The following is a 56,759-nucleotide window of genomic DNA, read 5'->3' on the forward strand; positions in this document are numbered from 1 at the left end:
CTCGACCGGATCGGCGAGTGCCGCGTCGGCGACGCGCAGGTCGCGGTGATCGATCCCGTGGCCGAGTACGTCGCCCTGATCGAGACGCTGATCGACCTGCCCCGCATCGCCGCGATGGTCCGGTCGGGATTCCGGATGCGCTTCGACGCGATGAGTGCGGTGACCGGGCCCTACGCGCGGGAGATCCTGGAGCGCCGCCTCGGCATGCCGGCGGGCACGGTCGTCAACGCCGAGCCGCTCCCGGATTTCGGCGGGCACCATCCCGACCCGAACCCCGTCCATGCCCGCGACCTGATGGTGCTGATGCACGGGCCCGAGGCGCCGGATTTCGGCGCCGCCTCGGACGGCGACGGGGACCGCAACATGATCGTGGCGCCGGGCCTGTTCGTCACGCCGAGCGACAGCCTCGCCGTGCTTGCCGCCCACGCCCACCTGGCGCCGGGCTACGCGGCGGGGCTGGCCGGGGTCGCCCGCTCGATGCCGACGAGCCGCGCCGTCGACCGCGTCGCGGCCCGCCTCGGCATCCCGGCCTTCGAGACCCCGACCGGCTGGAAGTTCTTCGGCAACCTCCTCGACGCCGGCCGGATCACGCTCTGCGGCGAGGAGAGCGCCGGCACCGGCTCGAATCACGTGCGCGAGAAGGACGGGCTCTGGGCCGTGCTGCTCTGGCTCAACATCCTGGCGGCGACCGGCAAGCCGGCCGACCGGATCCTGCGCGAGCATTGGGCCAGCTACGGCCGCGACTACTACGCCCGCCACGACTACGAGGAGGTGGATGCGGCCGCCGCCGAGGGCCTGATGCAGGCCCTGCGCGACGCCCTGCCGGATCTCCCGGGCCGCCGCATCGGCCCGCTCACCGTCGAGGCGGCGGACGACTTCGCCTATGCGGACCCGGTCGACGGCTCCGTGACCCGCCGCCAGGGCGTGCGGATCCTGTTCCGCGAGGATGCCCGCGCGGTCTTCCGCCTCTCCGGCACCGGCACGGTCGGAGCCACGCTGCGCATCTACCTGGAGCGCTTCGAGCCGAACCCGGACCGGCACGACCTTCCGACCACCGAGGTGCTCGCCCCGGTCGCGGCCGCCGCCGAGGCGATCGCCGGGATCGCCGCCCGCACCGGCCGGCGCGCGCCCTCCGTCGTGACCTGACCGGCGCCCCTTCCGCCGCTTGACAGAAACTGGAACTGCGTTCAATTACCGAACCACGTTCCAATCACGAGGGCGGGATGGCGGCCGGATTGCTGCGACGGATCCTTGATCTGGTGGAGTTGCTCGCCGCCCACCCGCGCGGGCTTCACCTCCAGGCGATCGCCGACGCGCTCGCCATGCCGAAGAGCGGCACCCACCGGCTCCTCGCGGACCTCTCGTCCTACGATTACGCCACCCAGGATCCCGACAGCGGCCGCTACCTGCTCACCACCAAGCTGGCGACGCTCGGCCTCAAGCACCTCGCGGCGTCCGGCGTGGTGGACGTGGCCCAGCCCGTCCTGAACCGTCTCGCCGAGCGCAGCGGCGAACTCGTCCGCCTCGCGGTGGTGGATTATCCCCGCCTCGTCTGGGTGGCGAAGGCCCAGGGCGCCCGCACGGGTCTGCGCTACGACGGCGACATGGGGGCGGAGGCGAGCCTGTCGACCACCTCCACGGGGATCGTCTGGCTCGCGCACCTCCCGGAGGAGGAGGCGGTGGCGCTCGTGCTGCGCCAGGGTTTCCGCCCGCCGGGCACGGCCGGGCCGAACGCCCCGCGCACGCTCCCGGCCCTCCTCGCCCTGGTCGAGGCCGCCCGCCGCCGCGGCTATGCCTGGGTCCACGAGACCCACGCGGCCGGCACCGCCGCGATGGCGGCCAACATCGTCGATCCGGCGAGCGGGCGGGCGCTCGGCAATGTCAGCATCGCCGGACCGAGCGCGCGGCTGACCGAAGCCTGCCGGGACGCGCTGGCCCCGGACCTGCTGGAGGCCGCCGCCACGCTCTCCGCCCTCGGCCCGCTCTCGGATTATCTCGGGGCGCTCGCCGGAGGGCGGGCGCGCGACGCCGCGCGCTCCGGGTGATGGCCCGGAGAGCGACCCCGCGGGCGCGGCGCAGCGATGGGCCGCGGCGCGCGTTCTGTCGAGAAAGTCCCGCGCGCGATCGGGCGCGGGGAGGAGGAGACGCCATGACGGCCCTGGACCGGGAATTCCTGCAGCGCGACCGGCGCATCCACCCGCCGGCCTACACGCCGGATTACAAGACGAGCGTGCTGCGCTCGCCGCAGCGGGCCTTGATCTCGCTGCAATCGTCGCTGTCGGAGGTGACCGGCCCGGTCTTCGGCCAGGGCGAGCTCGGCCCGCTCGATAACGACCTGATCCTCAACTACGCGAAGGACGGCGAGCCGGTCGGCGAGCGCATCCTCGTGCACGGCCTCGTGCGCGACGAGAACGGCCGCGGCGTGCCCCACACCCTGGTCGAGTTCTGGCAGGCCAATGCGGGCGGGCGCTACCGCCACCGCAACGACCGCTACCTCGCGCCGATCGACCCGAATTTCGGCGGCTGCGGCCGGGCGCTCACCGACGAGAACGGCTACTACTACTTCCGCACCATCAAGCCCGGACCATATCCGTGGCGCAACTTCCTGAACTCGTGGCGCCCGGCCCACATCCACTTCTCGGTGTTCGGCTCCGGCTTCGCCCAGCGCCTGATCACCCAGATGTATTTCGAGGGCGACCCCCTGATCTGGCGCGACCCGATGGTGCTGGGCATCCCCGACCGCGCCGCGGCCGAGCGGCTGATCGCGCCCCTCGACCTCGAATCCGCGGTGCCGCTCGACATGCTGGCCTACCGCTTCGACATCGTCCTGCGCGGGCGCCAGCAGACGCTCTTCGAGAACAAGCTGCAGGGGAATTGAGATGCGACTGCCCTTCGAGCGCCTGAGCGAGACGGCCTCGCAGACCGCGGGACCCTACGTGCATATCGGCCTGATCCCGCACCAGGCCGGCTTCGACATCTTCGAGACCAATTTCTCGAACGTGCTGGTCGGCCCGGCCACCGAGGGCGAGCGCATCCGCATCGCGGGCCGCGTCCTCGACGGGGCCGAGGAGCCGGTGCGCGACGTTCTGGTGGAGATCTGGCAGGCCAACGCGGCCGGCCGCTACAATCACCCGGCCGATCAGCAGGAGGGCAAGCCCCTCGATCCGAGTTTCCGGGGCTGGGGCCGCACGGGCTCGGACTTCGAGACCGGGATCTGGACCTTCGAGACGATCAAGCCGGGCCCCGTCGCCGGGCGAATGGGCCACCGGCCCATGGCCCCGCACATCAATCTCTGGATCGCCGCCCGCGGCATCAACATCGGGCTGCAGACCCGGCTCTACTTCCCCGACGAGGCGGAGGCGAATGCGGACGATCCGGTGCTCGGACTGATCGAGCAGCGCTCCCGGCGCGAGACGCTGATCGCCCGGCGCGAGGCGCGCGACCTGCCGACCTACGTCTTCGACATCCGGCTCCAGGGCCCCCAGGAAACCGTCTTCTTCGACGTCTGATACGGGATCCGCTTGATCAAAGCGGGTCCCGTATCACAAGCCTGCGCGGCGCCTGAGCGAAGCCGACATCCGCATGGCGAAGCCATCCGTCGGATGTCCTATGACAGCAACCGGAGGAACCCCATGAACCCCGCGGAGCCATCCCGCCCCGTCGTGATCGCGGTCGCGATCACCGGCTCGGTGCCGCGCAAGGCGGACAACCCCGCCGTCCCGACCCGCGTCTCCGAGCAGATCGAGTCCACCCACGAGGCCTACGAGGCCGGCGCCAGCCTCGTGCACATCCACGTGCGCAACGACGACGAGAGCCCCTCCTCCGACCCGGACCGGTTCGCCGCCGTCCAGGAGGGCGTGCGCAAGCACTGCCCGGGCATGATCGTGCAGTTCTCCACCGGCGGGCGCGGCCGCGACCCGGCCGCGCGCGGCCTCTCGCTGGTCCACCGCCCCGACATGGCCTCGCTCTCCACCGGCTCGGTCAACTTCCCGAGCATCGTGTACGAGAACCCCGCCGCGCTCGTCACCGAGCTTGCCGGGCAGATGCGCCGCTACGGCATCCGGCCCGAGATCGAGATCTTCGACCTCTCGCACCTGCACGGGGCGAGGCGGCTGATCGAGGCGGGGCTGATGGACGAGGCGCCCCACGTGCAGTTCGTGCTGGGGGTGAAGAACGCCATGCCGGCCGACGAGCACCTGCTCGACATCCTGCTTTCCGAGACGCGGCGGATCCTGCCCCAGGCGACCTGGACGGCGGCGGGGATCGGGCGCGAGCAGGCGCGGGTGATGGACTGGGCGCTGGCGCGGGGGGCGGAGGCGGTGCGCACGGGGCTTGAGGACAACATCCGGGTGACCAAGGACCGGCTGGCGGCGAGCAACGCCGAGCTGGTCTGGCTGGCGGCCGAGGCCGTGCGCCGGCACGGGCGCCGGGTGGCGACCCCGGCCGAGGCCCGCGCCATCCTGCACCTGCGCCCGGCGGCGTAGGCGGGCCCGCCCGCCGACGGGGGCGCGGCCGACGCGGTCCCGCCGGTGGGGCGCCCCCCGAACCGGGCTGCGCCGGCGCGGCCCCTGGCCTAATTGGGGAGGCTCCCCGCCCGCTCGGAGGCATCGCATGACCTTCTCGGCCCTCGACTCCGCCCTGCTCGGTCCCCTCTTCGCCGCGGAGGCGATGCGGACCGTCTTCGCGGACGAGGCGCGGGTCGCCGCCATGCTGCGCGCCGAGGCCGCGCTCGCCCGGGCCGAGGCCGCCCTCGGCCTCGTCCCGGACGCCCTCGCGCCGGCCCTCGAGGCGATCCCGCCCGCCTCCCTCGATCCCGTGGCCCTCGGACGCGGAACGGCCCTCTCGGGCGTCCCGGTGATCCCCTTCGTGAAGGCGGTGCAGGCGGCTCTGCCCGCCCCCCTCGAGGCGGGGTTTCACAAGGGCACGACCACCCAGGACATCGCCGACACCGCGCTCGTGCTCCAGCTGCGCGACGCGCTCGACCTGGTCCGGGACGACCTGCTGGCGATCCTCGCCGGCCTGTCCGACCTGGCGCGGCGCCACCGCGAGACACCCTGCGTCGGGCGCACCTACGGCCAGCAGGCGGCGCCCGTCACCTTCGGCGCCAAGGCGGCGATCTGGGCGCTCGGCGTCGCCGAACTCGCGGGCGACCTGCCGCGCCTGCGCGGCAAGGTGCTCACCGCCTCCCTGGGCGGGCCCGTCGGGACCCTGGCGGGGCTGAAGGAGCAGGCCGACGCGGTCGGCGAGGGCTTCGCCGGCGAACTCGCGCTCCGCTACGATCCGGCGCCCTGGCACACCCGCCGCGCCCGAATCGCCCAGACCGGGACCTGGCTCACGCTGGTGATGGGGGCGCTCGCGAAATTCGCGACCGACGTCGCCTTCCTGGCCAGCACCGAGGTCGGCGAGGTGGCCGAGCCCCACGTCCCGGGCCGGGGCGGCTCCTCGGCCATGCCGCACAAGCGCAACCCGGTCTCCTCGACCGTCATCCTCGCGGCGTTCAGCGCCGCCAAGGGACAGGTGCTGCCGCTCCTCGACGGGATGGCGGCGGCGCAGGAGCGCCCGGCCGGCGCGTGGCACGCGGAGTGGCACGCCCTGCCCTGCCTGTTCGGCCTCGCCTCCGGGGCCCTGCGCGAGGCCCGCGCCCTCGCCGAGGGGCTGGTTCCGGATCCCGGGCGGATGCGGGCCAATCTCGACCTCACCCGCGGGCTGCTCTTCGCGGACGCCGCCGCGGCGCGGCTCGCCCCGGCGCTCGGGGCCGAGGCGGGCCACCGCCTGGTCGAGGAGGCGGCCGGCGCGGTGCGCGACGGGCGGGGGACGCTCGCGGAGGTCCTGGCCGCTCGGCCGGAGACCGCCGGCATCGATCTCGGCCCGGCCTTCGACCTCGCCCCGGCGATCCGCGCCGGCGCCCGCACGGCCGACCGCGCGCTCGCCGAGGCGGCGCGCTACGCCGCCCTCCTCTCCCCCTGACAGGACGAATCCCATGCCCCTGATCGAGGCGAACGGCACCCGGCTGCACTACGAGCTCTCGGGACCGAGCGGCGCCCCCGTCGTCGCCTTCTCGAACTCCCTCGGCACCGCGATGGCGATGTGGGACCCGCTCGTGCCCCACCTGCGCGGCCGCTACCGGGTGCTGCGCTACGACACGCGCGGCCACGGCGCCTCGCCGGCGCGCGACGCGCCCATCGCCGTCGAGGATCTGGCGGACGACCTCCTCGGGCTCCTCGACGCGCTGGGCATCGGTCGGGCCCACGTGGTCGGGCTGTCCCTCGGCGGCATGACCGGGCAGGCGCTGGCGATGCGGGCGCCCGAGCGGGTGCTGAGCCTCACCCTGATGGCCACCGCCGCCGAGATGCCGAGCGAGCAGAGCTGGAACGAGCGCGCCGCGACCGTGCGGGCGGAGGGCACCGCCGCCATCGTCGACGCCACGATGGAGCGCTGGTTCAGCCCGGATTTCCCGCGCACCAGCCCGGGCGCGGTCGAGCCGGTGCGGCGCCAGTTCGTCGAGACCGACCGGGCGGGCTACGCGGTCTGCTGCAACGCGATCGGCCGGATGGACCTGCGTCCCGGGCTCGGGCGCATCACCGCCCCGACCCTCGTCATTGCCGGGCGGGACGATCCCGCGACGCCGCCGGCCAAGTCGGAGGAGATCTGCGCCGGCATCCGCCACGCGGAGCTGGTGGTGCTGCCGGGCGCGCGCCACCTCCTCGCCGTCGAGCGGCCGGACGCGACGGCCTCGCACCTCCTCGCCTTCCTGGACCGGCATCGCGGCGCGGCCGGGGCGGCGACCGGGGCGGTGGCCTTCGCCGAGGGCTTGGCGAACCGGCGCGGCGTGCTCGGCGAGGTGCATGTGGACCGCTCGCTCGCGGCGGCCGGCAGCTTCGCGGGCCCCTGGCAGGACTTCATCACGCGCATTGCCTGGGGCGAGATCTGGGGAGACCCGCGCCTGCCCTGGAAGACCCGCTCCCTGGTCACGCTCGGCCTGATGGTGGCGCTCGGCCGCGAGGAGGAGTTCAAGCTCCACGTCCGCCCGGCCCTGCGCAACGGGGTCACGCCGGCGGAATTGCAGGCCCTGCTGCTCCAGGCCGCGGTCTACGCGGGCGTCCCGGCCGCGAACGGCGCCTTCCGCTGGGCCAAGGAGGTGCTGGGGGACGAGCTGGAGTAGCCTCCGCCGGCCCCGTGTGGTCCGGGGCCGTCCGGTGCAGAGGCGCTCGGCACGCAATCTGCGCCTGGTCCAAGCCCCGAAGGGCCAGCCTCGTCGACGTCGAACGGCGGAGTCGGCGAGCGCTGCGCGGGTTCGTGCGAACAGCGCGAGGTCGTTCGATCGCGCACGCGCTGCCGCGGGCGGCCTCGAACGGCCGCGCCGAACCCGATGCTGACCCTACATACGTTTCCCGGAAGCTCACTTCCGGGAAACGTATGACAAGCCCGCGCGGCGCCTGAGCGAAGCCGACATCCGCATTGCGAAGCAATCCGTCGGATGTCGTATGCCAAGCCCGCGCGGCGATTGAGCGAAGCCGACATCCGCATTGCGGAGCAATCCGTCGGATGTCGTATGCCAAGCCCGCGCGGCGATTGAGCGAAGCCGACATCCGCATGGCCGAAATGGGAGATGGCGAAGCAATCAATCGGATTTCGTATCAAACGTGAACCGCATGGGTCGCTCCGACCAGGCGCGAGCGCGCCGCGATGGCGACGCGCCCGGCCTCTCAGCGCGGCGAAGGGCGCAGGTTCGCCTGCGGCGGGATCGGGCGGCAGCGGCCCTTCTGCCACGCGCAGGGGCGGCTGGCGTCGAAGCGGAGGTCCCGGAGGGGTCCGGCCGCGGAAGCATCCGGCCCGTGGCGCGGGGCCGACAGGATCATCGGTCGGTTCTGGCGCGCGGCGCGCTCGACGGTGCTGGCGAGACCGGTGGCGTCGGGGGCGACGAACCCTGCCGGCCGGGGCCGCGGCAGGACGTCGAGGAACGCTTCGGCGGCGAGGACGTAGTTGGGCGAGGCATCAAGGGTGCCTTGCGTGATGGTGTAGTTCCTCGGCTCGCTCTGCGCGGTAGCGGCCGTGGCGAGATGACCGGAGAGGCCGTCGCCGTCGACGAGGCCGCGCACAGTGTAGGTCAGAGCCGGATTCGCGTCGCCTTAGGCGCGCGTGAGGGAAGCCGGAGTCACGACGAGGGCGCGCGGACGCACTGGCTGGTGAGCGTGCCGGCGACCGTGAGGGTCACCGGGCTGTCGGCGACCCCGGTCCGCGCCGTGATGCCGAAGCTGTTGGACAGCCCGGTCAACACCTCGACGCCCTGCCCTCCCTGGAGACCGCTGGCCGCCAAGCCCGGATCGGTCAGGCGCTCGCCATAGATCGAGGCGCCGGAGCGGGCCGACACGACGACGGGGGCAGGCGTCACCGTCAGCGTGCCGCTCGCGGGCAGGCGGTAGTTCGACGCGAGCCCGTTGCCGCCCGCGACCGCGAGAACCAGTCCGGCCAGAGGCGAGCCCGCGTAGAGGCCGGCATCCGATGCCGCCGTACGGCCATTGCCCGCGACGAGCGTCAGGCGCTCTCCATCGGCGGCGCCTGCCACCTGGAGCGTGCCCGTGCCGAAGCCGGTGGCGGCGTCATAGGTCCTGCGCCCCGTCAGCGTCACCGGCCGCGGCGTCACGGTGAGGTCGGCGCCCCGGTAGATGAGGATGTAGTTCGGGGACACGGCGAGAGTGCCCTGCCCGATGGCGTACGCGCCGATATTGCTGGCGCCGTCGGCCGCGGTGGTGAGCGCACCGGCGAGCGCGTCGCCGTTCACCAGGCCCATGCCGCCGACGCGGTAGCTCAGGGCCGGGTTAGCCTCGCCGTAGACCCGGCTGACCGGCCCGCCCACGACGGTGAGCGGCCGCGGCGTGATGGCGAAGCGGGGCGCGTCCGGCGCCAGGGCCAGCGTGTAATTCGCGCCTGCCGCGAGCGAGCCCAGCGTGTACGCGTAGGGGCCGTCCGCCACTGTCTCGCCCGGCGCGCGGCCGAGCGCGCCGGAGAGCCTCAGCCCGCTGTCGTCGAGGCCGAGCCCCGGATTCACAACGAGGCCCGTCACCCCGTAGCGCAGGCCCGGATCCGCGCCGCCATAGACCTTGGACTGGCCGGCCTCCGGCGTGACCGTCAGGGTCGCCGGCGCGACCGTCAGCCGCCCGCTCGCCGCGAAGGCGAAGCCGTAGCCGGCGGGCGAGCCCAGCGTGCCCGCCGCCACGATCCCGTAGGGGGCCGCCCGCCACCCCGGCCGGCGCGCCCGCCTCGGGGGAGGTGACCCTCGGCGCCCCGGTGACCGCGCTCGCCGCGTCGTCGCCGCGATTGGCCCCGGCCACGCCCGGGTCGAAGCCGGTGATCCGGTCGGCGCCGGCCACGATCGCGGTCGCGTCCTCCCCGTAAGTCTTGGCCGCATCCGCCGTCGTCACGGTGAGCATGCGCTGCGCCGCGAAGACGTAGCGGTTCCCGCCCGGCGTGACGCGCCCGCCCGCGGCCGAGTTCCAGAGCGCCGCATTGCCGCTGTCGAGCCCGCCGAAGCTGACGCCGGCCGGATCGGCCGAGTAGATCAGCCAGCGCCCGCCGCTCGTGCCACCGCCTCCGCGCCCGCCCGGTTGACGAAGGCGCCGGAGGTCGCGAGCGCGACATCGCCGGCCGCCCGCACTCCTGCCCCGGTCGCCAGGGTCAGGCTGCCGGCCGCCGCGATCAGCGTCACCGTTCCGCCGGGATTGCTCACCCCGTCGCCGGCCGCGCCGGTGCCGATCGTGAGGGCGCCCGCATTGGTGAAGGCGAGGTCGCCGCTGCCCGCGTTGGTGAGGCGAGCGAGCCTCCCGACCTGGTTTGCCGCGCCCAGGGCGAGGCCGCCGGCGGCGCTCGCCGTGAGCGTGCCGGCCGTGAGCGTTCCGGCGGTCTGGGCGACGGCTCCGGCCGCCGCGAGGGTGACGGCGTTGCGGCCGGCATCGAGGGCGGCCGCCAGGGTGATGGGTGCGCCGGCGGCCGTGGTGGTCACGGCGAAGTCCCCGCCGGAGGCGACGGCGCCGTCGAGGGTGAAGGAGGGCCCGTGGGCGCTGATGCGGGTCGAGGACGACGCCAGAGCGGTGTCGAGGGAGGTGAGGAGGCCCGCCCCGAACGTGGCGGCGAGGCCGGCGCGCAGGCCGCCATAGGTGGTGGCGGCGGTGATCTGCCGGCTCAGTCCGGCCGAGAGGGTGCCGAGGGAGAGGAGGGATCGGTCGAAGGAGCCGTCGTCGGTGGCGAGGAGCCCGGCGGCGGTGTCGGCGCCGGCGGGCGTCATGGTGGCGCCGATGCGGATGCCGGAGGATGGCAGGGTACCGGCCGGGAGGATCGCGTAGACGGCGCCGTTGGCACCGGCCGAGACCGTGCCGCCGAGCGGGGTGCCTGCCTGGTAGAGGCGGATCTGGGCTGCGGCGAGGGCTGCGCCGGCAGCGTCCCGCGCGGCGGCGGTGATGGCCTGGACGCCGGTGGGATAGAGGTTCCGCAGGAAAGGGTAGAGTATTGTAGGAGCCGCGCAGCAATGAATATGAACAGGATATTTATCTGAACAATATGATAAGGCATATCAACTGCAGCGTGAAGGAAGGTCTCCAAGAGATAGCGCGCCACGGCGTGAACCTATCAAAATACACTGGATGGCAAATACGATCTAGGTTGCGGTGTGATCAGCAGGGACCAACTCAGTAAAATCTGAGCGTACATGATCTCACGACGGGTGGCTTGCCGTCGTGCCGCGCGTCGGTCCGTCCCGGGCCGGTGGCGCCGAAGGCTCTCTCGGGGGCTGCCACGTGGCACTGCTCTGCCCTCAGGCGCAGCGCCGCCGCGGGTTCGCCGGCAAGGTCCGGTCCGGGGCCCCGTCGCGGGTGGGAGCGCTCGCCGAGGCGCATCCCGCCTGACCCTGCACGGCGGGCCGAGCGGCCCGCCGTCCGTGCGCCGCGGCCGCCTCGCGCAGCGCCCGATCAGGTTGCAATCGGACGCTGCCCTCGGTCATTGATTGTGCCGCCTTGTCCTCGACGAAGCAGATGCTGCTTCGTCGAACCATGCTCTAGCGCGCGCCCGGCAGGCGCTCGGCCATGGCGAGGTGCGATTCCATCGAGGGCAGCACCTGCTGGGCGTAGGTGCGCAGGGCCGGGTTCGGGCCGGACTGCAGATAGGCTTGGTGGGCCGCGATCGACATCCGGTGCGACTGGACCTGCATCCGCGCGTAGGTGCGGTCGAAGCGCGGACCGGGCGGAGTCTGGGCGAGTTCGGCCAGCATCGCCTGCTGCTCGGGGCTCAGCGGCACCACGTTGGTGGCGGCCGTCGTGGTCACGTCGCCGTCGACGAGGTCCGCCCCCGCCCGGGCGCCGCGGGCCGCCCCGGCGCCGAGCCCTTCGAGGCCCCCGACCGGGCCGCCCTGCAGCGTGCCGCTCACCGCCCCGGCCGCCGCGCCCGTGGCCGCCCCGACCGCGCCGCCGGCGATCTCGAACGGCGCCGCCACGAGGCCGCCGATGCCCGTCGCGCGGGCCACGTTCTCTCGCCCGCCGAGCAGCGCCACGTTCGCCGCGCGATGGTCGCGGATCATCTCCCGGGCGTATTCGCGCACCCGCGGGTTGCGGCTCCTGTCGAGGGCGATCTGGCTCGAGCGCACCTCGAAGGCGTTCGACATCAGCGCCATCTCGCGGAAATCGCCCATCTGGGCGAGAGCGGGCGTCGCCGCGAGGGCGGCGAGCGTCGCGAGCGCGAGCTTGGTCTTCATCGGGTCTCTCCGGTTTCTCTGCCTGGTCTCGGGACGAGGGGCGGCCGCCGCAGCGTCACGGCCCGCGCACCGCCGCGCTCGTCCGTTCGGCCCGACAACGACGCTCCTACCGCTTGGTTCCAACCCAGCGTCATGCAGCGGCGGACCAGGTTGCGCGGCGGGCCGAGCGGTCACTCCGGGAGATCGGTCCCGACCTCGACGACGCGGACTCCGTGCTCGTCGCAGAGCTCGCGCAGGGGACGCGAGGGCAGCGCGTCGGTCACGAAGACGTCGAGCTCGCCGACATGCCCGACCCGGATCGGCGCCGTGCGGTCGAGCTTCAGCTTGTCGGCAACCAGCATCACCCGCCGCGAATTGTCGATGATGGCGCGGGCGACGCGCACCTCGCGGTAGTCGAAATCGAGCAGCGCGCCGTCCTCGTCGATCGCGGAGGCGCCGATCACGGCGTAGTCGACCTTGAACTGGTTGATGAAGTCGACCGCCGCCGAGCCGATCACCGCCCCGTCCGCCCGCCGCACCGGGCCGCCCGCGACGATCAGGCTGATCCGCGGGTGCCGGTAGAGAAGCGTCGCCACGTTGAGGTTGTTCGTGATGACGAGCAGGTCCTCATGCTCGACGAGGGCGCGGGCGACCTCCTCGGTCGTCGTGCCGATGTTGATGAAGAGCGAGGCGCCGTGGGGAATGAGCCTGGCCGCGGCGAGGCCGATCGCCCGCTTCTCGGCGTGGGCGACGAGGCGGCGGGCCTCGTAGGCGACGTTCTCGACCCCGCTCGAGAGCACGGCGCCGCCGTGCACCCGCGACAGCAGGCGGCTGTCGCAGAGCTCGTTCAGGTCCTTGCGGATGGTCTGGGGGGTGACGTCGAACCGGACCGCCAGATCCTCGACGCTGACCCGGCCCTGCTGCCGGGCGATCGCCAGGATGTCGTGCTGGCGCGGAGAGAGGGTGTCGCTCAAGGGGGGTCCGGTTCACGGGGCGGGCCGCCCGCATTGTTCCGGGAAACGGAAGGGGGCGCAACGTGCGCCCGGGCGGCCGGCGGGGGCCCCGCCGTCCGGGCCGGAGCCTCAGTGCCCGTCGGCGCCGCCGCGGCGGCTCGCCTCGTAGAGGAACCAGGTGCGCTCCTCGGCCTGGTCGATCCACTCCTCGATCAGGCTCGCCGTCGCCACGTCGTTGTGCTCGTCGCAGAGGTCGTGCAGCTCGCGCATCCGCGACGTCGTCGCCTTGTTGTCGTCGCGCAGCTCGGCCAGCATGTCGAGCGGGTCGACGTAATCGGCGTTGTTGTCGACGATCCGCGCCTTCTGGGCCGCTTGGCCGAGGGAGCGCAGCGTCGTGCCGCCGATCTTGCGGGCCCGCTCGGCCACGTCGTCGGTCGCGGCGAGGATCTGGGACGCCTGCTCGTCGAGCAGCAGGTGGTAGTCGCGGAAATGCGGCCCGCTGACGTGCCAGTGGAAGTTCTTGGTCTTGAGGTAGAGGGCGAGGAAGTCCGAGAGCAGGACCGTCAGCCCCTCCGCGATCTCCCGGGAGGCCTCGGGCGAGAGGTCGGAGGGCGTGTTGAGCCGCTCGGCGGTGACGCGCACGCGCGCGTCGGAGGCAGCGGTCTTCGGCTGCGCGGCGCGGCCGATGGGCGCCGCGGCGGCCTTGGTGGAACGGGCCATTGGGAAAGTCTCCGGATCTGCGCGCCGCGAGCAGCGCGCCGTTCGCTCGCCAATTCGAGCGCGGCCGGTTGGTTCCGCAGGGGAGCCGCCGGACTTGGCCGTGCGGCATCAGGTCCGGGGCGTCGCGGCCGACCCCTGCGCGCGCGGGGCCGGACCCTGCGCGCGCGGCGCCGAACCGGGCTTCGGCGCGGCCAGGGGCGCCGGAGCTCCGGCGGGCGCGGGAGCGGCCGCGGCCCTGGCGGCGGGCCTCGGCGCGATCGCGGCCGTGGTGGCCACGTCGGGCGCCGGCTTCTCCGGGCCGGCGCCGTCGAGGTTGTAGACGTCGTCGCGGAAATGGGCCCGGCCGTCCGGGGTGGCGTAGCCCGTCAGGTACACGAAGGTCACGGGTACCGGCTTGGCGAGCTTGATGTCGCGCCGCTCGCCGGTCGCGATCCCGGTCTCGATCTCGATCGGGCCCCAGACCGTTCCGGGCCCGCCGGGACCGGGCGTCCCCTCGAGCAGCCACGCGACCAGCCCCTTCACTTCCGCCACCCGCACGCAGCCCGAGGAGTGGAACCGGATCGTGCGGGTGAACAGGCTCTTCGAGGGCGTGTCGTGCATGTAGACGGCGTGGCGGTTCGGCATGTCGATCCGCACCTGGCCGAGCGAGTTGTCGAAGCCCGGATCCTGCCGCACGGTGTAGTTCACCGCCTTCTCGGTCGACCAGTCGATCGCGGTCGGCTGCACCTCGTTGCCCTGCCCGTCCAACATCCGGATGTGCATCTTGGCGAGGTAGCCCGGGTCCTTCCGCATGTGCGGGATGATGTCCTTCTTGATCAGCGAGACCGGCACGGTCCAGGTCGGATTGAAATTGACGTTGGTGATCCGCGTCTCGACCATCGGCGAGGCGCGGTCGGGCTTGCCGACCACGGCCACGTAGCGGCGCACGACGGCGCCGCGCTCCACCGCCTCGACGGCGGCGGCCGGGATGTTGGCGACCACGTAGCGCTCGCCGAAGGGGAAGCGCGAGCCCATCAGGCGCGCCGCGGAGGCAGCGAGCTGGCGCTGGCGCACGCTGGCCGGCACGTTGAGCGCCTTGACCGTCATGGCGCCGACGAGCCCGGTCTCGGGCAGGCCGTGCCGGTGCTGGAAGCGCGTCACCGCCGCCACGAGCGCCTCGTCCATGCGGTCGGAGACCGGCGCGTCGGCCGGGAGATCCTCGGTCGCCGCGAGGCGGCGGCGCAGGGCCAGCACCCCCGGATGCCGGTCGCCGGGCTTGAGGGACAGGCTGGCGGGGACGGAGGGCCAGCCGCCGGCCTGGACGATGGCCTGGTAGCGGTCCGCCATCCGCAGCGTGTCGAGGAAGGTGGCGGGCGTGAGGGTCGGGGTCGGGTCCTGGGAGACCGGCGCGAGGACGAGCGGCGGCAATTCGCGCGAGGCGCGCCGCGGCGCCTCCCTGGCGGGCGCGGGGCTCTCCTCGGCGGCGGGCGCGGCCGGGGCGGATGCCGCGGGGGCGCCGGCGGGGCCGGGCGCCGCGACCGGGCCGGCGGGCGCGGCCGCCCTGCCCGCCTCGGGGAGCGGGGCCTTGGCGGGGTCCGGCGCGGGCGCCCCGGAGGCGGCGGACGCCTCGGCGGGCACCGGGACGGCGGCGGGGGGCACGGGCGGCGCCTGCGCGACCACCGCCCCCGCCCCGAGCAGCCAGGCCGCCGCGGCGAGCGGCAGCACGGGCCGGGCCGACCCGGACGGGGGGACAAGCTGACGACGCATGATGGCCGGCCTCGTGTGCGGACGCGGGCGGAGCATCGCCCGGCCATGGTTACGGAAACCCTGCCGCGCAGGAGCCGCCCGCGCCGCGCGCCGGTTGCGGCTGCCGGGCTCCGCCGCTCCCGGCAACGATGGGCCCAAGCTTGGTCCCGGTCCGCGGCACGGTAGCGCGGCCGCGGCAAGGTCCCTCCCCCGTCATCCGCGTCGAGGAGACCGATCTTCCGGCTGATCCGGCATCCGCGTGATCAAGGTGGATCCCGGATCGCGAGCCTGCGCGGCGCCTGTGCGCGGCGCCTGAGCGACGCCGACATCCGCATGGCCGACATCGGAGATGGCGAAGCCATCAACCGGAGGTCGGATGATGCGCCGCGACCGCACATGCGGTTCTCCTGCGCTGCTGTTCCCGCCTCGGTCAGGCCTTGGTCGGAAACTTGCCTTCTTCTCGTTCGACAGCGGGCGGCGAGAATGAGCGCCTGACGAGGACGACGGCGAGGCCGGGCCATGGGGCAGAGCGAAGTGCGGCGGCGCGTCGGAACGGCCGCGTCGGCCTGCGTGACCTTCGGGGCGGTGGCGCACCTCGCCAATTGTCTCGACGGCACCTCCGGTCTGCTCGCGGAGGGCGCGGCCGGGCTCCTGCTCCTGGCGGGCGGCGCGGCCGCCCTCGCGGCGGGGTTCGCCGGGCTGCTCGGCCGGGCGGCCCGGCGCCCGGCCCTCGGGCTCGCCGGGCTCGGGCTGGGCGCGGCCCTCGCGCTCGCCACCCAGGTCTATCCCGCCCTGTCGCGGGGCCTCGCCGAGCGCTTCGGCCCGCCCGAGGACATCCCCGACACGCTGCTCGCGCTGGGGCCGGGCGGGCGCGACGTGCGCCTCTCCGGCACGCTGACGGCCGGGGCCGGGGCGCGGCTCGCGGCCCTGCTCGCCGCCAATCCCCGGGTCGAGCGGATCCACCTCACCAGCGACGGCGGCCTCGTCGAGGAGGGGCTGGCGCTCGGGGAGGCGATCGCCGCGCGCGGCCTCGCCACCTACGTGCCGGATTACTGCGTCTCGGCCTGCACCCTCGCCTTCCTGCGCGGGCGGGAGCGCCTTCTGATGGCGGAGGCCCGCCTCGGCTTCCACTCCCCCTACGAGACCGGGATCTTCGGCGAGATCCTGGCGATCGACAGCGCGCCCGAGCGCCGGGCGTACCTGCGCACCGGCCTGTCGCCGGACTTCGTGGAGGCGGCGCTGCGCGTGGCGCCGAAGGAGGTCTGGACGCCGACGCCCGAGCGCCTGCGCGCGGCCGGAGCCGTCACGGGGATCGTCGGCGCGGACCGCCTGCCCGATTCGACCCTCGACGACGACCCGACCCTCGCGGGGGCGCGCGCCGCCGTACTGAGCGCGGTCGGGCTGATGCGCCCCCTCGCGGAGGGAGCACCCGCGCGCCTCGACGCGGTGGCGGCGCGCTACCTCGACGCCTACCGGCAGGGCCGCAGCGAGGCGCACGGGCAGGACGTGATCCGGCTCCACGCCGCCCGGCAGATCGCCGAGGTGCTGGCCGGCGCGCCCGACGCCGTGCTCCTCGATCTCGGCCGCTTCCTGCTCCGGGCCGCGCGGGCGAGCGACCCCGACGAGGCGGAGGAATGCGCGGCCCTGGTGCGGGAGGCCGACCTGGTGAGCGCCGCCGAGATCCTCGGGCGGCGCGAGCCGCGGGCGGCGGAGAGCGCCCGCGCCCTCCTGGGGCGGGCGCTGGAGGGGCGCGACGGCGCGGGCGCGATCCGCCCCCGGCGCCGCCCCTTGCGTCCCCCGCCCGCCTCCTCGGCTGCGGCGACCTGCAGGACGCGCTCGCCCGCGACCTCGCCCAGCCCGAGGCGGCGGCGCACCTGCGGGCCCTGCTGTTCCCCGGCGCCCGCCCGCCCGGCGCGCAAGACGCGCGAGGCGCTCGCGAGGCGACGGCGCGGCCGCGGGAATAGGCCCCTGGACAAGCCGGCATCGCCCGCCAAGGATGCCCGGCCCCGGATCAGGGAGGTTCACTGCCGCATGTCCCCGCTCGACCGCATCACCGCCCACCTCGACGAACTCGTGGCGATCCGCCGCGACCTGCACGCTCACCCGGAGATCGGCTTCGAGGAGACGCGCACCAGCGCGATCGTGGCGGAGCGGCTCGAAGCCTGGGGCATCGAGGTGCATCGCGGCGTCGGCCGCACCGGGATCGTCGGGGTGCTGACCGGGCGGGGCACCTCGTCGCGCCGGATCGGATTGCGCGCCGACATGGACGCGCTCCCGATCGAGGAGGCCACGAATCTGCCCTACCGCTCGACGCGGCCCGGCACCATGCATGCCTGCGGCCACGACGGGCACACCGCGATGCTCCTCGGCGCCGCCAAGTACCTGAGCGAGACCCGCGACTTCGACGGCACGGCGGTGTTCATCTTCCAGCCCGCCGAGGAGGGCCTCGGCGGCGCCCGGGCCATGCTCGCCGACGGCCTGTTCGCGCACTTTCCCTGCGACGAGGTCTACGGCCTGCACAACCAGCCGAACGGGCGGCACGGGCAGCTGTCGATCCGGCGCGGGCCGGCCATGGCGGCGGCCGACTTCTTCGACATCCGCATCGGCGGCCGGGGCGCCCACGCGGCCCAGCCGCATCGCGGCGTCGACCCGGTGGTGATCCAGGCCGCGCTCGTCCAGGCGTTGCAGGCGGTGGTGAGCCGCAACACCGACCCGGTGCAGTCGGCCGTCCTGTCGATCACCCGCGTCCAGGCGGGAGCGGCCTACAACGTGATCCCCGAGGAGGCGCACCTCGCCGGCACGATCCGCACCTTCGACGACCGCGTCCGGGCGATGGTGGCGTCCCGCCTGCGGGAGACCTGCGCGGGCCTCGCCGCCGCGTTCGGCGCCGAGATCGCGGTCGAGATCCGGGACGTCTTCTCGGTCCTGCGCAACAGCGAGGCGCAGACCGAGGCCGCCCTCGCGGTCGCCCGCGAGCTGTTCGGGCCCGAGCGCGTGGAGGACGACCCTGACCCCAAGATGGGAAGCGAGGATTTCGCCGACATGCTGCTGGCCGTTCCGGGCGCCTATGCGTGGCTCGGGGCGAAGGCGGGTGCGGCGCTCCACAACGCCGCCTACGACTTCGACGACAGCATCATCCCGCTCGGCGCCGCCTACCTGGCCCGCCTCGTCGAGCGCCGCGCCGCCGCCGGCCTGTGACGCCGGCTCCCTGAGAGCTCGAGCGGAGCGGCCGCACGCCGTCCCGCTCCGGCTCCCGCCGCCGCATCACCGCTGCGGCCCGACCGGTGATCCCTTCGGCGACCCAACGCTCAGCGGAGCCCTCATGACCACGCCCGCCTACGACCCGAACAACGTCTTCGCCAGGATCCTGCGCGGCGAGATCCCCGCCCACCGCGTCTACGAGGACGCGCATTGCCTCGCCTTCATGGACGTGATGCCGCAAGTGGACGGGCACACCCTGGTGGTGCCCAAGGCCCCGAGCCGGGGACTCCTCGACGCGGATCCGGCCTCGCTCGGCCCGCTCTTCGCCGCCGTGCAGACGGTCGCGGCGGCGGTGAAGACCGCCTTCGCGGCGGACGGCCTGGTGGTGAGCCAGTTCAACGAGCCGGCGGGCGGTCAGACCGTGTTCCACCTCCACGTCCACATCCTGCCCCGCCACGAGGGCGTGCCGATGCGCCAGCACGCCCGCGGCATGGCGGACGGGGCCGTGCTCGCCGCCCACGCGGAGAGGATCCGGGCGGCGCTGGCGGCGCGCCCCGCCTGATCCGGGATCCGCTTGATCGAAGCCGATCCCGGATCCCAAGCCTGCGCGGTGCCTGAGCGCGGCGCCTGAGCGACGCCGACACCCGCATGGCCGAAATCGGGTATGGCGAAGCCATCAACCGGATGTCGCATGAGGCGGCGCGGCGTCCCGGCCGCGGGGCCGCGCCCTCAGCGCTTCTGGAACAGCGGCTGGGCCAGGGCCTCGGCGCGGGCCATCCACAGGTCGCGCTCGGCCCGCAGCTCGTCCGTGCGCTTGATCTCGCTCTCGACGTGGTGGCGCAGGGCGCGCAGCTCCTCGGCGATGATCGCCTGGAGCTCCTCGTAGCGGTCCGCCTCGCTCTTCAGGCGCGCCTTGAGGACCATGTTCTCGGCCATCAGGGCGGCGATGTCCTCGTCCTCCGTCGGAGCCTCGGGCGCGGGCGCGGGCGCGGGGGCCGGCGGCGTGGACACGATGCGCGGCTCCCAGGCCGCGGGGGCCTCGGTGGAGCGGCGCAGCTCGGGCTCGGCGCGCTCGGGCGCGCGGGCGGGCGCGGCCGCCCCGTCGATGCGCGAGAGGGTCGCGAGCCAATCCCGCAGCGGTCCCGCGGGCTGGCGCGCCGGGCTGGACGAGGTCTTGTAGGCGGGTTCGGACACGCCGCGTCTCCTGGAACTGATTGACGCAGAAGAGATCTCATTAAGGTTAACGGGCCGTAAATGATCCGGCCGGGGCTGGACCCGGGGCGCCGGACGCGCTACGTGCCGGCCATCCTCCTCATGACCCGTGGGACTGCGCGCGATGGTCGGGGCCGCTCGGGCGGCGTGACCGGATTCGGGCGTGACTCCGCTTCCTCGAGCGGTCCTGCCCGCGCGTCGTCACCTGGGACGTCCCTGCTTTGGCTTTTCCTCCCCTCCCCGCCCCCCTCGCCCGGGCGCTCGACGCCCGCGGCTACGACGAGCCCACTCCCGTCCAGGCCGCCGTGCTCGAGGCCGACCATGCGGGCCGCGACCTCCTGGTCTCGGCCCAGACCGGCTCGGGCAAGACCGTCGCGTACGGCCTCGCCCTGGCCGAGACCCTGCTCGGCGAGGCCGAGGCGTTCGGCGCCCCCGGCGCCCCGCTCGCCCTGGTGATCGCGCCGACCCGCGAACTCGCGCTCCAGGTGCACCGCGAACTCGCGTGGCTCTACGGGGCCGCGGGGGCGCGGGTCGTCTCCTGCGTGGGCGGGATGGACCCGCGGCGGGAGAGCCGCGCCCTGGCGGAGGGCGTGCACATCGTCGTGGGCACGCCCGGGCGCCTGCGCGACCACCTGGAGCGGCGCAATCTCGATCCGTCGCGGCTGCGCGCCGTGGTGCTCGACGAGGCCGACGAGATGCTGGACCTCGGCTTCCGCGAGGATCTCGAATTCATCCTGGGCGCGACGCCGGTCGAGCGGCGCACCCTCCTGTTCTCCGCGACCCTGCCGAAGGGCATCGTGGCGCTCGCCGAGCATTACCAGCGCGAGGCGCGCCGCATCGCGGTGGCGGGCGAGCGGCGGGGCCACGCGGACATCGAGTACCGGGCCGTGCGCATCCTGCCGCGCGAGACCGAGCTCGTCGTCGTCAACACCCTGCGCCTCGTCGAGGCGCGCACCGCCATCGTGTTCTGCAACACCCGCAACGCGGTGCGCCACCTCCAGGCGGTGCTGACCGAGCGCGGCTTCGCGGCGGTGGCGCTGTCGGGGGAACTCGGCCAGGGCGAGCGCAACGCGGCGCTCCAGGCCCTGCGGGATGGGCGCGCCCGGGTCTGCGTCGCCACCGACGTCGCGGCGCGCGGGATCGACCTGCCCGGGCTCGGCCTCGTCATCCACGCCGAGCTGCCGCACGACGCCGAGGTGCTGCAGCACCGCTCCGGCCGCACCGGCCGGGCCGGCCGCAAGGGGATCAGCGTGCTGCTGGTCCCGGGCTCGCGCCGGCGCAAGGCCGAGGAGCTGATGGCCCAGGCGGGCGTGGTGCCGGTCTGGTCGGGGCCGCCGCCGGCCGACGAGATCCGCGCCCTCGACCAGGAGCGGCTCCTGGTCGACCCGCTCCTCACCGAGGAGACGAGCGAGGAGGACCGGGCGATGGCGCAGGCGCTGCTCGCGCAGCGCTCCGCCGAGGATCTCGCGGCGGCCCTGGTGCGGGCCTACCGGGCCCGCCTGCCCGCGCCCGAGGAGGTGACGGATCCGGGCTTCGCGAGCGGGCGCCCGACCGCGGCCCGGCGCGAGGGCCCGCGGCCGGCGCTCGGCCCGAGCGTGTGGTTCCGGCTGAACGTGGGCCGGCGCGACAATGCCGACCCGCGCCGGCTGCTGCCGATGCTCTGCCGCCGCGGCGGGATCACCCGCGAGGAGGTCGGAGCGATCCGCATCTTCGATCGCGAGACCAAGTTCGAGATCCGCGGCGGCGCCGCGGCGAACTTCGCCGACAGTTTCGGGCGCAGCGGCTCGGCCGACCTGCGCGTCGAGCCCCTCGACGGCACGCCCGAACTGCCCCGCCGCCCCGCCCGGCGCCGCGGCTGAGACCCCGTTCTTCGGCGGCTTCGAAATCGCCGAAGAACCCGCACGAGACGGCTGGACAGGCGGCCTTCGCCTGACTATACCCCCGCCATCGCCGCTGCCCCGCAGCCCGGCGCGCCCAGGTAGCTCAGTTGGTAGAGCATGCGACTGAAAATCGCAGTGTCGGTGGTTCGATTCCGCCCCTGGGCACCATCTTCTCCTCAGCAATTCGGTTAAAGAGGCGATCCTAGTCCGGCTCGTACTGGGCGGAGTCGGGTCGGACCGACTCGCTGACCTTTGCGCAGAGCATCCGACTCGGGCGACCGCGCCTCATCTATACGCGGGGCGGACGCCCCGGTAGGGTGGCGCGGCCCTGTCCCGCCACGCTTCGGGCCGGCCTGCGCGCCCGCGCGTCACCCCATCGGATCAGACCCGACCATGCGGTACGGCAACATCAAGAAGATCCTGGTCACCGGCGGTGCGGGCTTCCTCGGCTCGCATCTCTGCGAGCGCCTGCTCGCCCAGGGGCACGAGGTGCTCTGCCTCGACAATTTCTTCACCGGAACCCGCGCGAATGTCCGGCACCTGCTCGACGAGCCCAATTTCGAGCTGATGCGCCACGACGTGACCTTCCCGCTCTACGTCGAGGTGGACGAGATCTACAATCTCGCCTGTCCGGCCTCGCCGGTGCACTACCAGTTCGACCCGGTCCAGACCACCAAGACGAGCGTGCACGGCGCCATCAACATGCTCGGCCTGGCCAAGCGCGTGAAGGCGAAGGTGCTGCAGGCCTCGACCTCGGAGGTCTACGGCGACCCCGAGGTGCACCCGCAGCCGGAAGAGTACTGGGGGCGTGTCAACCCGATCGGCTTCCGCTCCTGCTACGACGAGGGCAAGCGCTGCGCCGAGACGCTGTTCTTCGACTATCACCGCCAGCACAACCTCCCGATCAAGGTGGTGCGAATCTTCAATACCTACGGCCCGCGCATGCATCCGAACGACGGCCGGGTGGTGTCGAACCTGATCGTGCAGGCGCTCCGGGGCGAGGACATCACGCTCTACGGCGACGGGCTGCAGACGCGCTCCTTCTGCTACGTCGACGACCTGATCGAGGCGATGCTGCGGATGATGGCGACCGGGCCGGAGGTGACCGGGCCGATCAACATCGGCAATCCGGGGGAGTTCACCATCCGGGAACTGGCCGAGATCGTGCTCGAGGTGACCGGGTCGCGCTCGCGGCTGGTGCACCGGCCGCTGCCGCCGGACGATCCCAAGCAGCGCCGACCCGACATCGCCAAGGCCAGGCGCATCCTGAACTGGGAGCCGCAGGTGGACCTGCGCGCCGGCATCGCGCGCACCGTGGCGTATTTCGACGCGTTCCTGAGCGAGCAGGCGCGGATCTCCGCGGAGTGACGCCGCCGGGCGCCGCGCCGGCGGCGTCCCACCGTGATCCCCGGCCCACCGGGACGGGATCGCGGCGCCCGGACTGCCCCTCGTTCGGGATGGTCCCGCTCGCGGCGACCGTGACCGGGATGCCCGGACAGCTCACCAGGGTGACGAGCGGTCGCCCGGTGTGGGTCGCCGAGATCGTCACCCGCCAGAGCTCGGACCCACCGACGATCCGACGTCATGGCGCGTGGGGCTCTGACGTGGACGATTCCTGGAATACCGATCGATAGGCCTTAGCCGCGGCATGCGGCTAGACTTGGCCCAGCTCGCGACCGCTCGGGCAGGACGGCGGCACCGCATCGCCCCGCGGCGGCCTCGCGGCAGGCGCGGCCGCGCCGCCTCGACCCGCGCATCGCCGATCCCCGGGCCGACCTCGTCGCGCGGTGCGCCCCCGTGGGACCGCTTTGCCCCGCCTCACCCGGCCGAGCCGGCGAGCGCGATGCCGGTGAGCAGGATGACCAGCATGGTCGAGTAGGCCAGGACGCGCATCATGGTCGACCTCCCTATCGGGAACCGCGCGATTATCGCACGGGGCGCGCCGGCCCGGAAGAAAATGGTAGCGCCGCCAGGAGCTTGGCTACGTGTCCGACGGCCGCCGCCCGTCGCGGGAATCCGGGTCCGGGACGCCCGCTCGCGCTCACCGGACCGGGTGCGCTCGGAAGGCCGCCGACAGTCCCAGCAGGGCGGCCGTCCGCTCCACCCAGCCCTTGCGCAGCGCGATGGCGTGGATCTCGGGGGCCCGCAGCACCTTGTAGCCGCACTCGATCTCGAACGAGGCGAGGAGGTCGCCCATCGGGCCGTTGACGAGCGCGAGGGTCTGCCAGACGCAGGTCTCCAGGGTCCCGCCGCGCGCGTCCCGCAGCCTGCCGCCCATGTACCACGCCCTCAGGATGGCGGGGCGCTCGAGATACAGGTCGAACTCCATCGCTCCATCCCCCTCCGCGCGGGCCCGCCCGCGCTTCCGCCGCGGATCATTGCACACGAGGAGGTCGGACGCGACTGCCTGTCGGGCGATCGGAACGGGGCCGTCCCCTGCCGAGTGCGGCCGGCTCCGCCCGCACCGGGAATTCGCCGTCATCCTCCGGCAAGCCTCGCGCCCGACCTTCCCGCGCCGACAGAATTCATGACCGCTGCCCCTTCCTCCGACACCCTGACGGCGCTCCGGCGCGGCGACCTCGATGGCGCGACGGTGCTGCGCCTCGGCGGCGGCCTCTCCGCCGTCCCGGACGAGATCTTCGGCCTCGCCGACACCCTGGAGGTGCTCGACCTCGGCGGGAACGCCCTGACCAGCCTGCCCGACGGCATGGGGCGCCTGCGCAAGCTGCGGGTGCTGTTCTGCTCGGGCAACCGGTTCGAGCGGCTGCCGCCCAGCCTCGGCGACTGCCCTTCCCTGAGCCAGGTCGGCTTCCGCGCCTGCGGGCTGCGCGAGGTGCCGGGCGAGGCGCTGCCGCCCCGGCTGCGCTGGCTCATTCTCACGGACAACCGCCTCGGCGCGCTGCCCGCGGCGCTCGGCGAGCGTCCCGCGCTGCAGAAGCTGATGCTGGCGGGCAACCGGCTGCGCAGCCTGCCGGAGACGCTCGCCGGGGCCGAGTCTCTCGAACTCCTCCGGCTCGCGGCGAACCGCTTCGAGGCGCTGCCGCCCTGGCTCACCGCCCTGCCCCGCCTCGCCTGGCTGGCGTGGTCGGGCAATCCCTGCGAGCCCGTGGCCGGGGCGGCGCGCGTGCCCCGGGTGCCGTGGTCGGCCCTCGCCTGCGAGGCGCGGCTGGGCGAGGGCGCCTCCGGCGTGGTCCACCGCGCCCTCTGGCGCAGGGCCGCGGGCGCGCCGGGGGAGCCGGTCGCGCTCAAGCTGTTCAAGGGCGCGATGACGAGCGACGGCCTGCCCGAGCGCGAGATGGCGGCCTGCCTCGCGGCGGGCGCGCATCCCCACCTGACCGGGGCCCTCGGCCGGCTCGACGGCCACCCGGAGGGCGCGCAGGGGCTCCTGCTGCGGCTGCTGCCGCCGGAATGGCGCGTCCTCGCCGGCCCGCCGAGCCCGGAGAGCTGCAGCCGCGACGTCTACGCCCCGGACCTGCGCCTGACCGGGCCGGCGGCGCGGCGCCTCGCGCGCGGGATCGCGGCCGCCGCGTCCCACCTGCACGCGGGCGGGCTCATGCACGGCGACCTCTACGCCCACAACGTGATCTGGGACGGGGCGCGGGGCGAGGCGGTGCTGAGCGATTTCGGCGCCGCCTCGGTGCTGCCGGCCGGCGCGGCGGGGGCCGCGCTCGCGCGGGTGGAGGTGCGGGCCTGGGGCATCCTCCTCGACGAACTCCTCGCCCGGATGCCGGCCGCCGAGGTCCCGCCCGCGCTCGCCGCCCTGGCGGGGGCCTGCACGGGCCCGGATGCGGCGGGGCGGCCGTCCATGGCCGAGGCGCTCGCGGCGCTCGACGCGGAGGCCCGGTGACCGGCGCGGTGCAACCCGGCGCCCCGTCCCGCGATGAGGAGGAGACGGAACCGGGAGACATCGCATGATCCGCCACGTCGCGAGGCTCGCGGCCGCCCTGACCATCGCCGCCAGCGCGGCGAGCGCCGCGGTGGCCGCCCCGCGGAAGGCCGCCGTATTCGATTTCCAGTTCGGCAATCTTGGCGCCTCGCCGCCGACCGAGGCGGATCTCGGGCGGCTCGGCCGCCTCACCGAGCAGTTGCGCGCCGCGCTCCAGGACAGCGGACGCTACGCGCCCGTGCCCCTCGCGGCCGTGGCGCAGGAGGCCGCCAAGAGCGACCTGCGCCACTGCAACGGCTGCGCCGAGGACCTCGCCCGCAAGGCCGGGGCCGAGGTGGCGATCACCGGCGAGGTCCAGAAGGTCTCCAACCTGATCCTGAACATCAACGTCTACGTGAAGGACGTGGATTCGGCCGCGCCCGAGCGGGGCTACAGCGTGGACATCCGGGGCGACACCGACGAATCCTTCGAGCGCGGTCTGCGCTACCTGATCAGGAACAAGCTGCTGGCGCAGTAGCCCCGGCGCCGGGGCCTGCGCGGCGCGCTCCCGCCCTCCACGACAAGAGGCCGCCCCGAGGGGCGGCCCGAAGTCTGGGAGGATGAAGAACGTCCAACGCTGGACGGGACGACCCTGCCACCGGCGCCCCCCGGCGTCCGTGCGCGCGCGCACGGATTGATCAACCACCGATCGAGATCACCCCGGACGAGCGCGTTGCCGCCGGCAATCTTCTGGCTACGCTATCCCCTCCGATCCAGAGGAGCCGGTATGACATCCTTTGATTTCGTGTCATGGCTCGAGGTTGTGCGTAAGCTCCATGGCTGGGACAAGGATACCGCCCTGGCCGAACTGGGCGTGGACCCGAGGGCCGCCGAGAACTGGACGCGCCCCTACAGCCGCGGCCCGGGATTGACCGTCGCGCTCGCCTGCGCGGCGCTCGCCCGGCGCAACCCGCTGAAGCCCTGGAGCGCGGCGGACGAATAGCCTTGCGCGGGACATCGCCGCGGCCAGATTCCGACCCGGGTCTCGCCGCCGAAGGACGCAATGCCGCCCGGGGGATGGGGCCGGCAAGACTGCGCAGACGCTGCGTCAGACCGCGAATGCACACTTGGGATATCAAGCTTGACAGTCTAAACCGATCCACGTTGAAGAGCGGAGGCCAATATCATGGACGCGCAGCAGCAGGAAGCGATTGCGACGCGGTTCAACACTGATGAAAGATTTCGTCACGCGATGTTGGCCGACCCGAACCAAGTCATCAAGACCGAGTTCGGGATCGACCTCCCGTTCTCGCTGACAGTCGAAGCGAGCCAGAACGGATACCGGTTCCTGCCCGTGGAGGCCGCCGGCGAGGCGATCGACGAGGCGCAGCTCGACGCGGTGGTCGGCGGCGCGGGACTGAATCTCAGCTGGGGATCGATCTCAAGCTGGTTCTCGAACACGTTCTTCCGCGGCGGCGCGAGGCTAATCTCCGAGCACGGGGCCGGCATCGTGGCCGGGAACACCAGCCGCATCGTCGCCCCGAACACGAGCCGCTGAGGATTCCCCGCCCTCAGCGCCCGACCGCGTAGGCCTGCATCAGCCGGGGCGTCGCGGCGGCCACGATGAAGCCGTCGCGCAGCCCGGCCGCGCAGACGCGGCCCAGCGACCAGGGCGGCTCGACGCGCAGATCGTGCCCGCGCCGGCCCAGTTCGGCGATGACCTCCGGCCCGAGCCGCTCCTCGACGAGGAGCCGGCCCGGCTCGAACAGGCGCGGATAGAAGCTCTGCGGGACGTGCCTGCTCGTGAAGAGCGGGAGGTCGATCGCCGCCTGCAGGTCGAGGCCGTGGTGCAGGTGGCGCAGCAGCACGGCCAGGGTCCACTGGTCCTGCTGGTCGCCCCCGGGCGTGCCCATCGCCAGGTACCCGGCCCCGTCGCGGGTGACGAGGGTCGGGGTCAGCGTGGTGCGCGGGCGCGCGCCGGGGCGCAGGGTCGAGGGATGGCCCGGCTCGAGCCAGCACATCTGGCCGCGCGTGGTGATCGAGAAGCCCAGGCCCGGCACGGTGGGCGAGCTCTGCAGCCAGCCCCCGGACGGCGTCGCCGAGACCATGTTGCCGTGCCGGTCGACCACGTCGACGTGGACCGTGTCGCCCCACTCCACCGGCAGGGGCGCGAAGGTCGGCTCGCCGTGGCCGATCCCGACCGGGATCTCGCGCCCGGCCATGGCGAGCACGCGGGCGATCCGCTCCCGCGCGCCGGGCAGGTCCCCCGGCAGGAGCTCCGCCGAGGCCCGGTCGGTCACCAGCCGGCGGCGCGCATCCGCGTAGGAATCCGACAGCAGCGTCGCGAGCGGCACCTCGACGAAGTCCGGGTCGCCGTAGAACGCCTCGCGGTCCGCGTAGGCGAGCTTCATGCACTCGACGAGCGTGTGGACGAAGTCGGGTCCGGCCGGGTCCATCGCGCCGAGGTCGAATCCCTCCAGCAGCGCCAGGCTCTCGAGCAGGGCCGGTCCCTGGCCCCAGGGCCCGGTCTTGTGCACCGTGACGCCGTGATAGGCGCGCGAGACGGTCGGCTCCCGCCGGGCCGCGAAGCCGGCGAGATCCTCGGCCGCGAGGAGGCCGCGATGGCGCCGACCGCTCGAATCGACGAGCTCGGCCGTGCGGTAGAAGCGGTCCACGGCCTCGGCCACGAAGCCGCGGTAGAAGGCGTCGCGGGCCGCCTCGATCTGCCGCTCGCGGCCGCCGCCCGCCGCCTCCGCCTCGGCGACGATCCGCCGGTAGGTCGCCGCGATGTCGGGCGAGCGGAGCCGGGTGCGGGGGCGCGGCACCGCCCCGCCCGGCAGCCAGGCCGCCGCCGAGCTCGGCCACTCGGTGGCGAACAGGGTCTCGGCCGCCAGGATCGAGGAGGCGACCCGCGGCAGGACCGGGAAGCCGCTCTCCGCGTAGCCGATCGCCGCCTCCAGCACCGCGCCCACGCCCCAGGTGCCGTAGTCGCGCAGCAGCAGCATCCAGGCGTCGAAGGCGCCCGGCACCACGGCCGGCAGGAGTCCGGTTCCCGGCACCTGCGACAGGCCGAGCGCGGCGAAGCGCGCGGGCGTCGCGGCCTGCGGGAACCCGCCCTGGCCGCAGATCACGACCGGCTCGGAGCCCGCCGGCTTCAGGATGATCGGCACCTCGCCGCCCGGCCCGTTCAGGTGGGGCTCGACGATCTGGAGCACGAAGCCGCAGGCCGCGACGGCGTCGAAGGCGTTGCCGCCCCGCTCCAGCACCGACATGCCGACGGCGCTCGCGATCCAGTGCGTGCTCGCGACGGCCCCGAAGGTGCCGCGCAGTTCCGGGCGGGTGGTGAACATGGGGCTCCGGGGCGTGGGCGGGTTCGATCGGGTCGAGCGGCGAGAATAGACCGGGGCGGGCGCCGGAGCCTCGGCGCGGGCGCAGGGCTGCCGCACCGCCGGCGCGCTCCTCGGGCCGCGGCCGGGGCTCTAAGGTTGCGCGCAGCAGGAGGCAGCATGTCCGCATCGACCGAGGCCGACGAGGCCGGCTCGTCCGCGTGGCGCGTCGCGCCGGGCGCCTACCTGGAGGCGCGCCCGCCCTGCTTCGCGCAGCCGGCGGCGCCGGAATCCTGCTACGTGACCATGCGCGACGGCTGCCGCCTCGCCCTCGACCTGCACCTGCCGCGGCCGCTCGACGGCGGGAGCGCGCCCGGATCCTTCCCGACCATCCTGCTCTTCACCCCCTATTACCGCCGCTTCAAGCTCCGGCCCGGGGCGCGCGGCGAGGCGAACCCGAATTCGGGCAAGTTCCGCGACCTGTTCGTGCCGCGCGGCTACGCGGTCGTGATCGTGGACGTGCGCGGGACGGGCGCGAGCTTCGGCACCCGCGACAGCTTCCGCTCGCCGAAGGAGCGGGAGGACAGCCGCGAGATCACCGACTGGGTGGTGGCGCAGCCCTGGTCGAACGGCCGCGTCGGCGCCACCGGCGTGTCCTATCTGGGCGCGGCGGCGGATTTCCTCGCCAGCACCGGCCACCCGGCGGTCAAGGCGATCGCGCCGCTCTTCTCGGTCTGGGACACCTACAGCGACAATTACTTCCCGGGCGGGATCGCCCTCAAGGAGCTGACGCGGGTCTACGACGAGCTGATGGTCGGGCTCGACCACGACCGGCGCGACCTGCTGAAGAATTTCGTCTACTACGCGAACCCGGACTTCGCCGGGCCGCAGCCGGTCGACGAGGATCCGGACGGGATCCTGCTCGCCCAGGCGATCCGTGAGCATCTCGGCAATTTCCGCCAGACCGAGTTCATGCCGGAATTCCGGTTCCGCGAGGAGCCCCTGCCCTACGATCCGGGCTTCAGCTCGGCCTCGTTCAGCCCCTACGCGGTCTCGGACCGCATCCGGCCGGACGTGGCCGTCCTGTCGGTCTCCGGCTGGATGGACGGGGCCGGCTACATGAACGGGGCGGTCTCCCGCTTCCTCACCCTCGACCGCAACCCGCGCCACCTGCTGCTCGGGCCCTGGGACCACGGCGCGCGCATCGACGTCTCGCCCTGGCGCAGGAGCCAGGAGGCGCGCTTCCCGTATCTCGGCGAGGTGCTGCGCTTCTTCGACCACTACCTCGCGGAGCGCGACACCGGCCTCGCGGCCGAGGCGCCGGTGCACGTCTACGCGATGCACGCGGAGGCGTGGCGGGAGGCCGCGTCCTGGCCGCCGGTCGCGGAGACGACCGACCTCCATCTCGGGGCGGAGGCGCGCCTGCTCGCCGAACCCGGCGCGTCGGGCGCGGCCGAGCACCGGGTCGATTTCGCGGCGGGCACCGGCCGGGGCACCCGCTACGAGCGCATCGCCGGCATCAACAGCACGGAGTACTACGCGGACTGGGCCGGCCGCACGGACCGGATGCTGAGCTTCACCTCCGCCCCGCTCGCGGCCGACCGCGAGCTGATCGGCCACGCGCTCGCGGATCTCTGGCTGTCGAGTTCGGAGCCCGATGCCGGGCTGTTCGTCTACCTGACGGAGATCGAGGCGGACGGGGCCGAGCGCTACGTCACCGAGGGGCTGCTGCGGGCCCTCCACCGGGCGGAGGCCCCGGCGCCGGAGCGCTACCGGACCACGTGGCCGTTCCGGACCTTCCGCCGCGCGCAGGCGGCGCCGCTGGTCCCGGGCCGGGTCGAGCGCATCCGCATCCCGCTCCTGCCGACGGCCTGGCGCTTCGCGGCCGGCAGCCGCATCCGCGTCTCGCTGGCGGGGGCCGATGCGGACCATTGCGGGCAGATCCCGCACGGCCGCCCGCCGCTCCTGCGCGTCCATTTCGGCGCGGACGCGCCCTCGCGGATCGCGCTGCCCCTCGCCCGGGCCTGAGCCTCCGGGCGCCCGCGCCCTCAGCGCGCGAGCGCGTCCTTCACGAAGCGGCCGCCGATCATGATCGCCGGCATGTGCCGGCCCTGGCCGGTGAGGAGCGAGAGGTCGGCGAGGGGATCGCCGTCCACCACGATCAGGTCCGCGTGCGCCCCCGGCGCCACGACGCCGAGCTTGCCCTCCTGGCGCACCACCTTGGCGGCGTTGACCGTCGCCGAGCGGATCACCTCGATCGCCGGCAGGCAGCGGCCGCGGATCACGAATTCCTCCGACTGGTGCCGGTGCATCTCGCCGAGGAGATCGGTGCCGTAGGCCATCATCACCCCGGCCTCGCGCAGGGTCTCCAGGGCGGCGAGGCCGGCCTCGCGCACGTCCTCGATCTTGGCCACCGAGGCCGGCGGCAGGCCGAGCGCCGCGCCCTCCTTGGCGAGCGCGTCGAAGGTCACGTTGGTCGGGACCACGAAGGCGCCCGCCTCGCGGATCAGCCGCGCGGTCGCGGGCGTCACGAGGTTGCCGTGCTCCACCGAGAGCACGCCGCATTCGACGGCCCGCCGGATCGCCTCGTCCGTGTAGAGGTGCCCCGCCACGTAGGTCTGGGCGTTGCGCGCCTCCTCGACGATGGCGCGGATCTCCTCGACCGAGTAGCCCAGGAAGGCGATGGGGTCGGTCGGCGAGGAGACGCCGCCATTCGCCATGATCTTGATGAAGTCGGCGCCGGCCTTGATCTCCTCGCGGGCGACCCGGCGCACGGCGTCGACCCCGTCGCAGACCCGCCCCATCGCGCCGAGCTTGGTGGCGTAGTGGGAGACGTCGCGGGCGTGGAAGCGGCCGCGGTAATCGGTGTGGCCGCCCGTCTGCGACAGGGCCTTGCCGCAGATCACCAGCCGCGGCCCCGCGATCAGCCCCTCGCGCACCGCCAGCGCCAGCCCGTGATCGGCGCCGCCGAGGTCGCGCACCGTCGTGAAGCCGCGCATCAGCATGCCGTGCATGATCCGCGCCGCCCGCAGGGCGACGAGCGAATCCGGCAGGTCGGCATTGGCCCCGAGATCCGGGATCGTCGCGATCACGTGGACGTGGCAGTCGATCAGGCCGGGCATCAGCGTGCGCCCGGCGAGATCGACCACCCGGGCCGCTTCGGCCGTCAGGGGACGGTCGGACACCTCGCGGATCGTGCCGCCCTCGACCAGCACGTCGTGGCCGTCGAGGGCCGTATCGTGGCGGCCGTCGAGGACGCGCGCGTTGCGGAAGAGGACGAGGTCGGGGCTCATGAGCTGGTCCCTCTCGGGCTGGACCCTGTGCGGGTGGGGGCGGGGCGGCGAGGCCCTCAGGCGGCGTTCCGGCTCCGCCAGGCGTCGAGCCAGCCGAGCACGGTGGCGAGGTCGCTGACGTCGACGTAGCGCCGGCCGAGGTCGCGCAGGTTGTCGCGGTGCGGCCCCTCCTCGATGTCGCCGACGCAATCCTCCGGCACGATCGTCCGGTAGCGGTAGCTGAAGCTGTCGATCGCGCTCGCCCGGATGCAGCCGCTCGTGTTGCAGCCCGTCACGATCACGGTGTCGACCCGCTCCTTGGTGAAGTAGTCGGAGACGCCGGTGTTGAAGAAGATCGACGGGCCCTTCTTGGTGACCATCAGGTCGTAATCGGGCCGGTAGATGCGCGGGTCGAGGGCGACGCTCGGGTGGTCGTGCAGGAACGTGTCGCGCACGGCGGTGATCTTCCAGTACGGCATCTCGCGCTGATTGAGATAGGCGGTGTTGCAGACCGCGACCGGCACGTTCGCGCGCCGGGCGGCGTCGAGGAGCCGCGCGGTGTTCTCGACCGCGCGGGCCACCAGGGGGGCGCCGCCGAGCGGGTATCGCGGATCCGTGAAGCCGACCTGGAAGTCCACCACCACGATCCCGGGCTTCGCGCCGAATCCGACCGGGATCTCGCCGTAGCTGCGGTTCGCGTAATCGTCCATCGCGCCCTCCGGGGTCGTCGTTCCGCCGCGGGCAGACTGGACAGAGCGAAAAAAACAGGCAAGCTTGTTTTTTTAGCGGGCGCCTCCGGCGCGCAACCGGGCGGGGAGAGTCGGTGTCGCGGACGGAACGCCAGCAGCAGGCGCGGAGCGTCGCCACCCGCGAGCGGCTGGTGCGCGCGGCCCTCGATGAGATCTTCGAGGTCGGCTACCACGCGGCCACGACCCAGCAGATCGCCGAGCGCGCCCGGGTCTCGCGCGGGGCCCTGCTCCACCATTTCCCGACCCGGGCCGACATCATCCTGGCCGCCATGGAGGTGCTGCTCGCGGACGGCACGGCGGAGATCAAGGCGGTCTCGGCGGATGTGCGCAGCGGGGCGCTGCCGCTCGCCGACTTCGTCGAGTTCCTCTGGCAGCTGTTCTCGGGCCGCTTCTTCTACCTGTCGATGGAGATGATCACCGAGGCGCGCCACGATCCGGCCCTGCGCCGGGGCCTGATCCCGGTCGTGCAGCGCTTCCACGCCGCCCTCGACGCGATCTGGGTCGAGTTCTGCGACGGGGAGCGGCGGCCGCCCCGGGAGGCGCGGATCATCCTCAACCTCACCGTCAACCTCGTGCGCGGCATGGGCGTGCAGACGGTGCTCCGTCCCGAGCCGGACTATTACCGCGACATGATCGAGGCCTGGAAATCCCTGCTGCCGCAGCTGATCGCCGGCCCGGCGGGCGACGCCGCCTTCGCGGGCCCGCGCTTTCGCGCCGCGGGCCGGGAGGCTGTATCATGAGCCGGCGCGTCGGTCCGAGGCTCACCGGCCCGCGTGGCACCCGTCTTGCGGAACCGGTGGCGTCCCCATGAGCGTCGCATCCCTTTCCCCCGCCTCCGCCCCGGCCCTCGCCGCGAGGCCCGGCCTCTCGGTCCGGCTCGGCCGGGCGGCCTTCCTGGCCGCCGTCATCCTGGCCTACGCGGTCATCTTCGCGCCGATCGCCATGGTGATCGCGATCTCGTTCTTCGACCAGGAGATCGTCACCTTCCCGCCCGACGCCCTGACCCTGCGCTGGTACGTCAACGCCTGGGCCCAGCGCGACTTCGCGCGCGGCTTCGCGACCTCGCTGGAGATCGCGCTCGCCGCGACGGCGATCGGCGTGCCGCTGGGCACCGCCGCCGCGCTGGCGCTGGTGCGGGGCAGGATCCCGGGGCGCGGCCTGATCAACACCTTCCTGCTCGCGCCGCTCGCGGTGCCGGCGATCGTGGCGGGCTCGGCCCTCTACATGTTCTACCTGCGGGCCGAGGACTGGCTCGACATGGACATCAAGGCCACGTTCGGCGGCCTGGTGGCGGCCAACGTGCTGATCACCATCCCGTGGACGGTGCGCCTCGTCGGCGCGAGCCTCGCCGGCCTCGACCGGGCGGCCGAGGAGGCGGCGGCGAATCTCGGCGCCCGGCCGCTCACGGTGTTCCGCCGCATCACCCTGCCGATGCTGCGGCCCGGCATCGTGGCCGCCTCCCTGTTCTCCTTCGTGGCGAGTTTCGAGAATCTCGAACTCAACCTGCTCCTCGTCGGGCCGGGCCGCACCACCCTGCCGGTCGCGATGCTGAGCTACCTGGAATTCCGCATGGACCCGACGCTGGCCGCGGTCGCGACCGCGCAGATCGCCATGGTGACGATCCTGATGCTGGTCACCGACCGCTTCGTGAAGCTCTCCCGGGTGGTGTGATGGGCACGCTCCTCCTCGACGGCGTCTCGAAGCGCTACGGCGACGCGACGGCGGTCGCGCGCGTCGACCTCGACGTCCGCCAGGGCGAACTCGTCGCCCTGCTGGGGCCGTCGGGCTGCGGCAAGACCACCACCCTGCGCATGGTCGCGGGCTTCGTCGAGCCGAGCGGGGGCCGGGTGCTGATCGGCGGGCGCGACGTGACCCGGCTGCCGCCCTACGCCCGGGACACCGGGATGGTGTTCCAGTCCTACGCGCTCTTCCCGCACATGAGCGTCGCCGACAATGTCGGCTTCGGGCTGGAGATGCGGAAGGTCGGGCGGGCCGAGCGCGACCGGCGCGTCGCCGAGGCCCTGCGCCTCGTGCGGCTCGACGCGCTGGCCGACCGGCTGCCGCGCCAGCTCTCGGGCGGGCAGCAGCAGCGGGTCGCCCTCGCCCGCGCCCTGGTGGTCAGCCCGGCGGTGTTCCTGCTCGACGAGCCGCTCTCGAACCTCGACGCCAAGCTGCGCGCCGAGGTCGGGCTCGAGATCCGCGACCTGCAGCGGCGGCTCGGCCTCACCACCCTGATGGTGACCCACGACCAGGACGAGGCGCTCGCCATGGCCGACCGGCTCGTCGTCATGGAGCACGGCCGCGTCCTGCAGGTCGGCAGCGCCGAGGATCTCTACGAGCGCCCGGCCAACACCTTCGTGGCCGGGTTCGTCGGGCGCTGCAACCTGCTCGCGGGCGAGCGCGAGGGCGCGGACCTGTTCCGGCTGCGCAGCGGCGCCGCCGTGCCCTGCGCGCCGGACGGCGGCGCCCGCGCCGGCATGCTGGCGATCCGGCCCGAGCGGGTGACCGTCTCGCCGGGCTCGGGCGAGGCCGGCTCCGCCGCCACGCTGAAGGCCCTGACCTACCTGGGCGCGCGCACGGAGTACCACCTCGACCTCGCCGGCGAGGCGATCGTCGCCGTCACGCCCACGCCCCTCCCGGCGGATCCGCGCCGCCGCCTCGCGGCGGGCGACCCCGTCCGCATCACCTGGTCCGCCGACGCCGCCCGCGTCATCCCGCTCGACAGCGCAGGAGCCCCCGCCCGATGATCACCCGTCGCACCATCCTCGCCGGAGGCGCCGCCCTCGCGCTCGCCGGCACCCGCGCCCGGCCCGCCCTCGCCGAGACCTCCTCGATCGTGGTCGGCACCTGGGGCGGCGATTACGGCGCGCTGCTGCAGCAGAACATCGACATCCCGCTCGTCAAGCCGCTCGGGATCGAGGTCTCGCAGGACATCGCCAACAACGATCCGCGCCGCACCAAGCTGATCTCGGAGAAGACCAGCCGGCGCGGCAGCATGGACGTCGCCTGCATCAACGATATCGACAGCTACGTGCTCAGCCAGCTCGGGGTGCTGGAGATGGTGCCGGCCAGCGCGGTGCCGCGCCTGTCGGCGGTGCTGGACGTCTTCCGCAAGCCGCATTCGATCCCGCATATCTACTCGGCGCTCGTGGTGCTCTACAACCCGAGCAAGGTCAGCGCGCCGCCGAAGAGCTATGCCGACCTGTTCGACCCGAAGTACAAGGGGCGGGTCGGCTTCTCGGACATCCTCTACAGCTACAACATGGCCGGCGCCAATATCGGGGCGGGCGGCACCATGGGCGACTTCGCCAAGGGCAAGGCGGCGCTGTTGGACCTCAGGAAGCTCGACCCCAAGGTCTACCCGTCGAACGAGGCCCTGGCGGCGGCGCTGAAATCCGAGGAGGTCTGGCTCGCGCCGATGTGGCTGGCGCGCGGCTTCATGTGGAAGCAGGCCGGCATCCCGGTCGAGATGGCGGTGCCCGAGGAGGGCGCGGTGCCGATCCTGTTCGAGGCCGGCGTGCCCAAGAACTCGCGCGCCAAGGACGGGGCCTTCAAGTACCTGAACGCCATGCTCGACCCGCAGGCGCAGGTCGCCTTCGCGGCCAAGATGGGCTACGTGCCGACCGTGAAGGACGCCAAGCTGCCGGAGGATCTCGCCCGGCAGATCAGCCTGACCGAGGCCCAGCAGGCCAAGCTCCACCCCCTCGACTACGCCTACATGCAGCAGCAGCAGGCCGCCTTCACCGACTTCTGGAACAAGGAGTTCAAGGCCTGATCGGCCGGCTCCGCCATGATCGCCCTCATCCTGCCGGCCGTGCTGGTCGTCGGCGCCCTGCTGATCGGGCCGATGGTGCTGCTCGCCCGCATCTCGCTCAACCAGTACAGCCCGACCCAGCTGATGATCGAGGCGACGACGGCGCAGAACTACCTCAACGCCGTCGCCGACCCGTATTACCGCGGCGTGATGGCGACGACCCTGGTCATGGCCTTCACCTGCACGGCGGTGACGCTGGCGCTCGGCTTCCCGGCCGCCTACCGGCTCGCCCGGATGGAGAGCCGCTGGAAGAGCCTCGTCACGGTGCTGACGCTGATCCCGCTCCTCGTCGGCAACGTGGTGCGGGCGGCGGGCTGGATGGGGCTGCTGGGCCAGGACGGGCTGATCAATGCGGGGCTCCAGGGCCTGCGGCTGACCGCGGAGCCGCTCCGGCTGATCTACACGCCCGGGGCGGTGGCGGTCGGGACGATCGCGGTCGTGCTGCCCTACATGATCCTGACCCTGGCCTCGGTGATCGAGAGCATCCCGCGCGCGGTCGAGGAGGCGGCGGCGAATCTGGGCGCGGGCGCGCTCACGGTGTTCCGCCGCGTCGTGTGGCCGCTCGCGCTGCCCGGCACGGTGGCGGGCTGCGTCCTGGTCTTCATCCTGTGCATGAACACCTACGCGACCGCCGTGCTGCTCGGCGGCTCGCAGTTCAAGATGATGGCGCCCGCCGTCTACGACCAGTTCTCGAAGGGCATGAACTGGCCGTTCGGCGCCGCCCTCGCCTTCATCCTCCTCGCCGCGACCCTGATCCTGACGGTGCTCGGCACCGCCCTCCTCGGCCGCCGCTACGCCCGCTGACTCGACTGGAGTAGACCCGATGACCGACGCGGCGATCCCGGCCGGCACCCTGCCCGGCAACGAACTGGCGGCCGAGCGGGCGAGGGCGGGCCAGCCGCCGCTGGTCCCGGCGACCGCGCGCGACCGCGGGATCGGGCCGCATCGGCGGCTCGTCCTGCGCGGCGCGACCGTGATCGACGGCACCGGCGCCCCGCCGATCGGCCCGACCGACATCGTGGTCGAGAACGGCCGCATCACGCTCCTCAAGAAGGTGACGGGCAACCTCGCCACCAGCGCGAACCGGCCCGCCCCGGGCGACCACGAGATCGATTGCCGCGGCAAGTGGGTGACGCCCGGCTTCGTGGATTGCCACGCCCATGCGGGCGTCGCCTACCACGCGGCCAACGGCTGGGTGCCGCCGGTCGAGTACGTCTACAAGCTCTGGCTCGCCCACGGCGTCACCACGGTGCGCGAGATGGGCTCGTTCAACGGCCTCGACTGGATGCTCGACCAGAAGCGGCGCTCGGCCGAGAACACGATCGCGGCGCCGCGGCTCCTCGCCTACAGCTACTTCCCGGCCGTCAACGACATGCTGAAGCTGGTCCACACGCCCGAGGAGGGGCGGGCCTGGCTGCGCAGGCTGAAGGAGCGGGGGGCCGACGGGGTCAAGTTCTTCGGGGCGCCGCCCGCCATCATGGAGGCGGCCCTCGACGAGTGCCGCCAGCTCGGCCTGCGCGCGGGCTGTCACCACGCCCAGATGGCGGTGACGCGCATGAACGCGCTCACCACCGCCAAGTGGGGCCTCACCAGCGCCGAGCATTACTACGGCCTGCCCGAGGCCCTGTTCGAGGACAGGGTGGTCCAGAACTTCCCGCTCGACTACGATTACAATGACGAGTATTTCCGTTTCTCGGTCTCCGGCCAGATGTTCAGGCAGGGTGCGGAGCCCGGATCCAGGAAGTGGAACGAGGTGCTGGAGCAGTTCCTCGAACTCGGTTTCACCTTCGTGCCGACCTTCACCATCTACGACGCCAACCGCGACCTGATGCGGGCGCGCCAAGCCGATTGGCACAAGGAGTACACCTGGAAGTCCATGTGGGACTACTTCACGCCGCAGCGCGGCGGTCACGGCTCCTACTGGTATCGCTGGTCCACCCAGAACGAGATCGAGTGGAAGGAGAACTATCGGCTCTGGATGGCCTTCATCAACGAGTACAAGAACCGCGGCGGCCGGGTCTGCGCCGGTTCGGATTCGGGCTTCATCTATCAGATCTTCGGGTTCGGCTATATCCGCGAGCTGGAGCTGCTGCAGGAGGCGGGGTTCCACCCGCTGGAGGTGATCCGCGCGGCGACCTCGCAGGGGGCGGCCCTGTGCGGGCTGGAGGACGAGATCGGCACCGTGGAGGTGGGCAAGCGGGCCGACCTGCTCGTGCACGACCACAACCCGCTCACCGACTTCAAGCTCCTGTACGGGACCGGCGCGCTGCGCCTCGACGAGGCGACCAACGGCGCCACCTGGCACCGCGGGCTCGCCAAGACGATCAAGGACGGGGTGATCTACGACACGGCCGAACTCCTCGCCGACGTGCGCGCCCTCGTCAGCGCGACCTGGGAGGAGGCGGTCCCGGCCCGGTACGCCGCCGCGCAGGCGCCGGGCGCGTGACGGACAGCCTCGACTTCGTCGTGCTGACGGGCTTCCTCGGCTCGGGCAAGACCACGCTCCTGCGCGACTTCCTCGGCCGCACCGAGGCGGCCGATACCGCGATCATCGTCAACGAGGCCGGGGAAATCGGCCTCGACGGGCTCATCCTGCGCGAGACGGGCGGCGACGTCCCGATGAGCATGCTGTCGAACGGCTGCGTGTGCTGCCAGGTGACGAGCGACCTCGCGCGGACCGTCGAGGCCCTGCTGTCCGCGGAGAGGCCGGACGCGTCGGGGCCGCTGCGCCGCATCGTCCTGGAAACGAGCGGCCTCTCAAAGCCGGGTCCCGTGCTGCGCCAGCTCGCGAGTCTCGCCGCCCTCCGGATGCGGGTGGCGGTGGTGGCGACCTACGACGCCGCGAGGGGATGGGCGACGACCGGGTTCGAGGAGGCGGCGGCGCAATGGGCCGCCGCCCACCGCATCGTCCTCACCAAGCTCGACGCGGTGCCGGAGGCGCGCCGCGACGCGGCGCGGGCGGAGAGCGCCGCCCTGAACCCGCTCGCCGAACTGGTGACCGACCCCGACCGCGGCGCCGCCGTGGCGGCCGCCTTCGCGCCCCTGGCCCATCCCGGCCGCGAGCCGGCGACGCCGCTTCCGGTGTCGGGCGGGGCGCATCCGCGCGTGGCGGTGCGGCTCGGGCGGCCGGCCGGTCCCCTCGCCTACGACGACCTGGCCGCCTGGCTCGACAACCTCGCGGGCCGGCTCGGCGACCGCCTGCTGCGCCTCAAGGGCCTCGTGCGCGTCGCGGAATCCGAGCGCCCGCTCCTGGTCGAGAGCGTCGGGACGCTGTTCTCGCCGCCCCGCCCGTTCGGCCGCCCCGGCGAGGGCGCAGCGCCCTTCGTCGTGGTCATCGCCCGCGACCTCGCCCCGTCCGACCTGGAGGGCGTCGACCCCGTCGGCCTGTTCCGGTTCGCGCCGTGGAGGGACGGCAACCCCTTCCTCCGCGCCGCGCCGGCCGGCAGGCCGCGGGCCGAGCCCTGACGCGCGGCCCGGCGCGGGCGAGGCGCACGGGCGGGCGTCGCCCTCTCGCGGCCGTCAGTGCAGCCGCGGGTAGCACTGGCCGCCGGACGCGTACCAGCCGGACCCGCAATTCAGGCGGCCCGTCCGCTTGATCGGCCTCACCGGCCGAGGCGGCCACGGCCGGGTGTCGGTTTTCGGATAGCAGCTCGGTCCGCAGATGGTGCCGCCCCCCGTGTTGGGGGACGCCGCGGAGGCGCCGCCCAGGCTCGCGGCCCAGAGCGAGGCCGCGAGGGCACTCAGGATGATGGTCCTCATGGCGTTCCTGCCTCGGATCGGTTCGAAGGTCGTGGTCGGCCTCGCGGCGGAACGGCGCGGCGTGCCTGACACCCTTCCTACGGCGCCCCGCAGGGACCGACCGTGTGCCGCCACACCCGGTCGCCGTCCGGGCCCGGCGCGCCGGCGGGTGCCTTCGGCGCGCCGGCGGGCGCCTTCGGCGCGGCTGCGGGAGGCCCGGCGCGGATCACCCGGACGGGGTCCGCGGGGCGGGCGCCGCGTCGTCGGCCCTGCCCTGTGCTCTGGCGCACCGACGCCTGTTTCTGCGAGGCAGAAACAGGCGAGCGTGACCTTCGGCTATGGACCGGACATTCGGAGCACCAATCGTCAGGGAGAAAGACCATGAGAGCATGCTGCCTCCTCACAGTCGCATTTCTCTTCACGGTTCCGTCCGACGATGCCTCCGCGGCGAGTGATCTCGACCGGCTCGACGATCATGTGTCGAGCAGGATCAGCACCAAGACCATCGAGGCGCATCTCAGCCGGATTCAGGATGCGTTCCGGCGCGCCCGCACGAGCTGGTATCATCCCGTCCGCTACCGGACGGCTTTTCCGACCCTCGGCCGCTGATCCCGGCAGCCGCCGCGGCGGGCTCGCCGCGGGCGGCCCGTCAGCCCGTGGCCGCGCCCATCTCCGCGGCCGGACGGACCGCCCGGCTCGCGTCGAGAGCGTCCCGGACGACGCGTCGGGCCGTGGCGGGCGCGAGCCGGTCCGCGCGCGGCGGGATCGGCCCGTGCTGGGAACGCAGCCACGCGGCGGCCGCCAGGAGCGCGGCGCGGTCGAGCCGACGCGCCAGCTCGTCCTCGCGCAGCTGCTGGGCCCGGACGCTCAGTCCGGCGAAGTGCAGGAGGAGCCGCTGGGGCACGTCGTCGAGGAGCAGCCCCGGCGGGACCGCCTGGGCCATCGGCGTCTCCTGCGGGTCGGTCCGGATCGCGGAGGTCGCTGGGGCCATCGGCGGCTTGGGCTTGCGGTGATCTGATTTATCGGTCGGCACGGCCTTGCGGCAGGCGGCCGCGGCAGCAGACCTGTGCCACCACCGTCGCTCCTTCCGAGCCGGTTAAGCTTCTATTAAATCAAGAGAGAAGGCCAGGGCGCTCAATGCACGAACAGCAATATCATAGCAAAACTTGCGCCCGCCGTTCCAATGAGACCTGCAGTTGCAATCATCTCAACGATCATTTCAGCCTCGCGATGAATTGTGACAAGTCGTACCGGGCTCGAACGGGTTTGGCAACTGGGCCGCCAACACCACGGACGGCTGGACGGAGGCGCCACGCGGACCGGAAAGGCAGTCCGTCCCGTCGTCGGCCGACGGCCTAAGTGCCTCGGCCGGCTGACGGCCGAGCTTGGCCCGGTCGGGCGCAGGATTGCAGTGCGCTGAAGATCGGGGTCGAAAGGTGAGGTGAAATCAGCACAGAAGATTGCCACGAGTGTGTCAACGTGAGCACACTGGTGGGATGTCCTGGAGCACGCCCACGTCGCACTTCCAGCTCTGGCTCCTGTGGCCGCGACCGGACGGCGTCGGCGTCGTGACCGATCACCAGGATCTGGGCGTCGCCACCAGGGAGGTGGCGGTCGCCGCCGCGGCGGATCGGGCCTGCGAGCTGTTCTCTCGGTCCGAGGGCGTCGTGATGCTGCTGGACGCGGCGGGCCAGCTCGTCTGGTCGCGGCGGAGCGGGATGAAGCGGCCGGGCCAGCCCTCCGGGCCGTGACGGCGGCGCCTCGCGGGCGCCGCTCCGCCGCGGCGATCAGGACCGCGAGGAATCCGGCGCCGCATGCGGCCCCTACGTAGTCCTCCGAGCTGCGCCGGCCGCGCGAACGAACAGTCCATCGGAACCTGAGCGGCAGGGACATACTTGTTTATGTAGTAGAGACTATTGTCGGAAGGGAAAGCGCGTGCCGTTTGACCTTGTCGGCGAGGTGCAGGCTGCTTCGCCTGTTCCTCCCGTGCTGCCGCCGTTCCTGCGCGACGATCTCGGCGGGCGGTTGCGCGCCGGCTACGCGGCCTTCGTGGCCGAGCCGCAGCCCCGCGCCCTGCTCGATCTCGTCGCGCGGCTCGAGGACGCCCTGGCCCGGGCCGAGGCGCCCCGTGACTCGTTCCGGGACGAGCTTCTGGCCGCGATGCCGGCCCTGCGGCTCTTCGCGATGACCCTGGCGGCCGACGCGCATCAGGCCGAGGACCTCGTGCAGGAGACGCTGCTGCGCGGCTGGCAGCACCAGCAGCGCTTCCAGGCGGGCACCTGCCTGCGGGCGTGGCTGTTCACCATCCTGCGCAACCAGTTCTACACGACGTGCCGCAAGCGGCGCCGCGAGGTCGAGGATGCCGACGGCAGCGCGGCGCAGCGCCTCGCGGTTCCGGCGGATCAGGACGACGGCGTCGCGTTGCGGGAGACCTGGGAGCAGGTCGGCAGGCTGCCGGCGCACCAGCGCGAGGCGCTGCTGCTCACCGCCCTGCAGGGGCTCTCCTACGAGGCCGCCGCCCGCGTCATGGGCTGCCGGGTGGGCACGGCCAAGAGCCGCGTCAACCGCGCCCGGATCGCCCTGACCGAGGCACTGGGCGGCGAACCCGCCCCGCCGTGAGGCGGTCGGCTCGGAGAACGCCGCTCTCGCCGGGGATAGAAGTATAGCGGCGCGCCAGGACGGTATCGTTCTGCATAGAGGTGTTGCGCTCGCGTCCCTATCACGCTCCGAACGTCCCCGCGCGCCCGGGCAGCGTAGCTTTTGCGGTTCGGCTTCGTATTCTCCGGTCGGCCGTCACGCGTGCGGCAACCCGGGGGAGACATGACCATCAAGATGATTGCTGCCAGCGTCGGGATCTCCGTCGCCGCACTCGCCTTTCCGGCCCTCGCGCAGGGCACCGCGGAGCAGCAGCAAGCCTGTACGCCGGACGCGATGAGCCTGTGCGGCGAGCACATCCCGGATGCCGGCCGAGTGAAGGCCTGCCTGATCAGCAAGCGGACGAGCCTGAGCCCGGCCTGCCGCGCGGCGATCGCCGCCAACGATCCCAAGCCCGCCGCCCCCCGCAAGCGGCGCCGCAAGCACGCGTGAGCGGCGCGCCGGCGGGGGGTGGCGCGCAGGCGCTCCGCCACCGCCCCGTCGCCTCGCGGCGCTCCGGCGTCGGCATCGGCCGCGCTCAGGCGGCCAAGCCTCGCGAGAACTCGCGCACCTGCAGGGTCGCCTCGTTGACGCGCTGGGTCGAGGACGCGATCACGCCGATGCTCCGGGAGATGTCGGCCACGGCCGAGGTCATCGCCTGCATGTTGGAGGACATCTCCTGGGCCACGGCGGCCTGCTGCTCGACGGACGAGGAGATCGCCGCCGAGATCTGGTTCACCTCGCCGATGGTCGCGCCGATGCCCGCGATGGCGGCGGCGGCCTCGCGCGCGGCGCCCTGGGTCTGGGCGATCTGCGCCCCGATGCTCTCGGTCGCCTTGGTGGTCTGCGCGGCGAGGGTCTTCACCTCCGCGGCGACGACCGCGAAGCCCCTGCCGGCCTCCCCGGCCCGCGCGGCCTCGATCGTGGCGTTGAGCGCCAGCAGGTTGGTCTGACCGGCGATCCTGTCGATCAGATCGACGACCTCGCCGATGCGCTGGGCCGCGGCGGCGAGGCCGCCGACCACGGCCGAGGTCGCGTCGGCCTGCGCGACGGCGCGGCCCGCGACCTGAAGGGCGCGCTGGACCTGCCCGCTGATCTCGCCCACCGAGGCGGCGAGTTCCTCGACGCCGGCGGCCACGCTCTGGGCGTTGCCGGACACCTGCTCGGCGGCGCTCGCCGCGCCGACCGCCTGCTGCGAGGCCTGGGAGACGGAGGTCGCGATGCTGTCGAGGTCGCTGTCGACGGCCCTGTGCAGGCGGGCGCGCTCGAGGCGTTCGGTCACCGCGGCGGTGACGTCGGTGGCGACCTTGACCACCTTCACGAGGCGGCCGGACGCGTCCGCGACGGGGTTGTAGGTGGCCTGGATCCAGACCTCGCGGCCGCCCTTGCCGACGCGCTTGTACTCCGCCTGCTGGAATTCGCCCCGGCGCAGCGCCTCCCAGAAGCGGGTGTAATCCGCCGATTGCCGCTCGGCGGGATCGACGAACATCGCGTGGTGGCCGCCCCTCACCTCGTCGAGACCGTAGCCGACGATGGTCAGGAAATTGCCATTGGCAGTGACGATGGTGCCGTCGAGGGCGAACTCGATGATGCCCTGCGAGCGGTCGAGCGCGCGCATCTTGCCCTCGAAATCGGCGTTGCGCAGCTTCTGGGCCGTGACGTCGGCGGCGCATTTCAGCACGGCGTAGGGCTTGCCGCCGCGGCCGACGAGCGGGTTGTAGGACGCCTGGATCCAGACCTCGCGGCCGCCCTTGCCGATGCGCCGGTACTCGCCCGTCTGCGGCTCGCCGCGGCGCAGGGCGTCCCAGAACAGCCCGTAGGCGGCGCTGTCCCGCTCAGCCTCGGTCACGAACAGGCTGTGAGGCCTGCCCCTGATCTCGTCGAACTCGTAGCCGAGGACGGACAGGAAATTCCGATTGGCGGTGAGCACCGTGCCGTCGAGGGCGAACTCGATCATGGCCTGCGACCTGGAGATGGCGCTCAGCCGCGCAGCGGCACCGGTTAGAAGCTTGAACATCACGAGCCCTCTTTCGTGCGAACCTTGGCCTTTCGCGTCGGCGATTGGCGACAGCCGGGCTTTCGAAGTTCTTGACGCAATTGCACAGCCGATAGCCGATCTCGCAAGCTGCCGTAGGCAAGCCAGACTAATCTTGTGCCGATTGCGAGCCAGCGGCTGGCGAATGACAACCTTTTTTGAGCAACACATTCCATGCCGGTAGCCCAATCCACCGAGACCGGCCGTGAAACATATCCATGTGAAATGCGTAAAATTGTAATTGAATGCAAAATAACCGCAGGATCCAGGCCTGCTCGCTGCAGAAATGCTGTCCGGAGAGTCGAATTAGGACGAATTTCATCAATGCGAGGAGCTAGGCCGCAATCCGAGGCCGCCGGGGTCATCGCGACCACCTCGCCGATCCTCCTGACGGCCGACCTCGCCGGACGCCTCAAGGCCGTCGATTGGGGCCGTCACGATCCTCGCCGCCTCAGGGAGCCGCCGTCGCCGCGGCGGCCGTCCCAGGGACCGGGATCGTATTTCGAGCTGAATGGATGGTGCCGCCGGGGAGGATTGAACTCCCGACCTCGTCGAAGCGCCGTGCGGAGGCCCTGACACTTGAGGCATTGATCGGCGATTGGGATCGGAAGCATCTCAGCCACGGACGGGAGACGTACCGGCGGGACATGGTGGCGCGAATCAAGCGTACGCTGCCCGGTCTGCTGACATGCCCGTCGGCGTCGCTGACGCGGGCGGACGTGAGGCGGGCGCTTGATGCCGCACGCAAGGGCGATCACCTCGCAAGGAACGGCGAGGCTAGCAATGCCGCCGCCCGTGCCGAGCCCTCCCGAGATGCCTCGATTGCCGCGACTGGGGCCGGCTGTCGGGCCATGTTCAAGTGGGTCATCAAGGCCGAGCTCGTGACGGCCAACCGGTTCCACAACCTCCCGCTCGCCCCCGCGAAGCCCGAGCGCGACCGGTGGCTTGACGCGGACGCGGTAGGGGCGGTGTACGCAGCAGCGGCGGCGATGCCGTACCCGTTCGGCCCGCTTATCAAGCTGCTTGTGCTCACCGGACAGCGCCGCAATGAGGTCGCGGGCATGCGGTGGTCCGAAATCGATCTTGAGCGCTCAACATGGACGATGCCGGCAGACCGGCAGAAGAACGGCAAGCCGCATGTGGTTCATCCAAGTGCGCCCGCGCTTGCGATTCTGCGCGCACTCGCGACCGTGCGTCGTGGAAGCGACCTCCTGTTGACGACAACGGTCACAACGCCGATCTCCGGCTTCTCAGATGCCAAGGATGATCTCGACGCCCGTAGCGGAGTCACGGGATGGCAGTGGAAGAATCTCAACCAGTTCGACCTCGTAGAGAGCACTGCAAGTGGTTCGCTGCATCCGCGCAGATGTAGGTGTCGAGGTACCGGGAAACCCCGTAGGAGATTCGGCACGGGGCCGCGGAGGGTCCGATCGGGTCGGGCCGGACGCTCGCCCTCCGGCGACGTGCAGCGATCAGCACGACAGGCACACCGCCAAGAGAAGGCCACCTCGCATTTGGATGGCTTCGATCGTGGAGAGCAGGCCCTGCCGAAGAGGTGTTGTCGCGAACCAATCGAGTTTCTTGGCCGCGTCGATTGGATCTGCGATCTGTTCGCGCTCCATCAAGCGGTTCGGGACGTTCCCAAAGGCTAGTAGGTCAGGCTTGCCCATAAGTTCGCCAATAATTTTTAGCAGATCGCACAATCGGGTTGCCTTCCCGGTCCCGATCTCAATCGGTTTGACATCGGACAGATCAGCAATGCCTGCGCGCAAGAACGCGTCTATTACATCATCTACATAAACCCAATCGAGCAGACGATCGCCTTGAGAAAGCTGGGCTGTCCTTCCCTCTAAGAGAGTCTGTATGGTGTAGGGGATGACCTTATAGTCTTTCTGCCCAGGTCCGTATGTCATCATGAGGCGCAGAGTGGTCACCGGAAGTTCGTAAAGCGACGCGAACATGCGGGCGTAGCCGCAGGACACCCATTTGGCGGCCGCATAAGGGGACGATGGCACGGCGTCGTCCGCGCTGCCCTTCGGCTCCTCGAGGGAGCCTGTCATCACCATGCGTCCGATGCTGTGCCGAGTCGCTTCGGTCAGCACGTTCGTTGTTGCAATGACGTCGTTGCGTAGACTGTCGGGGATCAACGTGAGTTCTTGGCCTCCCCGACTGTCACTCGTGAGCTGATAGACGATGTCGGGCCGCACCGCCCGGAACACCGCCGCAACCTGCTCGGCGTCGCTCGCGTCGCAGCGATGCCATTCGGCGCCTAGGTTTCGATGCCCCGGATCTGCGCTGCGAGACGCTCCAGTCACGCGGGCTCCGCGGCTGACAAGCGCCCGAACGAGATGCTGGCCCAGGAACCCAGTCGCGCCGAAAACGAGCACTCTGGCGCCCCGAAGCTTATCAAGATCGATGGACGTCATGGCTGACACCTTAATATGTAGAATCCTGTGCCGCCAAATCGGCTGCGCCCTGCGTATCGGATCGGAAATAGAGACATGACGAAGCACGGCTCTCCGGTGGGTCGGTTTCTGCGGAGATTAATGCAGCGGCCAAGCCTTACGTGATGCAGAGTCTAGATCGAATTGCAGGCTTGGGCCTGGTGAGAACTCAAGCGAATGCAACCGAGTTGGCGGTCGGTTCGGACGAACGTCGGCTTGAGTTGCGGGCTATGGCGGGCTGATCGGAAGACCGCGCTGGCCGTTCCGGCTGATGATGGCTCGACCCAGGATCCATGAGCGACGGCGGCATTGGATGCGGACGTGCAGGAGCCTGCGCCGCCAGCGACGGTGACGTGCTCGGGCGTCTTCTTGGGCATTCACCCCGACCCGCACGGACGCTCCCTCATCATCGGCGAATGATCGCACGAGCAAGCCGTCTCCCCCGCTTCTTGTGGGGCGAGACTGCCTAGCGCTAGATTGTTTGTCTATCGCGCGCGTCGCCGAGGCAACTTGCGTTGTGTCAATTCCGCCCGATGATCGCCCCAGCAACACAAAAAGGGCCGGGGCCGGGGCCGACCGGCGCCTGCCCCGGACCGATCAGGGCGTCCGATCGCGTGCTTTGCCGAGGTCCAATAGGGCTTCTAGAGCATTTTCCGACGACCTGCGGTCTGTCCAGCGCAGCTGGGACGCACACCGCCTGCAGCCGCATCGGGTGCGCAGCTTCAAGCGCTCCACCGACCCTGCCTTCGCGGCGAAGGTCGAGGATATCGTGGGCCTGGACATGGATCCGCCGCGCCACGCCGTGGTGCTCCCGCTTGACGAGAAGAGCCAGATCCAGGTGCTGGAGCGCACCCGCCCGAGCCTGTCCGTGACGCCCGGTCGCCCCGAGACCCAGACCCACGACTACGTCCGGCACGGCATTGCCGCGCTGTTGGCCGCGCTGTTGGCCGCGCTGTTGGCCGCGCTGTTGGCCGCGCTGTTGGCCGCGCTGTTGGCCGCGCTGTTGGCCGCGCTGAACGTGCTGGACGGCACGGTGATCGGCCGCTGCATGCAGCGTCACCGCCACGAGAAGTTCCTGCGCTTCCTCAACACCATCGAGGCGGCGGTGCCGGCCGGCAAGCTGATCCGCGTGATCCTGGACAACTATGCCGCCCACAAGCACCCGAAGGTGCGGGCGTGGTTGGCTCGGCATCCGCGCTGGACCTTCCACTTCACCCCGACCTCGGCCTCGTGGATGAACGCGATCGAGGGCTCCTTCTCCGCCCCCACACGACGTCGGCTCCGGCGCGGCAGCTTCAGCGGGATCGTCGAGCTCCAGGCCGCGATCAACCGCACCATTGCCGAGCACAACGGCAGGCCCAAGCCCTTCGTCTGGACCAAGCCGGCCGCTGCCATCCTCGATGCTGTCGACGGCACCGCTGCCGGAGGCGGTCTGTCGCGCCATGCGATGAGGCCGCGCGGATGATCCTCTGTTCGCGAGCAGTCCGGGAGCGCGGCCAGCGAGGTTCTCACAGCATCAAGGGGTGTTCCGATGCGCTATTCTTCCATCCGCACCAGTGGCGGCGACACGCTCGCCATCCGGCGCGACGACGGGCTCTACGATCTGCGCATGGTCGATCCGGGCCTTCCCGACGGGGTGGGCGGGCTCGTGGCGGGCGGACCCGAGTTCATGGACCGTGCGAAGAAAGCCGCGGGGGCTGCCACCGGGGCTGCCCGGCTCGACGAGGGCTCGCTCCGCTACCGACCTCTGATCGAGCGGCCCGGCAAGATCATCTGCATCGGTCGCAACTACGCCGCGCATGCCCGGGAGGGCGGCGCCGAGCCGCTCGACTACCCGGACGTGTTCATGCGCGGAGCCAACTCCCTCGTGGCGCATGGCGAGCCCCTGATCAGGCCGCGCTGCTCGGACAAGTTCGACTACGAGGGCGAACTCGTGTTCGTGGTCGGCCGGAAAGCCCGCCACGTCGGCCTGGATGAAGCCTGCGGCATCATCGCCGGCTACTCGGTGTTCAACGAGGGCTCGATCCGCGACTACCAGCGGAGGGCGACCCAGTGGACGATGGGGAAGAACTTCGACGGAACGGGCGGCTTCGGGCCGGACCTCGTCACGCCGGACGAGCTGCCCGACGGGGCGGACGGGCTGCGGCTCACAACGACTCTCAATGGCCACGTCATGCAGGACGGCAACACGCACGACTTCATCTTCCCGGTCGCCCGGATCGTCGCGATCCTCACCGAGGCGATGACACTCGAACCGGGTGACGTCGTACTGACCGGCACGCCCTCCGGCGTCGGCTATGCCCGCAACCCACCCGTCTTCATAAAGCCGGGCGACGTCGTCGAGGTCACGATCGAGAAGGTCGGCACGTTGCGCAACACCGTGCGGGACGAGGCTTGACGCGGGTCGTGCGTGCCCGGCGGACAGGTCGAACGCGGCCCGTCGGACCGCGCCTGTCGCGCTCGGCTGCGTGAATCGCCGGAGTTCGAGCGGGAGTGCGTGGAGCGGTCCTCCCGGTGCCAAGGGTTCAGCTCTCGCCTCTGCAACAAGCTGCCCGGAGCCAGAAGCTGCCGAACAGCGCTGGCTGCGACGTTCGCGCGAAGGCCCGGCCAGGATAGCTCCCGCGGTCTCCCGGAAGTTCCCGCGCGTCTAGCGTCCCAAAACCGTTCCTGCAGGAACGGTGGATCGAGCTAAATGTTGGTGAGCGCGCTGGTATCCGAACCCAGGTGGACCTCGTGGCGACCGGCCTGCGACCGAGCACCGTGCCACGTGCGCCTGCCGCCACGGAGGAGATCTGAGACCGTGCCGCGTCCGCTCGATCCGATCACCATCTCCGTCGTCCAGCACCGACTGTCGGCGATCGTCGAGGAGATGGGCGAGGCGATGCTCCGCACTTCCTACTCCCAGATCCTGAATGCGAGCCGCGACTTCTCGATCGCGATCTGCGACACCCGGTGCCGGCTGATCGCGCAGGCCGACCACATCCCGGTGCATGTCGGCGCCCTGCCCTGGGCCGTCCGCGCCGTCGAGGACAAGTTCCAGGGCGCCGTCCGGCCGGGCGACGTCGTCCTGCTCAACGATCCGTCGACCGGCGGCTCGCACCTGCCCGACGTCACCGCCTTCGTGCCCGTCTTCGGCGAGGGCGTGCGCCGCTATTGGGCCGTCGTGCGCGCCCACATGAGCGACATCGGCGGCGCCACCCACGGCGCCTACAACCCGGCCGCGACGGAAATCTGGCAGGAGGGGCTGCGCATCCCGCCATTGAAGCTCTACGACGCGGGCACGCTGCGGGACGACGTGCTCGACCTCATCGCTCTCAACGTGCGCTTCCCGCGGGACTTCCGGGGCGACCTCGCCGCCATGATCGGGGCGGCGCATCTGGGCGAGCAGCGCATCGCCCGACTCTTCGGGGAGGTCGGGGCCGACCGCGTCGACGAGGCAGTCGAGGCCATCCTCGATGGCGCCGAGCGCCGGACGCGGGTCGTGGTCGGCGGCTGGGCCGACGGCATCTACCGCGGTGAGGCCTTCCTCGACGACGACGGGCGCGGCCGGGAGGATGTCCGGATCGTCGCGACTGTCACCAAGAGCGGTTCGGACATCGCGGTCGACCTGAGCGAGAGCGACCCGCAATCAGCGAGCTTCGCCAATTCCTCGCACGCCAACATGCAGGCGGCCGTGGCCATGGCCTTCGCCTACCTGATCGACCCCGACATCCCCAAGAACGACGGCTGCTTCCGGCCGCTCAGCGTGACGGCGCGGAAGGGCAGCGTGGTCTGGGCGGACGACGCGGCCCCCGTGACGCTCTGCACCACCCACCCGGCCAACGAGATCGTCGAGGCCATCGTCAAGGCCTTGAGCCTCGCCTGCCCCGAGCGGGCCATGGGCGGCTGGAGCCGGCGCTTCCGCATCTCGATCACGGGCGATAACCCGCGCACGGGCAAGCCCTTCATCTGGCACATGTTCCACGCCCGTCCGGGCGGCGGGGCCTCCCCGCGTGGGGACGGCTGGTCGGCCGCGGGCGAGTGGCATTCGGTCGGCGGCATCAAGTTCGGCAGCGTCGAGGTCGCCGAGGCGCGCTTCCCGCTGCGCTTCGAGACGCACGAGTTCCGGCCGGGCTCCGGCGGCGACGGCCAGCATCGCGGCGGGCTCGGCACGGCGATGGACCTCGTCGTCGAGGTGCCGGCCTACGCCCACACGGCCGGCGAGGGCGCGCGCCACGGCTCCGCCGGCATGCTGGGCGGCCGGGACGGCGCGCCGCACGACTACCGGATTGTCTCGCAGGACGGGGAGCGGACGCTGCGCACCAAGGAGTTCGGCATCTCCATCGCGGCCGGGGACCGGCTTGCGGTGCGGTCGGCCGGCGGCGGGGGCTGGGGACCGCCGGAGCGGAGGGCGCCCGAGGACCGGCAGCGCGACCGCGAGCGCGAGATGACCGACGAGCGAGCCTGAGCCGCGCCATGCCCGAGACCGACCGCATCCCGAAGCCCTATCGTATCGGCATCGACGTTGGCGGGACCTTCACCGACCTCGCCTGCGTGGACCCGAGCGGCGCACTCACCTTCGTCAAGACGCCCTCCACCCCGGAGGACCAGTCAGTCGGCGTCCTGACGGGCTTGGGCGACCTCGCGGCCCGCCTCGGCCTCGACCTCGCGGGCCTGCTCTCGGCGACCGACCGCATCGTGCACGGCACGACCGTCGCCACCAACGCGCTCCTGGAGCGCAAGGGCGCTCGGGTCGGCCTGCTGACGACCCGGGGCCATCGCGACGTGCTGGAGATGCGCGAGGGGCTGAAGCCGAACCGCTACGACCTGCTGATGCCGCCGCCCGAGCCGCTGGTGCCGCGGCACCTGCGCCGCGGCGTACCCGAGCGTATAGGACACGACGGCACGGTGGTCACTCCCCTCGACGAGGCCGCGCTCGACGAGGAGATCGCTCGGCTGAGGAGCGCGGGCGTCGAGGCGGTCGCGGTCGCCTACCTGCACAGCTACCGCAATCCGGCGCACGAGCGGCGCACCGCCGAGCGGCTGGCGGCGCTCATGCCGGAGGCCTACGTCACCCTGTCGAGCGAGGTGTTGCCGCAGATCAAGGAGTACGAGCGGGTCTCGACCACGGCCGTCAACGCCTATGTCGGCCCGGCCGTGCGGCGCTACCTGGGCAGCCTGGAGCGGCGCCTCGCCGAGGTGCGCTTCGAGGGGGGGCTGTTCATCATCCTGTCGCAGGGCGGCGTCGTGCCGCTCGGCGAGGCGGCCCGGCTCGCGGCCGCGACGGTCCTCTCGGGGCCGGCGGGCGGCGTGGCCGGGAGCCGGCACGTCGCGGCGCTCACGGGCGCGTGCAACCTCATCCCCTTCGACATGGGCGGGACCTCGACGGACATCTCGCTCGTGGCGGATGGGGCGATCGCCCTCTCGGCGGATGGCGGCCTCGCGGGGGAACGGATCGCGCTGCGCAGCCTCGACATCATCAGCATCGGGGCCGGGGGCGGCTCGATCGCCCACGTCGATGGGGGCGGCATCCTGCAGGTCGGGCCGGAGAGCGCGGGCGCGAAGCCCGGCCCGGTCTGCTACAGCCAGGGCGGGACCGAGCCGACCGTGACGGATGCCAACCTATTGCTCGGCTACCTCGACCCCGAGCACTTCCTCGGTGGCCGCCGCAGGCTGGACGCGGCCGGCGCCGCGGCCGCCATGGATCGCCTCGCCGCCAGCCTCGGCGCGAGCCGCGACGAGGCCGCGGCGGGCATCTACCGGCTCGTCAACCTGAAGATGGCGGACGGCATCCGGCTGATGACGCTGCGACGCGGGGTGGATCCGCGCGGTTTCGCGGTCCTCAGCTTCGGGGGCGCTGCGGGCCTCCACGCGGTCGAGGTCGCGCGGGAGATTGAGGTGGGACGCGTGATCGTCCCCGCCATGGCCTCGGTGCTCTCGGCCTGGGGCATGCTGAACGGCGACCTGCGCTACGAGGTGGCGCGCAGCCACCTCGCCGACACCGCGGGCCTTAATCCGTCGGCGCTCGCCGCCCTGTTCCGGCCGCTCGAGGCCGAGGCAACCGAGCGGCTCCGGGCATGGTTCGACGGTCCGATCCGCCTCGATCGGTCGGCCCAGATGCGGTACGGCGAGCAGATCTTCGAGGTCGACGTGCCGCTCGAGGGACTGGACCTCGCGGCGCCCGGATCCGTCGCGGCGCTCGTCGAGCGCTTCCACCGCCGCCACGAGGATCTCTACACATACGCCTCGCCCGGCCAGGAGGTGGTGCTCGTCAACGTGCAGGTCGCGGCCGTGGGCCGTGTCGAGGCCGTCGATCCCGCCGGGGCAATGCCTGCGGACGACCAGCCGGTCGCCCCGTTGCGGATGCAGCGGGCCTACTTCGACGGCTGGCGCGAGGTCCCGGTCTACGCCTTCGACACGCTGGGGGCCGGCTGCCGTCTGACCGGGCCGGCGCTGATCGAAGCCGAGACGACGACGGTCGTGCTCGGCGCGGGCGACACCCTGACAGCGGACCGGTTCGGCTGGCTGGACATCAGGTTGAGACCCGCGGCGTGACCGCGGAAGCGGCGGCGCGCCCCGGCGCGTCGCCAAGACGGTGGCAGCCGCCGCACCGACGGCGGGATCGAGGGGGATGGCCATGAAAATGCGGTCTGGTTCGTGGGTGCTCGCCGCCCTCCTGTGGTCCACGGCCGTCCGGGCGGACGTGGTCGTCGGTGTCGTCGTGCCGCGCACCGGGCCCGTCGCGGCGATCGGCGACCAAGTGCTCAACGGCGTGAATGCGGCCGTGAAGGACGTCAACGAGAGCGGTGGCGTGAACGGCGAGAAGCTTGTGCTCGACGTTCAGGATGATGCCTGCGACCCGAAACAGGCGGTATCTGTGGCGAACCGCTTCCTCCAGAACAAGGTCGGGCTGATCGTCGGGCACGTCTGCTCAGGCGCGACCATGGCCGCCTCCGAGATCTACGCGGAAAACGGGGACGTGATGGTGACGCCCTCCGCCAACGTCGCGAAGCTGACGGAGCGGGGGCTGTCTGGGATCTTCCGCGTCTGCGGGCGGGATGACCAGCAGGGCGAACTCGCGGCCCGCACCATCGCCGAGCGCTTCCCGGGCAAGAAGGTCGCGATCCTGCACGACAACCAGCCCTTCGGGCGCGGGCTCGCGGACGCAACGAAGACCAACCTCAACCGGATTGGCGTCAAGGAATCCCTGTTCGCCGCGATCACACCGGGCGAGCGGGACTACACTTCCGTCATCACACGGCTGAAGTCGGCCGGCATCGACGTCGTTTACTACGGTGGCTATCACCAGGAGATGGGAACATTGGTGCGCCAAGCCTCCGAGCAAGCCTACTCAGCGCAGTGGATCGGCACCTCCGGCATTGCAAGCAAGGAATTCGCCGCGATCGCGCACGGCGCGGCGGACGGCGTGCTGATGACCTTCAACCCGGACGCCCGGAGGCGCTCTGAGGCCAAGGCCGTGGTCGACCGTTTCCGTGCGCAGTCGATCGAGCCGGAGGGGTTCACGCTGTACGGCTACACCGCCGTGCAAGTGCTGGCCCAAGCCGCCCGAAACGCGCAATCGACCGACCCGAAAGCCGTCGACCGTGCCCTTAAATCGGGGACTTTCGGCACGATTTTGGGCAATGTCGGTTTCGACAGAAAGGGAGACATTTCTGCTCCCGGTTACGTTCTGTACCGGTGGTCGAATGGAGATTTTACGCAGATAAATTGATAATATTGAGTGTTTAAGCGTATCATCAGCGATGAAATTGGCATCAAGTTTTGATCTTTGCAGTTTTCTTGGTTGTCATCGTTGGAGATGACCCAGGGTAGCCGTGACGGCTGGACTGCTGCGAGGTCACGTCAAAGTCCCGTGGCAAAGGTTGCAATGCGCTGACCTCCGAACCCCTGCACTCCTTCGCCGGCGCACGAATCCGGGATCAGCTCACAGGTGTAGCGGCATAAGCCACCGGCCGAGCCGAGACCGGACGGGTCAAAATGACCCAAAGCGGCCCCTCATAGCGCATGCCGGGAAGGTCCGATTGCGAGGGTTTTCCCGACATTTGTTTTCCTGATACCGCCGCGCTTATAGTTTCACCTGTTCAAGGTAGGGGTAGGCGGTGAGCGAGCGGAGCCGTCCGACCCCGGCGGTGAGCGCGGTCCAGGCTTGACAGCAGGCATTCACGACGGCGTCGTAGTCGGCTAGGAGCCGATGGGACAGGGAGCGCTGGCGCAGGGAGAGCCAGACGCGCTCGACTGCGTTTCCATGCTACCTCTCTACGTCCGGTTCCTGCTGCTTGGCGGTAGCGCCGCCGCTCTGACCTGGTCCAGCTCGTCGCCGCTCATCCGCACGATCCGGATGCGCTGGTCCCACGGGCCGCCATGCGCCCCCGCAGGCGCCCGTCTTGCAGCCAGCGGTAGGCGGTGTGCCGGTGCACGCCGAGCCGCTTGGCCGCCTCGTGCAGGGTCCATTCGGTGCCGGGCTCGCGCGCGGCGCTGCCGCTCCAGATCGGCCGCCCGCTGCCCAGCCCGTAGCGGAACACCAGGCGCTGGACCATGGACGTGTGAGCGGGCGTTGGATCCTCCTCACTTGTGGGCCTGCAATTTTCCCCACCCTCCCGGCCGCCCCTGAGCCTCCTGTTTGAGGCGGGATGCCCGCGCGGCGGCCGTCTCACCGAAGCTGGTCCCCGTGGCGGGAGGGAGCGGCGCGGTGGTCAGCCTCGGGGAACTCATGACGATCCTGGACCTCCACCGGCAGGGCCTCTCGGTCACCGCCATCGCCCGCCAGCTCGGCCTCGACCGCAAGACCGTCGCCAAGTACATCGCCCGCGGCCTCGAGCCGCCCGTCTACGGACCGCGATCCCCCCGCGCGCGGGCCACCGACGCCTTCCTGCCCTACCTGCGCGAGCGCCTGGCCGCCTACCCGCAGCTTACGGCCGTCCGTCTCTGGCGCGAGTTGAAGGAGCGCGGCTTCGCAGGGGCCTACACCGCCGTGAAGCGAGCCGTGGCCCTGCTTCGCCCCTCAGCTCCTCTGCCTATCGAGCGCCGCTTCGAGACCCCGCCGGGCGAGCAGGCCCAGGTCGACCTCGCCCGCTTCGAGGTCGTCTTCGCCGACGAGCCGGGCGTGACCCGCATCGTCTGGCTGTTCGCGATGGTGCTGGGCCACTCGCGCTATCTCTGGGCCCGCTTCGTCGTCCACCAGGATCTGCAGACGGTCCTGCGCTGCCACATCGCCGCCTTCCAGGCCCTTGGAGGCGCCCCGCGCGAGATCCTCTACGACCGCATGAAGACCGCCGTGATCGGCGAGGATCCCGACGGCTTGGTCATCTATAACCGCAGCCTTCTCGATCTCGCGCGCCACTACGGGTTCCTGCCGCGCGCCTGCCGTCCCTACCGGGCCAAGACCAAGGGCAAGGTCGAGCGCCCGTTCCGCTACCTGCGCGAGGACTTCTTCCTCGCCCGCTCGTTCCGCAACCTCGACGACCTGAACGAC

49 protein-coding genes, 1 tRNA gene and 2 pseudogenes (2 of these 52 running past the window's edge) are annotated in these 56,759 nt (G+C 72.0%); 35 read left to right on the plus strand and 17 right to left on the minus strand.

The genetic code is table 11. The features are described from left to right. From QA634_RS23370 to pcaDC, 7 genes are all read left to right on the plus strand, one after another. Positions 1 to 1,146 carry the 3' portion of an alpha-D-glucose phosphate-specific phosphoglucomutase gene (locus QA634_RS23370; protein WP_012334378.1) on the plus strand. 486 nt of this gene lie to the left of the window's left edge, so the window shows 1,146 of its 1,632 coding nt (coding positions 487–1,632); its start codon lies beyond the left edge, outside the window; it ends in the stop codon at positions 1,144 to 1,146. 77 nt (positions 1,147 to 1,223) lie between these two features. Further along, positions 1,224 to 2,045 carry an IclR family transcriptional regulator gene (locus QA634_RS23375; protein ID WP_012334379.1) on the plus strand — a complete coding sequence of 274 codons (822 nt, stop codon included), beginning with the start codon at positions 1,224 to 1,226 and terminating at the stop codon, positions 2,043 to 2,045. A gap of 104 nt (positions 2,046 to 2,149) precedes the next feature. Further along, entirely contained in the window at positions 2,150 to 2,878 is a 729-nt protein-coding gene (gene pcaH / locus QA634_RS23380) for a protocatechuate 3,4-dioxygenase subunit beta (RefSeq protein ID WP_012334380.1), read from the plus strand. Between the two features lies 1 nt (position 2,879). After that, positions 2,880 to 3,509: a protocatechuate 3,4-dioxygenase subunit alpha gene (gene pcaG, locus QA634_RS23385; protein ID WP_012334381.1), complete on the plus strand. Its 630-nt coding sequence runs from the start codon at positions 2,880 to 2,882 to the stop codon at positions 3,507 to 3,509. Between the two features lie 123 nt (positions 3,510 to 3,632). Continuing rightward, on the plus strand, positions 3,633 to 4,484 hold the full coding sequence (locus QA634_RS23390; RefSeq protein ID WP_012334382.1) for a 3-keto-5-aminohexanoate cleavage protein: 852 nt from the start codon (positions 3,633 to 3,635) through the stop codon (positions 4,482 to 4,484). A 127-nt stretch (positions 4,485 to 4,611) separates the two neighbouring features. After that, on the plus strand, positions 4,612 to 5,967 hold the full coding sequence (locus tag QA634_RS23395) for a lyase family protein (protein WP_012334383.1): 1,356 nt from the start codon (positions 4,612 to 4,614) through the stop codon (positions 5,965 to 5,967). A 13-nt stretch (positions 5,968 to 5,980) separates the two neighbouring features. Then, positions 5,981 to 7,162, plus strand: coding sequence for a bifunctional 3-oxoadipate enol-lactonase/4-carboxymuconolactone decarboxylase PcaDC (gene pcaDC, locus QA634_RS23400; protein ID WP_012334384.1), 1,182 nt, complete (start codon positions 5,981 to 5,983; stop codon positions 7,160 to 7,162). Positions 7,163 to 7,706: 544 nt separating this feature from the next. Here the strand turns inward: pcaDC and QA634_RS23405 are convergent. The 7 genes from QA634_RS23405 to QA634_RS23435 form a co-directional block, all read right to left on the minus strand. Then, positions 7,707 to 8,099, minus strand: a complete 393-nt coding sequence (locus QA634_RS23405) for an MBG domain-containing protein (protein WP_012334385.1) — start codon at positions 8,097 to 8,099, stop codon at positions 7,707 to 7,709. A gap of 56 nt (positions 8,100 to 8,155) precedes the next feature. Next, positions 8,156 to 9,217 carry an MBG domain-containing protein gene (locus tag QA634_RS23410; RefSeq protein WP_043701517.1) on the minus strand — a complete coding sequence of 354 codons (1,062 nt, stop codon included), beginning with the start codon at positions 9,215 to 9,217 and terminating at the stop codon, positions 8,156 to 8,158. Positions 9,218 to 9,559: 342 nt separating this feature from the next. Continuing rightward, on the minus strand, positions 9,560 to 10,282 hold the full coding sequence (locus QA634_RS23415) for a hypothetical protein (RefSeq protein ID WP_012334386.1): 723 nt from the start codon (positions 10,280 to 10,282) through the stop codon (positions 9,560 to 9,562). A 765-nt stretch (positions 10,283 to 11,047) separates the two neighbouring features. After that, complete coding sequence (locus QA634_RS23420) at positions 11,048 to 11,740, minus strand: DUF4142 domain-containing protein (protein ID WP_012334387.1); 693 nt, start codon at positions 11,738 to 11,740, stop codon at positions 11,048 to 11,050. Between the two features lie 170 nt (positions 11,741 to 11,910). Continuing rightward, positions 11,911 to 12,693, minus strand: coding sequence for a DeoR/GlpR family DNA-binding transcription regulator (locus QA634_RS23425; protein WP_012334388.1), 783 nt, complete (start codon positions 12,691 to 12,693; stop codon positions 11,911 to 11,913). 108 nt (positions 12,694 to 12,801) lie between these two features. Further along, positions 12,802 to 13,392, minus strand: coding sequence for a Dps family protein (locus QA634_RS23430; protein WP_012334389.1), 591 nt, complete (start codon positions 13,390 to 13,392; stop codon positions 12,802 to 12,804). A gap of 108 nt (positions 13,393 to 13,500) precedes the next feature. After that, a complete protein-coding gene (locus QA634_RS23435; RefSeq protein WP_012334390.1) occupies positions 13,501 to 15,138 on the minus strand; it encodes a L,D-transpeptidase family protein in 1,638 nt (545 codons plus the stop codon). A gap of 2,010 nt (positions 15,139 to 17,148) precedes the next feature. Here QA634_RS23435 and QA634_RS23440 point away from each other — a divergent pair. Together QA634_RS23440 and QA634_RS23445 are read left to right on the plus strand one after the other, a co-directional pair. Further along, positions 17,149 to 18,315 carry a M20 aminoacylase family protein gene (locus tag QA634_RS23440; RefSeq protein ID WP_012334392.1) on the plus strand — a complete coding sequence of 389 codons (1,167 nt, stop codon included), beginning with the start codon at positions 17,149 to 17,151 and terminating at the stop codon, positions 18,313 to 18,315. A gap of 124 nt (positions 18,316 to 18,439) precedes the next feature. Beyond that, positions 18,440 to 18,880 (plus strand): HIT domain-containing protein, encoded by a 441-nt coding sequence (locus QA634_RS23445; RefSeq protein WP_012334393.1) that lies wholly within the window; start codon positions 18,440 to 18,442, stop codon positions 18,878 to 18,880. Positions 18,881 to 19,047: 167 nt separating this feature from the next. On the opposite strand, the gene QA634_RS23450 is transcribed toward QA634_RS23445, so the two are convergent. Then, a complete protein-coding gene (locus QA634_RS23450) occupies positions 19,048 to 19,512 on the minus strand; it encodes a hypothetical protein (protein ID WP_012334394.1) in 465 nt (154 codons plus the stop codon). A gap of 239 nt (positions 19,513 to 19,751) precedes the next feature. Here QA634_RS23450 and QA634_RS23455 point away from each other — a divergent pair, with 239 nt between their 5' ends. The 3 genes from QA634_RS23455 to QA634_RS23465 all read left to right on the plus strand — a co-directional run bounded on the left by QA634_RS23455 (position 19,752) and on the right by QA634_RS23465 (position 22,778). Then, entirely contained in the window at positions 19,752 to 21,389 is a 1,638-nt protein-coding gene (locus QA634_RS23455; protein WP_012334395.1) for a DEAD/DEAH box helicase, read from the plus strand. A gap of 113 nt (positions 21,390 to 21,502) precedes the next feature. Beyond that, positions 21,503 to 21,578, plus strand: a tRNA-Phe gene (locus QA634_RS23460). Between the two features lie 225 nt (positions 21,579 to 21,803). Beyond that, positions 21,804 to 22,778, plus strand: coding sequence for a UDP-glucuronic acid decarboxylase family protein (locus QA634_RS23465; protein ID WP_012334396.1), 975 nt, complete (start codon positions 21,804 to 21,806; stop codon positions 22,776 to 22,778). A 673-nt stretch (positions 22,779 to 23,451) separates the two neighbouring features. On the opposite strand, the gene QA634_RS23470 is transcribed toward QA634_RS23465, so the two are convergent. Beyond that, a complete protein-coding gene (locus QA634_RS23470; RefSeq protein ID WP_012334397.1) occupies positions 23,452 to 23,739 on the minus strand; it encodes a hypothetical protein in 288 nt (95 codons plus the stop codon). Positions 23,740 to 23,937: 198 nt separating this feature from the next. On the opposite strand from QA634_RS23470, the gene QA634_RS23475 reads away from it, so the two are divergent. From QA634_RS23475 to QA634_RS23490, 4 genes are all read left to right on the plus strand, one after another. Then, positions 23,938 to 25,257, plus strand: coding sequence for a leucine-rich repeat-containing protein kinase family protein (locus QA634_RS23475; protein WP_012334398.1), 1,320 nt, complete (start codon positions 23,938 to 23,940; stop codon positions 25,255 to 25,257). Positions 25,258 to 25,321: 64 nt separating this feature from the next. Further along, positions 25,322 to 25,813: a DUF3280 domain-containing protein gene (locus tag QA634_RS23480; protein WP_012334399.1), complete on the plus strand. Its 492-nt coding sequence runs from the start codon at positions 25,322 to 25,324 to the stop codon at positions 25,811 to 25,813. A 249-nt stretch (positions 25,814 to 26,062) separates the two neighbouring features. Beyond that, entirely contained in the window at positions 26,063 to 26,278 is a 216-nt protein-coding gene (locus QA634_RS23485) for a hypothetical protein (RefSeq protein WP_012334400.1), read from the plus strand. Between the two features lie 183 nt (positions 26,279 to 26,461). Next, positions 26,462 to 26,833, plus strand: coding sequence for a hypothetical protein (locus QA634_RS23490; RefSeq protein WP_012334401.1), 372 nt, complete (start codon positions 26,462 to 26,464; stop codon positions 26,831 to 26,833). 13 nt (positions 26,834 to 26,846) lie between these two features. Here QA634_RS23490 and QA634_RS23495 read toward each other — a convergent pair whose 3' ends face one another. Continuing rightward, positions 26,847 to 28,625 carry a gamma-glutamyltransferase family protein gene (locus QA634_RS23495; protein ID WP_012334402.1) on the minus strand — a complete coding sequence of 593 codons (1,779 nt, stop codon included), beginning with the start codon at positions 28,623 to 28,625 and terminating at the stop codon, positions 26,847 to 26,849. A gap of 156 nt (positions 28,626 to 28,781) precedes the next feature. Between QA634_RS23495 and QA634_RS23500 the strand changes: the two genes are divergently transcribed. Then, a complete protein-coding gene (locus tag QA634_RS23500) occupies positions 28,782 to 30,629 on the plus strand; it encodes a CocE/NonD family hydrolase (protein WP_012334403.1) in 1,848 nt (615 codons plus the stop codon). A gap of 20 nt (positions 30,630 to 30,649) precedes the next feature. Here QA634_RS23500 and QA634_RS23505 read toward each other — a convergent pair whose 3' ends face one another. Together QA634_RS23505 and QA634_RS23510 are read right to left on the minus strand one after the other, a co-directional pair. Continuing rightward, positions 30,650 to 31,894: a metal-dependent hydrolase family protein gene (locus QA634_RS23505; protein WP_012334404.1), complete on the minus strand. Its 1,245-nt coding sequence runs from the start codon at positions 31,892 to 31,894 to the stop codon at positions 30,650 to 30,652. Between the two features lie 56 nt (positions 31,895 to 31,950). Next, positions 31,951 to 32,583, minus strand: coding sequence for an isochorismatase family protein (locus QA634_RS23510; protein ID WP_012334405.1), 633 nt, complete (start codon positions 32,581 to 32,583; stop codon positions 31,951 to 31,953). 113 nt (positions 32,584 to 32,696) lie between these two features. On the opposite strand from QA634_RS23510, the gene QA634_RS23515 reads away from it, so the two are divergent. From QA634_RS23515 to QA634_RS23545, 7 genes are all read left to right on the plus strand, one after another. Beyond that, the gene (locus QA634_RS23515) at positions 32,697 to 33,362 is read left to right on the plus strand and encodes a TetR/AcrR family transcriptional regulator (RefSeq protein WP_012334406.1); all 666 of its coding nucleotides are present in this window, start codon (positions 32,697 to 32,699) and stop codon (positions 33,360 to 33,362) included. Positions 33,363 to 33,429: 67 nt separating this feature from the next. Continuing rightward, positions 33,430 to 34,293 carry an ABC transporter permease gene (locus QA634_RS23520; RefSeq protein WP_012334407.1) on the plus strand — a complete coding sequence of 288 codons (864 nt, stop codon included), beginning with the start codon at positions 33,430 to 33,432 and terminating at the stop codon, positions 34,291 to 34,293. Beyond that, positions 34,293 to 35,369 (plus strand): ABC transporter ATP-binding protein, encoded by a 1,077-nt coding sequence (locus QA634_RS23525; protein ID WP_012334408.1) that lies wholly within the window; start codon positions 34,293 to 34,295, stop codon positions 35,367 to 35,369. Before QA634_RS23520 ends, QA634_RS23525 begins: the two co-directional genes overlap by 1 nt. Further along, the gene (locus QA634_RS23530) at positions 35,366 to 36,397 is read left to right on the plus strand and encodes an extracellular solute-binding protein (protein ID WP_012334409.1); all 1,032 of its coding nucleotides are present in this window, start codon (positions 35,366 to 35,368) and stop codon (positions 36,395 to 36,397) included. The genes QA634_RS23525 and QA634_RS23530 overlap by 4 nt, the downstream gene beginning before the upstream one ends. 15 nt (positions 36,398 to 36,412) lie before the next feature. Next, a complete protein-coding gene (locus QA634_RS23535) occupies positions 36,413 to 37,240 on the plus strand; it encodes an ABC transporter permease (RefSeq protein WP_012334410.1) in 828 nt (275 codons plus the stop codon). A gap of 19 nt (positions 37,241 to 37,259) precedes the next feature. Next, positions 37,260 to 38,882, plus strand: a complete 1,623-nt coding sequence (locus QA634_RS23540) for an amidohydrolase family protein (protein WP_012334411.1) — start codon at positions 37,260 to 37,262, stop codon at positions 38,880 to 38,882. Next, positions 38,879 to 39,901, plus strand: a complete 1,023-nt coding sequence (locus QA634_RS23545) for a CobW family GTP-binding protein (RefSeq protein WP_012334412.1) — start codon at positions 38,879 to 38,881, stop codon at positions 39,899 to 39,901. The genes QA634_RS23540 and QA634_RS23545 overlap by 4 nt, the downstream gene beginning before the upstream one ends. A 54-nt stretch (positions 39,902 to 39,955) precedes the next feature. Here QA634_RS23545 and QA634_RS23550 read toward each other — a convergent pair whose 3' ends face one another. Beyond that, entirely contained in the window at positions 39,956 to 40,195 is a 240-nt protein-coding gene (locus QA634_RS23550) for a hypothetical protein (protein ID WP_043701521.1), read from the minus strand. 360 nt (positions 40,196 to 40,555) lie between these two features. Between QA634_RS23550 and QA634_RS23555 the strand changes: the two genes are divergently transcribed. Further along, positions 40,556 to 40,783 (plus strand): hypothetical protein, encoded by a 228-nt coding sequence (locus tag QA634_RS23555; protein ID WP_012334414.1) that lies wholly within the window; start codon positions 40,556 to 40,558, stop codon positions 40,781 to 40,783. Positions 40,784 to 40,823: 40 nt separating this feature from the next. Here the strand turns inward: QA634_RS23555 and QA634_RS23560 are convergent, their stop codons facing one another. After that, positions 40,824 to 41,117, minus strand: coding sequence for a hypothetical protein (locus tag QA634_RS23560; protein WP_236728649.1), 294 nt, complete (start codon positions 41,115 to 41,117; stop codon positions 40,824 to 40,826). 553 nt (positions 41,118 to 41,670) lie between these two features. Between QA634_RS23560 and QA634_RS23565 the strand changes: the two genes are divergently transcribed. The 3 genes from QA634_RS23565 to QA634_RS23575 all read left to right on the plus strand — a co-directional run bounded on the left by QA634_RS23565 (position 41,671) and on the right by QA634_RS23575 (position 43,261). Further along, positions 41,671 to 41,925: a hypothetical protein gene (locus tag QA634_RS23565; protein WP_012334416.1), complete on the plus strand. Its 255-nt coding sequence runs from the start codon at positions 41,671 to 41,673 to the stop codon at positions 41,923 to 41,925. 184 nt (positions 41,926 to 42,109) lie between these two features. After that, positions 42,110 to 42,793, plus strand: coding sequence for a sigma-70 family RNA polymerase sigma factor (locus QA634_RS23570; protein WP_012334417.1), 684 nt, complete (start codon positions 42,110 to 42,112; stop codon positions 42,791 to 42,793). 201 nt (positions 42,794 to 42,994) lie between these two features. Further along, entirely contained in the window at positions 42,995 to 43,261 is a 267-nt protein-coding gene (locus QA634_RS23575) for a hypothetical protein (protein WP_012334418.1), read from the plus strand. 85 nt (positions 43,262 to 43,346) lie between these two features. Here the strand turns inward: QA634_RS23575 and QA634_RS23580 are convergent, their stop codons facing one another. Continuing rightward, positions 43,347 to 44,825 carry a methyl-accepting chemotaxis protein gene (locus QA634_RS23580; RefSeq protein ID WP_012334419.1) on the minus strand — a complete coding sequence of 493 codons (1,479 nt, stop codon included), beginning with the start codon at positions 44,823 to 44,825 and terminating at the stop codon, positions 43,347 to 43,349. Between the two features lie 1,007 nt (positions 44,826 to 45,832). On the opposite strand from QA634_RS23580, the pseudogene QA634_RS35940 reads away from it, so the two are divergent. Further along, positions 45,833 to 46,012 (plus strand): annotated as a pseudogene (locus QA634_RS35940) (tyrosine-type recombinase/integrase); the annotation flags it as partial. A 303-nt stretch (positions 46,013 to 46,315) separates the two neighbouring features. Here the strand turns inward: QA634_RS35940 and QA634_RS23585 are convergent. Beyond that, positions 46,316 to 47,269, minus strand: coding sequence for an NAD-dependent epimerase/dehydratase family protein (locus QA634_RS23585; RefSeq protein ID WP_012334420.1), 954 nt, complete (start codon positions 47,267 to 47,269; stop codon positions 46,316 to 46,318). Positions 47,270 to 47,948: 679 nt separating this feature from the next. Here QA634_RS23585 and QA634_RS23590 point away from each other — a divergent pair. The 5 genes and pseudogenes from QA634_RS23590 to QA634_RS23610 all read left to right on the plus strand — a co-directional run. Beyond that, positions 47,949 to 48,752, plus strand: a pseudogene (locus QA634_RS23590) (IS630 family transposase); the annotation flags it as partial. Positions 48,753 to 48,818: 66 nt separating this feature from the next. Continuing rightward, positions 48,819 to 49,685 carry a fumarylacetoacetate hydrolase family protein gene (locus tag QA634_RS23595; protein ID WP_012334422.1) on the plus strand — a complete coding sequence of 289 codons (867 nt, stop codon included), beginning with the start codon at positions 48,819 to 48,821 and terminating at the stop codon, positions 49,683 to 49,685. Between the two features lie 402 nt (positions 49,686 to 50,087). Beyond that, positions 50,088 to 51,734 (plus strand): hydantoinase B/oxoprolinase family protein, encoded by a 1,647-nt coding sequence (locus QA634_RS23600; RefSeq protein ID WP_012334423.1) that lies wholly within the window; start codon positions 50,088 to 50,090, stop codon positions 51,732 to 51,734. An 8-nt stretch (positions 51,735 to 51,742) separates the two neighbouring features. Then, positions 51,743 to 53,821: a hydantoinase/oxoprolinase family protein gene (locus QA634_RS23605; RefSeq protein ID WP_012334424.1), complete on the plus strand. Its 2,079-nt coding sequence runs from the start codon at positions 51,743 to 51,745 to the stop codon at positions 53,819 to 53,821. Positions 53,822 to 53,897: 76 nt separating this feature from the next. Beyond that, complete coding sequence (locus QA634_RS23610) at positions 53,898 to 54,998, plus strand: branched-chain amino acid ABC transporter substrate-binding protein (protein ID WP_012334425.1); 1,101 nt, start codon at positions 53,898 to 53,900, stop codon at positions 54,996 to 54,998. Between the two features lie 610 nt (positions 54,999 to 55,608). Here the strand turns inward: QA634_RS23610 and QA634_RS23615 are convergent. Further along, complete coding sequence (locus QA634_RS23615) at positions 55,609 to 55,824, minus strand: excisionase family DNA-binding protein (protein WP_043701526.1); 216 nt, start codon at positions 55,822 to 55,824, stop codon at positions 55,609 to 55,611. Positions 55,825 to 55,976: 152 nt separating this feature from the next. Between QA634_RS23615 and istA the strand changes: the two genes are divergently transcribed. Further along, positions 55,977 to 56,759 carry the 5' portion of an IS21-like element ISMtsp8 family transposase gene (gene istA / locus QA634_RS23620; RefSeq protein ID WP_012290058.1) on the plus strand. Its footprint extends 501 nt past the window's final position, so 783 of the gene's 1,284 nt are visible here — the first part of the coding sequence; it begins with the start codon at positions 55,977 to 55,979; the stop codon falls past the right edge of the window.

Source organism: Methylobacterium sp. CB376, assembly GCF_029714205.1.
Classification (GTDB): domain Bacteria; phylum Pseudomonadota; class Alphaproteobacteria; order Rhizobiales; family Beijerinckiaceae; genus Methylobacterium.

Bases quoted from the DNA above. Each gene is read 5' to 3' on its own strand.
- QA634_RS23595 (WP_012334422.1), top strand. From the start codon at position 48,819: ATGCGCTATTCTTCCATCCGCACCAGTGGCGGCGACACGCTCGCCATC.
- QA634_RS23610 (WP_012334425.1), top strand. From the start codon at position 53,898: ATGGCCATGAAAATGCGGTCTGGTTCGTGGGTGCTCGCCGCCCTCCTG.
- QA634_RS23565 (WP_012334416.1), top strand. From the start codon at position 41,671: ATGTCCTGGAGCACGCCCACGTCGCACTTCCAGCTCTGGCTCCTGTGG.
- QA634_RS23430 (WP_012334389.1), bottom strand. From the start codon at position 13,392: ATGGCCCGTTCCACCAAGGCCGCCGCGGCGCCCATCGGCCGCGCCGCG.
- pcaG (WP_012334381.1), top strand. From the start codon at position 2,880: ATGCGACTGCCCTTCGAGCGCCTGAGCGAGACGGCCTCGCAGACCGCG.
- QA634_RS23585 (WP_012334420.1), bottom strand. From the start codon at position 47,269: ATGACGTCCATCGATCTTGATAAGCTTCGGGGCGCCAGAGTGCTCGTT.
- QA634_RS23490 (WP_012334401.1), top strand. From the start codon at position 26,462: ATGGACGCGCAGCAGCAGGAAGCGATTGCGACGCGGTTCAACACTGAT.
- QA634_RS23485 (WP_012334400.1), top strand. From the start codon at position 26,063: ATGACATCCTTTGATTTCGTGTCATGGCTCGAGGTTGTGCGTAAGCTC.
- QA634_RS23575 (WP_012334418.1), top strand. From the start codon at position 42,995: ATGACCATCAAGATGATTGCTGCCAGCGTCGGGATCTCCGTCGCCGCA.
- QA634_RS23510 (WP_012334405.1), bottom strand. From the start codon at position 32,583: ATGGACGATTACGCGAACCGCAGCTACGGCGAGATCCCGGTCGGATTC.
- QA634_RS23520 (WP_012334407.1), top strand. From the start codon at position 33,430: ATGAGCGTCGCATCCCTTTCCCCCGCCTCCGCCCCGGCCCTCGCCGCG.
- QA634_RS23525 (WP_012334408.1), top strand. From the start codon at position 34,293: ATGGGCACGCTCCTCCTCGACGGCGTCTCGAAGCGCTACGGCGACGCG.
- QA634_RS23605 (WP_012334424.1), top strand. From the start codon at position 51,743: ATGCCCGAGACCGACCGCATCCCGAAGCCCTATCGTATCGGCATCGAC.
- QA634_RS23505 (WP_012334404.1), bottom strand. From the start codon at position 31,894: ATGAGCCCCGACCTCGTCCTCTTCCGCAACGCGCGCGTCCTCGACGGC.
- QA634_RS23375 (WP_012334379.1), top strand. From the start codon at position 1,224: ATGGCGGCCGGATTGCTGCGACGGATCCTTGATCTGGTGGAGTTGCTC.
- QA634_RS23495 (WP_012334402.1), bottom strand. From the start codon at position 28,625: ATGTTCACCACCCGCCCGGAACTGCGCGGCACCTTCGGGGCCGTCGCG.
- QA634_RS23445 (WP_012334393.1), top strand. From the start codon at position 18,440: ATGACCACGCCCGCCTACGACCCGAACAACGTCTTCGCCAGGATCCTG.
- pcaDC (WP_012334384.1), top strand. From the start codon at position 5,981: ATGCCCCTGATCGAGGCGAACGGCACCCGGCTGCACTACGAGCTCTCG.
- QA634_RS23500 (WP_012334403.1), top strand. From the start codon at position 28,782: ATGTCCGCATCGACCGAGGCCGACGAGGCCGGCTCGTCCGCGTGGCGC.
- QA634_RS23540 (WP_012334411.1), top strand. From the start codon at position 37,260: ATGACCGACGCGGCGATCCCGGCCGGCACCCTGCCCGGCAACGAACTG.
- QA634_RS23390 (WP_012334382.1), top strand. From the start codon at position 3,633: ATGAACCCCGCGGAGCCATCCCGCCCCGTCGTGATCGCGGTCGCGATC.
- QA634_RS23550 (WP_043701521.1), bottom strand. From the start codon at position 40,195: ATGAGGACCATCATCCTGAGTGCCCTCGCGGCCTCGCTCTGGGCCGCG.
- QA634_RS23465 (WP_012334396.1), top strand. From the start codon at position 21,804: ATGCGGTACGGCAACATCAAGAAGATCCTGGTCACCGGCGGTGCGGGC.
- QA634_RS23580 (WP_012334419.1), bottom strand. From the start codon at position 44,825: ATGTTCAAGCTTCTAACCGGTGCCGCTGCGCGGCTGAGCGCCATCTCC.
- QA634_RS23480 (WP_012334399.1), top strand. From the start codon at position 25,322: ATGATCCGCCACGTCGCGAGGCTCGCGGCCGCCCTGACCATCGCCGCC.
- QA634_RS23555 (WP_012334414.1), top strand. From the start codon at position 40,556: ATGAGAGCATGCTGCCTCCTCACAGTCGCATTTCTCTTCACGGTTCCG.
- QA634_RS23395 (WP_012334383.1), top strand. From the start codon at position 4,612: ATGACCTTCTCGGCCCTCGACTCCGCCCTGCTCGGTCCCCTCTTCGCC.
- QA634_RS23435 (WP_012334390.1), bottom strand. From the start codon at position 15,138: ATGCGTCGTCAGCTTGTCCCCCCGTCCGGGTCGGCCCGGCCCGTGCTG.
- QA634_RS23440 (WP_012334392.1), top strand. From the start codon at position 17,149: ATGTCCCCGCTCGACCGCATCACCGCCCACCTCGACGAACTCGTGGCG.
- QA634_RS23535 (WP_012334410.1), top strand. From the start codon at position 36,413: ATGATCGCCCTCATCCTGCCGGCCGTGCTGGTCGTCGGCGCCCTGCTG.
- QA634_RS23560 (WP_236728649.1), bottom strand. From the start codon at position 41,117: ATGGCCCAGGCGGTCCCGCCGGGGCTGCTCCTCGACGACGTGCCCCAG.
- QA634_RS23415 (WP_012334386.1), bottom strand. From the start codon at position 10,282: ATGACGCCCGCCGGCGCCGACACCGCCGCCGGGCTCCTCGCCACCGAC.
- QA634_RS23475 (WP_012334398.1), top strand. From the start codon at position 23,938: ATGACCGCTGCCCCTTCCTCCGACACCCTGACGGCGCTCCGGCGCGGC.
- pcaH (WP_012334380.1), top strand. From the start codon at position 2,150: ATGACGGCCCTGGACCGGGAATTCCTGCAGCGCGACCGGCGCATCCAC.
- QA634_RS23420 (WP_012334387.1), bottom strand. From the start codon at position 11,740: ATGAAGACCAAGCTCGCGCTCGCGACGCTCGCCGCCCTCGCGGCGACG.
- QA634_RS23615 (WP_043701526.1), bottom strand. From the start codon at position 55,824: ATGGTCCAGCGCCTGGTGTTCCGCTACGGGCTGGGCAGCGGGCGGCCG.
- QA634_RS23530 (WP_012334409.1), top strand. From the start codon at position 35,366: ATGATCACCCGTCGCACCATCCTCGCCGGAGGCGCCGCCCTCGCGCTC.
- QA634_RS23470 (WP_012334397.1), bottom strand. From the start codon at position 23,739: ATGGAGTTCGACCTGTATCTCGAGCGCCCCGCCATCCTGAGGGCGTGG.